This is a genomic window from Aeromonas sp. R4-1, assembly GCF_040908325.1.
Lineage (GTDB): Bacteria > Pseudomonadota > Gammaproteobacteria > Enterobacterales > Aeromonadaceae > Aeromonas > Aeromonas veronii.
The window spans coordinates 1-43,773 of sequence record NZ_JBFODM010000021.1 but is presented as its reverse complement, the minus strand read 5'-3'; the positions used below and the strand labels follow the sequence as shown (position 1 = coordinate 43,773).

General features: G+C 58.5%; 37 protein-coding genes and 1 pseudogene. 17 read left to right on the top strand and 21 right to left on the bottom strand.

Translation table 11 applies throughout. The features are described from left to right. A partial coding sequence (locus AB5Y90_RS02385) for a transposase (RefSeq protein WP_368166504.1) occupies nt 1-160 on the top strand: 160 nt, incomplete at its 5' end. Between the two features lie 229 nt (nt 161-389). On the opposite strand, the gene tkt is transcribed toward AB5Y90_RS02385, so the two are convergent. Further along, a complete protein-coding gene (gene tkt, locus AB5Y90_RS02380; RefSeq protein ID WP_005343828.1) occupies nt 390-2,381 on the bottom strand; it encodes a transketolase in 1,992 nt (663 codons plus the stop codon). A gap of 349 nt (nt 2,382-2,730) precedes the next feature. On the opposite strand from tkt, the gene metK reads away from it, so the two are divergent. The 10 genes from metK (at nt 2,731) to AB5Y90_RS02330 (ending at nt 12,777) form a co-directional block, all read left to right on the top strand. Next, a complete protein-coding gene (gene metK / locus AB5Y90_RS02375; protein WP_005338519.1) occupies nt 2,731-3,882 on the top strand; it encodes a methionine adenosyltransferase in 1,152 nt (383 codons plus the stop codon). A 68-nt stretch (nt 3,883-3,950) separates the two neighbouring features. After that, entirely contained in the window at nt 3,951-4,478 is a 528-nt protein-coding gene (locus AB5Y90_RS02370; protein ID WP_042055152.1) for a SprT family zinc-dependent metalloprotease, read from the top strand. A 73-nt stretch (nt 4,479-4,551) separates the two neighbouring features. After that, nucleotides 4,552-5,256, top strand: coding sequence for an endonuclease (locus tag AB5Y90_RS02365; protein WP_042055150.1), 705 nt, complete (start codon nt 4,552-4,554; stop codon nt 5,254-5,256). 118 nt (nt 5,257-5,374) lie between these two features. Beyond that, nucleotides 5,375-6,106 (top strand): 16S rRNA (uracil(1498)-N(3))-methyltransferase, encoded by a 732-nt coding sequence (gene rsmE, locus AB5Y90_RS02360; RefSeq protein ID WP_064338534.1) that lies wholly within the window; start codon nt 5,375-5,377, stop codon nt 6,104-6,106. Between the two features lie 114 nt (nt 6,107-6,220). Beyond that, nucleotides 6,221-7,171, top strand: coding sequence for a glutathione synthase (gene gshB, locus AB5Y90_RS02355; protein WP_040066605.1), 951 nt, complete (start codon nt 6,221-6,223; stop codon nt 7,169-7,171). Nucleotides 7,172-7,371: 200 nt separating this feature from the next. Further along, on the top strand, nt 7,372-7,926 hold the full coding sequence (locus AB5Y90_RS02350; protein WP_005349793.1) for a YqgE/AlgH family protein: 555 nt from the start codon (nt 7,372-7,374) through the stop codon (nt 7,924-7,926). A gap of 43 nt (nt 7,927-7,969) precedes the next feature. Continuing rightward, nucleotides 7,970-8,392 carry a Holliday junction resolvase RuvX gene (gene ruvX, locus AB5Y90_RS02345; protein WP_005343821.1) on the top strand — a complete coding sequence of 141 codons (423 nt, stop codon included), beginning with the start codon at nt 7,970-7,972 and terminating at the stop codon, nt 8,390-8,392. 467 nt (nt 8,393-8,859) lie between these two features. Further along, entirely contained in the window at nt 8,860-9,780 is a 921-nt protein-coding gene (locus AB5Y90_RS02340; protein ID WP_368166503.1) for an AAA family ATPase, read from the top strand. After that, nucleotides 9,780-10,775, top strand: a complete 996-nt coding sequence (locus AB5Y90_RS02335) for a DUF58 domain-containing protein (protein ID WP_368166502.1) — start codon at nt 9,780-9,782, stop codon at nt 10,773-10,775. Before AB5Y90_RS02340 ends, AB5Y90_RS02335 begins: the two co-directional genes overlap by 1 nt. After that, nucleotides 10,762-12,777, top strand: a complete 2,016-nt coding sequence (locus tag AB5Y90_RS02330) for a DUF3488 and DUF4129 domain-containing transglutaminase family protein (protein WP_368166501.1) — start codon at nt 10,762-10,764, stop codon at nt 12,775-12,777. Before AB5Y90_RS02335 ends, AB5Y90_RS02330 begins: the two co-directional genes overlap by 14 nt. Nucleotides 12,778-12,839: 62 nt before the next feature. On the opposite strand, the gene AB5Y90_RS02325 is transcribed toward AB5Y90_RS02330, so the two are convergent. Beyond that, complete coding sequence (locus AB5Y90_RS02325; RefSeq protein ID WP_013724018.1) at nt 12,840-14,270, bottom strand: sodium:alanine symporter family protein; 1,431 nt, start codon at nt 14,268-14,270, stop codon at nt 12,840-12,842. A gap of 701 nt (nt 14,271-14,971) precedes the next feature. On the opposite strand from AB5Y90_RS02325, the gene tal reads away from it, so the two are divergent. Then, entirely contained in the window at nt 14,972-15,922 is a 951-nt protein-coding gene (gene tal / locus AB5Y90_RS02320) for a transaldolase (protein WP_307895298.1), read from the top strand. 160 nt (nt 15,923-16,082) lie between these two features. Continuing rightward, complete coding sequence (locus AB5Y90_RS02315) at nt 16,083-16,265, top strand: DUF3545 family protein (RefSeq protein ID WP_005338547.1); 183 nt, start codon at nt 16,083-16,085, stop codon at nt 16,263-16,265. Between the two features lie 313 nt (nt 16,266-16,578). Here AB5Y90_RS02315 and accA read toward each other — a convergent pair whose 3' ends face one another. From accA to rpsB, 17 genes are all read right to left on the bottom strand, one after another. Continuing rightward, complete coding sequence (gene accA / locus AB5Y90_RS02310) at nt 16,579-17,529, bottom strand: acetyl-CoA carboxylase carboxyl transferase subunit alpha (RefSeq protein WP_005338549.1); 951 nt, start codon at nt 17,527-17,529, stop codon at nt 16,579-16,581. Nucleotides 17,530-17,544: 15 nt separating this feature from the next. Beyond that, nucleotides 17,545-21,024, bottom strand: coding sequence for a DNA polymerase III subunit alpha (gene dnaE, locus AB5Y90_RS02305; protein WP_042081101.1), 3,480 nt, complete (start codon nt 21,022-21,024; stop codon nt 17,545-17,547). Nucleotides 21,025-21,062: 38 nt separating this feature from the next. Beyond that, complete coding sequence (gene rnhB / locus AB5Y90_RS02300; RefSeq protein ID WP_368166500.1) at nt 21,063-21,653, bottom strand: ribonuclease HII; 591 nt, start codon at nt 21,651-21,653, stop codon at nt 21,063-21,065. A gap of 118 nt (nt 21,654-21,771) precedes the next feature. Beyond that, nucleotides 21,772-22,911, bottom strand: a complete 1,140-nt coding sequence (gene lpxB, locus AB5Y90_RS02295) for a lipid-A-disaccharide synthase (protein WP_335864622.1) — start codon at nt 22,909-22,911, stop codon at nt 21,772-21,774. Beyond that, on the bottom strand, nt 22,904-23,695 hold the full coding sequence (lpxA, locus tag AB5Y90_RS02290; protein WP_005338557.1) for an acyl-ACP--UDP-N-acetylglucosamine O-acyltransferase: 792 nt from the start codon (nt 23,693-23,695) through the stop codon (nt 22,904-22,906). Before lpxA ends, lpxB begins: the two co-directional genes overlap by 8 nt. A 5-nt stretch (nt 23,696-23,700) precedes the next feature. After that, complete coding sequence (fabZ, locus tag AB5Y90_RS02285; RefSeq protein WP_005338559.1) at nt 23,701-24,162, bottom strand: 3-hydroxyacyl-ACP dehydratase FabZ; 462 nt, start codon at nt 24,160-24,162, stop codon at nt 23,701-23,703. A 24-nt stretch (nt 24,163-24,186) separates the two neighbouring features. Further along, nucleotides 24,187-25,206 (bottom strand): UDP-3-O-(3-hydroxymyristoyl)glucosamine N-acyltransferase, encoded by a 1,020-nt coding sequence (gene lpxD, locus AB5Y90_RS02280; RefSeq protein WP_042081138.1) that lies wholly within the window; start codon nt 25,204-25,206, stop codon nt 24,187-24,189. A 3-nt stretch (nt 25,207-25,209) separates the two neighbouring features. Then, nucleotides 25,210-25,722, bottom strand: a complete 513-nt coding sequence (locus AB5Y90_RS02275) for an OmpH family outer membrane protein (RefSeq protein ID WP_368166499.1) — start codon at nt 25,720-25,722, stop codon at nt 25,210-25,212. Between the two features lie 149 nt (nt 25,723-25,871). Continuing rightward, a complete protein-coding gene (bamA, locus tag AB5Y90_RS02270; protein WP_368166498.1) occupies nt 25,872-28,409 on the bottom strand; it encodes an outer membrane protein assembly factor BamA in 2,538 nt (845 codons plus the stop codon). 34 nt (nt 28,410-28,443) lie between these two features. After that, nucleotides 28,444-29,796, bottom strand: a complete 1,353-nt coding sequence (gene rseP / locus AB5Y90_RS02265) for a sigma E protease regulator RseP (protein WP_368166497.1) — start codon at nt 29,794-29,796, stop codon at nt 28,444-28,446. Further along, entirely contained in the window at nt 29,796-30,992 is a 1,197-nt protein-coding gene (gene ispC / locus AB5Y90_RS02260) for a 1-deoxy-D-xylulose-5-phosphate reductoisomerase (RefSeq protein ID WP_368166496.1), read from the bottom strand. Before ispC ends, rseP begins: the two co-directional genes overlap by 1 nt. Continuing rightward, nucleotides 30,992-31,849, bottom strand: coding sequence for a phosphatidate cytidylyltransferase (locus tag AB5Y90_RS02255; RefSeq protein WP_026034918.1), 858 nt, complete (start codon nt 31,847-31,849; stop codon nt 30,992-30,994). Before AB5Y90_RS02255 ends, ispC begins: the two co-directional genes overlap by 1 nt. 27 nt (nt 31,850-31,876) lie before the next feature. After that, nucleotides 31,877-32,653, bottom strand: coding sequence for a polyprenyl diphosphate synthase (gene uppS / locus AB5Y90_RS02250; RefSeq protein ID WP_005338574.1), 777 nt, complete (start codon nt 32,651-32,653; stop codon nt 31,877-31,879). A gap of 72 nt (nt 32,654-32,725) precedes the next feature. After that, the gene (gene frr, locus AB5Y90_RS02245; protein WP_005338576.1) at nt 32,726-33,283 is read right to left on the bottom strand and encodes a ribosome recycling factor; all 558 of its coding nucleotides are present in this window, start codon (nt 33,281-33,283) and stop codon (nt 32,726-32,728) included. 101 nt (nt 33,284-33,384) lie between these two features. Continuing rightward, nucleotides 33,385-34,119 carry a UMP kinase gene (pyrH, locus tag AB5Y90_RS02240; RefSeq protein ID WP_005338577.1) on the bottom strand — a complete coding sequence of 245 codons (735 nt, stop codon included), beginning with the start codon at nt 34,117-34,119 and terminating at the stop codon, nt 33,385-33,387. 72 nt (nt 34,120-34,191) lie between these two features. Then, nucleotides 34,192-35,073, bottom strand: a complete 882-nt coding sequence (gene tsf / locus AB5Y90_RS02235) for a translation elongation factor Ts (protein ID WP_005338578.1) — start codon at nt 35,071-35,073, stop codon at nt 34,192-34,194. A 104-nt stretch (nt 35,074-35,177) separates the two neighbouring features. Further along, the gene (gene rpsB / locus AB5Y90_RS02230; RefSeq protein WP_005303470.1) at nt 35,178-35,906 is read right to left on the bottom strand and encodes a 30S ribosomal protein S2; all 729 of its coding nucleotides are present in this window, start codon (nt 35,904-35,906) and stop codon (nt 35,178-35,180) included. A gap of 371 nt (nt 35,907-36,277) precedes the next feature. Between rpsB and map the strand changes: the two genes are divergently transcribed. From map to AB5Y90_RS02210, 4 genes are all read left to right on the top strand, one after another. Then, a complete protein-coding gene (gene map, locus AB5Y90_RS02225) occupies nt 36,278-37,066 on the top strand; it encodes a type I methionyl aminopeptidase (RefSeq protein WP_021229216.1) in 789 nt (262 codons plus the stop codon). Nucleotides 37,067-37,152: 86 nt separating this feature from the next. After that, nucleotides 37,153-39,801: a bifunctional uridylyltransferase/uridylyl-removing protein GlnD gene (gene glnD, locus AB5Y90_RS02220; RefSeq protein ID WP_368166495.1), complete on the top strand. Its 2,649-nt coding sequence runs from the start codon at nt 37,153-37,155 to the stop codon at nt 39,799-39,801. A 174-nt stretch (nt 39,802-39,975) separates the two neighbouring features. Next, entirely contained in the window at nt 39,976-40,803 is an 828-nt protein-coding gene (gene dapD, locus AB5Y90_RS02215) for a 2,3,4,5-tetrahydropyridine-2,6-dicarboxylate N-succinyltransferase (RefSeq protein WP_005338581.1), read from the top strand. Nucleotides 40,804-40,930: 127 nt separating this feature from the next. After that, nucleotides 40,931-41,314 (top strand): DUF3461 family protein, encoded by a 384-nt coding sequence (locus AB5Y90_RS02210; RefSeq protein ID WP_005338583.1) that lies wholly within the window; start codon nt 40,931-40,933, stop codon nt 41,312-41,314. Between the two features lie 276 nt (nt 41,315-41,590). On the opposite strand, the gene ptsG is transcribed toward AB5Y90_RS02210, so the two are convergent. Continuing rightward, the gene (ptsG, locus tag AB5Y90_RS02205) at nt 41,591-43,021 is read right to left on the bottom strand and encodes a PTS glucose transporter subunit IIBC (protein ID WP_005338586.1); all 1,431 of its coding nucleotides are present in this window, start codon (nt 43,019-43,021) and stop codon (nt 41,591-41,593) included. A 570-nt stretch (nt 43,022-43,591) separates the two neighbouring features. Then, nucleotides 43,592-43,773: pseudogene (locus tag AB5Y90_RS02200) on the bottom strand (IS4 family transposase); the annotation flags it as partial.

The following is a 43,773-nucleotide window of genomic DNA, read 5'->3' as shown; positions in this document are numbered from 1 at the left end:
GGTGGAGCACCCATTTCGCATCATCAAGCGACAGTTCGGCTTCGTGAAAGCCAGATACAAGGGGTTGCTGAAAAACGATAACCAACTGGCGATGTCATTCACGCTGGCCAACCTGTTTCGGGCGGACCAAATGATACGTCAGTGGGAGAGATCTCACTAAAAACTGGGAATAACGCCTTAAATGGCGAAGAAACGGTCTAAATAGGCTGATTCAAGGCATTTACGGGAGAAAAAATCGGCTCAAACATGAAGAAATGAAATGACTGCGTCAGCCGAGAAGAATTTCCCCGCTTATTCGCACCTTCCCTAAATAAAAAACGCCCCCCATCTTGCGATGGAGGGCGTTTTATTTTCCGGCTATTGGGCCAGAGTGGCCCAATAGTCAGCTATTACAGGGACTCTGCGGTCGCAACCACGTTTTCCACGGTAAAGCCGAATTCCTTGAACAGCAGTTCGGCCGGGGCGGACTCACCGAAGGTGGTCATACCGATGATCTTGCCGCCGAAACCGACGTACTTGTACCAGTAGTCAGCGATGCCGGCTTCGATGGCCACACGCTTGGTGACGGAGGACGGCAGGACGGACTCTTTGTACTCGGCAGACTGGGCGTCGAACACGTCGGTAGACGGCAGAGAGACCACGCGCACGGCACGGCCCTTGGCAGTCAGCTGCTCATAGGCGGCAACGGCCAGTTCCACTTCGGAACCGGTGGCGATCAGGATCAGCTCCGGAGTACCGGCGCAATCCTTCAGCACGTAACCACCCTTGGCGGTGTCGGCCAGCTGCTGGGCAGTACGGTCCATCTGGGCCAGGTTCTGACGAGAGAAGATCAGAGAGGTCGGGCCGTCGGTACGCTCGATGGCGTGTTTCCAGGCGATGGCAGATTCAACCTGGTCACACGGACGCCAGGTGCTCATGTTCGGAGTCAGACGCAGGGAGGCGATCTGCTCAACCGGCTGGTGGGTCGGGCCATCTTCACCCAGACCGATAGAGTCGTGGGTGTAAACGAAGATGGCACGCTGCTTCATCAGGGCGGCCATGCGCAGGGCGTTGCGAGCGTACTCCATGAACATCAGGAAGGTAGCGCCGTAGGGGATGAAACCACCGTGCAGGGCAATACCGTTCATGATGGCGGACATGCCGAACTCGCGTACACCGTAGTGGATGTAGTTGCCGGAGGCATCGTCGTTGGTCAGGGACTTGGAACCGGACCACATGGTCAGGTTGGACGGCGCCAGGTCGGCAGAGCCGCCCATGAACTCCGGCAGCAGCTTGCCGAACGCTTCCAGAGAGTTCTGGGACGCTTTACGGGTTGCGATCTTGGCCGGGTTGGCTTGCAGGGTTTCGATGATCTTGGCGGATTCGGCAGCCCAGTTGGCCGGCAGTTCGCCAGCGGTACGGCGCTTGAATTCGGCAGCCAGAGTCGGGTGAGCGGCTTCATAGGCAGCGAACTTGGCAGCCCAGTCGGCTTCCAGTTTGGCGCCCTTCTCCTGAGCGTTCCACTCGGCAGCAATGTCGGCCGGGATAACGAACGGCGCGTGGTCCCACTTCAGGAAGGCGCGAGCAGCGGCGATCTCGTCGTTGCCGAGCGGTGAGCCGTGGCAGTCGTGAGAACCGGATTTGTTCGGGGAGCCGTAACCGATGATGGTGCGGCAGCAGATCAGAGTCGGCTTGCCGGTCTCGGCCTTGGCGGCTTCGATGGCGGCATTGATGGCTTCCGGGCTGTGACCGTCAACAGCCGGGATTACGTGCCAGCCGTAGGCTTCGAAACGCTTGACGGTGTCGTCGGTGAACCAGCCTTCTACGTGACCGTCGATGGAGATACCGTTGTCATCCCAGAACGCGATCAGTTTGCCCAGTTGCAGGGTACCTGCCAGGGAGCACGCTTCGTGGGAGATACCTTCCATCAGGCAGCCGTCGCCCATAAAGGCGTAGGTGTAGTGGTCAACGATGTCGTGGCCCGGCTGGTTGAACTGCTCAGCCATGGCTTTTTCGGCGATCGCCATACCAACGGCGTTGGTGATGCCCTGACCCAGCGGGCCAGTGGTGGTTTCAACGCCCGGTGCATAGCCGTACTCCGGGTGACCCGGGGTGCGAGAGTGCAGTTGGCGGAAGTTTTTCAGATCGTCGATGGAGAGGTCATAACCGGAGAGGTGCAGCAGGGAGTACAGCAGCATGGAGCCGTGGCCGTTGGAGAGAATGAAACGGTCGCGGTCGGCCCACTTGGGGTTGTTCGGGTTATGTCTGAGGTGGCTACGCCACAGCACTTCGGCGATATCCGCCATTCCCATGGGGGCGCCCGGGTGACCGGAGTTGGCTTTTTGAACGGCATCCATACTCAATGCACGAATGGCATTGGCAAGCTCTTTACGAGAAGGCATCTGAATCTCCTGCGATTGCTTCATTTGATGGCCAAGATTAAGGCGCGTTATTGTCCCAGCAGGGCGCGCGGCGTGCAAATATTATCTGGATGAATAAAGTGGCTTTGGGAGGACAATCGCTTTTCTTGCCCTCTATTGACCAAAGCAACCAGAGAAAAACGTTTGATTTCCATCCCTTTCGGGATAGGAGAGCACCGCTTGTGACCCATTGGACACTGCGCGACAAAATAGTGCTGGCAATCACGGGGGGCGCTAATTAAAATAGACGTCCAGATGTAGATACCTCTACACCATCCTATTCATCCGGTTATTGCTGTGGCGATAACCCAGACAAGCTGAGACTCTTATCATGGCAAAGCTGTTTACTTCCGAGTCGGTCTCCGAAGGCCATCCCGACAAGATTGCGGACCAGATCTCCGATGCGGTACTGGACGCCATCCTCAAGCAAGATACCAAGGCCCGTGTCGCCTGCGAGACCCTGGTCAAGACCGGTATGGTCATGGTGGCCGGCGAAGTAACCACCTCTGCCTGGGTTGATATCGAAGAGATCGTGCGTGATACCGTACGTGAAATCGGCTACACCCACTCCGACATGGGCTTCGATGCCGACTCCTGCGCCGTGCTGAACGCCATCGGCAAGCAGTCCCCGGACATCAACCAGGGTGTTGACCGCAGCGATCCGCTGGAGCAGGGCGCTGGCGACCAGGGCCTGATGTTCGGCTACGCCACCAACGAAACCGACGTGCTGATGCCGGCCCCCATCACCTACTCTCACCTGCTGGTGAAGCGTCAGGCTGAAGTGCGCAAGAACGGCACCCTGCCGTGGCTGCGTCCGGATGCCAAGAGCCAGCTGACCTTCGCCTACGACGACGCAGGCAAGATCATCGGTGTGGATGCCGTTGTGCTGTCTACCCAGCACGCCGAATCCATCAGCCACAAAGATCTGGTTGAAGCGGTACGCGAAGAGATCATCAAGCCGGTACTGCCGGCCGAGTGGGTCAACAAGGACACCAAATACTTCATCAACCCGACCGGCCGTTTCGTTATCGGCGGCCCGATGGGTGACTGCGGTCTGACCGGTCGCAAGATCATCGTCGACACCTACGGCGGCATGGCCCGTCACGGTGGTGGCGCCTTCTCCGGCAAGGATCCGTCCAAGGTTGACCGTTCCGCTGCCTACGCCGCACGTTACGTTGCAAAAAACATCGTTGCCGCCGGTCTGGCCGATCGCTGTGAAATCCAGATCTCCTACGCCATCGGCGTGGCCGAGCCGACCTCCATCAGCGTCGAAACCTTCGGTACTGCCAAGGTCGCCGAAGAGCTGCTGGTCAAACTGGTGCGCGAGCACTTCGAACTGCGCCCGTATGGCCTGATCGAAATGCTGGATCTGAAGCGCCCGATCTACCAGGCTACCGCTGCCTACGGTCACTTCGGTCGTGACGAGTTCCCGTGGGAGCAGACCGACAAGGCCGAACTGCTGCGTTCCGCCGCTGGCCTGTAAGGCTCGCTGTTGTGATAAAAGGGGAGCCTGGCTCCCCTTTTGCTTATCCGCTATCTGACGAGATGTTGATGTCTGCCACTCCTGCCCAGCTTGTCGCCCTGCTGCAACAACGCGTAGAAGCCTGCTTTGTGCAGGCCGAGGCGCGCCTTGGCCGCACCTTCCCCCGCCCGCGGATCTACTGCAATATGCGGGGCCGGGCGGCAGGATCGGCGCGGCTGCAAACCTGGGAGTTGCGCTTCAACCCTGCCCTCTATCAGGCCAACCAGCAGGCGTTTCTGGATGAGGTGGTGCCCCACGAGGTGGCCCATCTGCTGGTCTATGCCCTGTGGGGTGACGGGCGCGGCAAAAACCGGGTGCTACCCCACGGCCGCCAGTGGCAATCGGTAATGCGGGAGGTGTTCGGCCTTGAGCCCAGAACCACCCACAGCTTCGATCTGGCGGTACTGGCCCAGCGCACCGTGCCCTATCGCTGTCACTGCCAGCAGCATCAACTGTCGATACGCCGCCACAACAAGGTGGTGCGTGGCGAAGCCCGCTATCACTGTCGTCGCTGCAAGCAGCCGCTGGAGCGGGAACGGCCGGAGCCAGAGCAGTAAGCCAGCTTGTGTCGCGCCCCTGTGGTAGGGTGCCCGCCATCGTTCGTCAATCACCCCGTTTGCAAGGAATCCCATGCGTTTCATCTCCTCCCTCGCCCTGACCCTGCTGGCCGGTTTACCGCTGCTCAGCGCCCCCCTGCACGCCCAGACCTTTCGCGAAGCCAAGCAGGATCTGGTGAAGATCTATCGCAGCCAGCCTGCGGTCACCACCTTCTACTGCGGCTGCGACATCGACTATCAGGGCAAGAAAATGAGCCCGGATCTCGCCAGCTGCGGTTACGAGCCGCGCAAGCAGGCCAAACGCGCCGCCCGCATCGAGTGGGAACACGTGGTCCCCGCCTGGGAGTTCGGCCACCAGCTGCAGTGCTGGCAGGATGGCGGTCGCAAGAACTGCGAAAAAGCGAGTCCCGAGTTCAACAAGATGGAGGGGGACATGCACAACCTCTTCCCCGCCATTGGCGAAGTGAACGGCGATCGGGCCAACTACCGCTTCTCCGACTGGAACGGCAAGCCGGATCAGTACGGCCAGTGCCAGATGCTGGTGGATTTCAAGGATCGTCGGGTGCAGCCGCCCAAGGGGCCGGTACGGGGCCAGATTGCCCGCGCCTACCTCTACATGAGCCAGCAGTATGGGCTGCGTCTGGCAGCGCAACAGCGTAAACTGTTTGAAGCCTGGGATCGCCAGTACCCGGCAGAGGGCTGGGAGTGCGAGCGCAACCGCCACATCGGCAAGCTGCAGGGCAATACCAATCCCTTTATTGAAAAGCAGTGCCAATAACCCCATTTGACCTGGGAGGGGATAGCCCCTCCTATCATGAAGCCCTTCCCCACTGCCGTGTGAGCCTTGCTCGCCGCAGGATATGAAGGGTTTCCAAGCAAGAGACTGACAAGCAGCCATGCGCATTCCACGTATCTATGAACCGGCCACCCTGCAAGTTGGCCAGACCATCGCCCTGTCGGAAGACGGCGCCAACCATATCGGCCGGGTACTGCGCATGCAGCCGGGCCAGCAGCTCGAGCTGTTCAACGGCGATGGCACTCAATATCCCGCCACCATCGCCAGCGTCGGCAAAAAGTCGGTGGAAGTGACCATCGACAGCTGCGACGTCCAATCGGTGGAGTCACCGTTGGCCATCCACCTAGGTCAGGTGATCAGCCGTGGCGACAAGATGGACTTCACCATCCAGAAATCGGTGGAGCTGGGCGTCACCTGCATCACCCCGCTCTTCTCGGAGCGCTGTGGCGTCAAGCTGCCGGCCGATCGACTGGAGAAGAAGCGCGAGCAGTGGCAGAAGGTGGTGATCAGCGCCTGCGAACAGTGCGGCCGCAACGTGGTGCCCGAAGTGCGTATGCCGATGGAGCTGGATGCCTGGCTGGCGGAAGAGACCAAAGAGCTCAAGCTCAACCTGCACCCGCGCGCCGAGTACAGCATCAACACCCTGCCCGTTCCCGAGCACGGCGTGCGCCTGCTGATTGGCCCGGAAGGGGGATTGTCGAGCGACGAGATCGCCCGTACCGTGCAGGAAGATTTCAAAGAGATGCTGCTGGGGCCGCGGGTGCTGCGCACCGAAACCGCCGCCCTGACTGCGATTACTGCGCTGCAGTGCCGCTTTGGCGATCTCGCTTGATACTATCGGCCGCATCAATCAGCCCCATGGCTGCATCGACTCAGCCTCAAGCGGACGATTACGCTGCGCTAATCGACCCTACAATCCTATCGAGCCATTAAAAAGGAACAGCGGATGACCATTAAACTCGGCATCGTGATGGACCCCATCTCGGCCATCAACATCAAGAAAGATTCCAGCTTTGCCATGCTCGAAGAGGCGCAAAAGCGCGGCTATGAGCTCTTCTATCTGGAGATGAAGGATCTCTACATGGAAGCTGGTCGCGCCTTTGGCACCATGCGCCCGCTCACCGTCAAATATGACTATGCCGACTGGTACACCCTGGGCGAGGTGGTGGATCAGCCCCTCTCCAACCTAGATGTGATCCTGATGCGCAAGGATCCGCCGTTCGACACCGAATTTATCTACGCCACCTACATGCTGGAGCGGGCCGAGGATGAGGGTTGCCTTATCGTCAACAAGCCGCAGAGCCTGCGCGACGCCAACGAGAAGCTCTATACTGCCTGGTTTGCCGAGCACACCCCGACCACGCTGGTAACCCGCCGCGCCGACAAGCTGCGCGCCTTTCACGCGAAGCACAAAGACGTCATCCTCAAGCCGCTGGACGGCATGGGCGGCGCCTCCATCTTCCGCATGAAGGAAGATGACGCCAACGTCGGTGTCATCATCGAGACCCTGACCGCCCACGGCAGCCAGTACTGCATGGCGCAGACCTATCTGCCCGCTATCAAGGATGGCGACAAGCGGGTACTGGTGGTGGATGGCGAACCGGTTCCCTACTGTCTGGCCCGTATTCCGGCGCAAGGTGAGACCCGTGGCAATCTGGCTGCCGGCGGCCGTGGTGAAGCGCGTCCCCTGAGCGAAGCCGACTGGGCCATCGCCCGCGCGGTGGGCCCAACGTTGAAAGAGAAAGGCCTTATCTTCGTCGGCCTCGACATCATCGGCGATCGGCTGACCGAGATTAACGTCACCAGCCCGACCTGCATTCGCGAGATTGAAGCAGCCTTCGATGTACACATCACCGGCATGCTGATGGATGCCATCGAGCGTCGGCTGGGCAAATAATCGCCTGGCAAGCTAACCGGCCTGTTCAGGGGTAACCGCCCCCGACAAGCCCTGAAAAAGAGAGGGTGGCCCGGCGCCACCCTCTCTGTTTCAAGGCAATCCGGAAAGGGGCGGGATCTCGCCCAGCCCAAAAAGCGGTTTTTCCCATGGGGATCAACTGCCATAATTGACCTCAAATACCTTTGCACTATTTGGCCTCTATGCAAACACTGCAAAATCACTTCCTGCTTGCCATGCCAAGCCTGACGGATCCCTACTTCGAACGCTCGCTGGTCTATCTGTGCGAGCACAACGAAGAGGGCGCCATGGGACTGGTCGTCAACATTCCGGTCGAGATGTCGCTGGAAACCATGCTGACCCAGCTCCAGCTCAATCCGCCCAACAACCCGGAACTCAAGCAGCCGGTGCTGCAAGGGGGGCCGGTTCACGCCGATCGCGGCTTCGTGCTGCACAGCTTCCGCCCCGGTTTCAACTCCACCCTGCAGGTGGGGGATGAGATGATGGTGACCACCTCCAAGGATATTCTGGAAACCCTGGGTACGAGCGAGGCTCCTGCCCATTGGCTGGTGGCCCTTGGTTATGCAGGCTGGAGCGCCGGGCAGCTGGAGCAGGAGCTGGTGGATGGCGCCTGGCTGGTGATCCCCCCCAATCCGGCTCTGGTGTTCAAGACCCCCATTCACAAACGTTGGCAGCAAGCTGCCGCCAGCATAGGGGTGAACCCGGTTCACCTCTCCAGCGATATCGGCCACAGCTGATCGGCTGGCCCGCTCCGCTCTATATTTCGAGGATTTATCAGTTATGTCATCACGCAGCATCATGGGCTTTGACTATGGCACCAAGAGCATTGGCGTCGCCATCGGTCAGGAGCTGACTGGCACAGCCCAGCCTCTGCGCGCCCTCAAGGCCAACGACGGCATCCCCAACTGGGACGAGATTGAGAAGCTGCTCAAAGAGTGGCAACCGGACCTTCTGGTGGTCGGCCTGCCGCTGAACATGGATGGTACCGATCAGGAGATCACGGTACGGGCCCGCAAATTCGGCAACCGGCTGCATGGCCGCTTCGGCAAACCGGTGGAGTTCAAAGATGAGCGACTCACCACCACAGATGCCCGCGCCCGGCTGTTTGAGCGAGGCGGCTATCGCGCGCTGGAGAAAGGCAGTGTGGACGGGGTATCGGCGCAGCTGATCGTCGAAGCCTGGATGGAAGAGCAGTACAACTAAGCCATCAACAGCAAGGCAAGGGTCGCCGCCCTTGCCTTGTCTCGCACTATCCTCCCCTCATTACGCCTGTGATTGACCCGCGACCAGCCCTTCGGCCTCTGTCGGCGTCGCATTCATCATCCGGTTGAGCCAGGGAAGGTGCGAATAAGTCACCAAACATAAAAATGCGCCCTTGTAAGCATTTGAATTTAATAAACTAAATTTTTCAGTTTCGTTGTGGAGGGTGCTTATTCGCACCCTCCCTAGTGAAGAGATGGCGATCGGTACATTCCAATCAGGAAATATCATATTAAGTTGCGTGCCTGAGCGGCCATATTTAATCGACCAGACACCGCAATAAACCGGGTCACCTCCCGCTCATTGCCATCTCATCGCCTCACTTTTACCGCCCACCAGTTATCCGCCTTCGGCTTTGCGGGCGTATAAGCTGTAGGGGCAACGCAATACAGGGAATGTGTATGACGGGTATGAAAAAAGAAGAACAGATTGCCGGGCTGCTGGCGGCACTGGAGCAAGTCATTCTGGGCAAGCCGCTGCAACTGAAAATCGCGCTGGTAACCCTGCTGGCGCGCGGTCATCTGCTGATCGAGGATCTGCCCGGCATGGGCAAGACCACCCTGGCCCACGCGCTGGCGCAGGTGCTGGGGCTGGCATGCAGGCGGTTGCAGTTCACCGCCGATCTGCTCCCCGCCGACCTGCTGGGGTTGCAGATCTTTGACCCCCAGCAGCAAACATTTCGCTTTCACCCCGGCCCCATCTTCACCCAGGTACTGCTGGCGGACGAGATCAACCGTGCCAGCCCCAAGGTGCAGAGCGCCCTGCTGGAGGCGATGGCCGAGGGCAAGGTGAGCATCGAGGGCCACACGCACCCACTCCCCGATCCATTTTTCGTCATCGCCACCCAGAATCCGGCGGATCAGGCGGGCACCTATCCGCTGCCGGAGTCCCAGCTCGACCGCTTCGCCGTGCGACTCTCGCTGGGTTTTCCGCCGCGAGAAGCGGAGCGCCAGTTGCTACGCGGCCACCAACCGACTGGCCCATTGCCCGCCATGCTGGATGCTGCCGGACTCGCCACCTTGCAAAGCGAAGGGGATGCCATCCATGTTTCGGATGCCACCCTCGACTACCTGCTGGCACTGGTGCACCAGAGCCGCTTTGACGGGGAGCTGCCACAGCCCCTCTCCCCCCGGGCAGCCCAGACCTTGCTGGCGGTGAGCCGGGCTTGGGCGCTGGTGGCGGGGCGGCGCTTTGTCACGGTGGAGGATGTGCAGGCAGTCTTCCCCTATGTGGCCGAGCATCGGCTGCGGGGCAGCTTTGGCGTGCAACACGGCGAAGCCTGTCCCCTTAGCCAGCGATTGCTGGCCCGGGTCGATCCGGACAATCCCTGATGAGCAAATTGCTAAACCGTTGGCAGCAGTGGCGAGCCCGCTGGCAGCGACGCTGGCTCGACCGCCGCATTCCCCCGGCCCGCCAGATAACGCTGGGACCGAGAACCCTCTTTATCCTCCCCACCCGCATGGGGCTGCTCTATCTGCTGGTGCTGCTCGCCATCTATCTGCTCGGCACCAACTATCAGAACAATCTGGTGCTGCTGGTGGCCTACTGCCTCGGCAGCCTGTTTATGGCCGCCATGTGGCTCACCCACCGCAACCTGCTGGGGTTGGAGCTGCTGGGTGGCCCACTGGTGCTGGGGGAAGCGGCTAGCCAGCTGCCTATCCGTATCTTGGTGCAGAGTCCGCGCCCGGTGCTGGCACTCCATTTTAGCCTCAACGAAGGATCCCTCTGGCTGGCACAGGCCGACGCTGTGCCCAGCTCAGTTATCTTGCCAGTATCAGGCTCTCACCGCGGGCCACTGCCCCTTGGTCGATTGCGGGTCGAGAGCCGCTACCCCCTCGGCCTGTTTCGCTGCTGGTCCCTGCTGGACTTGCAGTTGGAGGGCTGGCTTTCCCCCAAACCGGCATTCGGGGCGCTAAGAGGGGAACATGCGACCCAAAGCGAGGGGCATCAGGGCCAACCCGCTCCAGCGAATCTCGGTGACTTTGATACCCTACGGACACATCAGGCCGGTGAACCACTGAGCCGGGTCGCCTGGAAGCAACTTGCCCAGGGGCGCGGCCTGCTGACCAAACAGTTCAATGAACCTCAGCAGGATGACTCTCACCTCACCTTGCAGCGGGTCGCGGGTGGGGATCTGGAGCAGCGGCTGGCGGTGCTGGCCTGGTGGTGCGCCGATTACGGCAAGCGGGGTATCCCCTTCACCCTGACGCTGGCAAACCAGACGCTGGGGCCCGATAGTGGCGCCACCTTTGTGCAGCGCTGCCTGCTGGCACTAGCCCAGTTCGATGCCACACCACCGAAGAGCACGCCCGATGCTGCTCGATAACCGCCGCCTGCTGCCACTCATCGCCCTGCAACAGCTGCTGCTGGACGCGGCGCTCTGGCCCCAGTTGCAACTCTGGGTAGTGACAGTGGGCGCCATCACCCTCGGCGTCCGGGCCATGATGCTGTGGCGCGGCTGGCCGCCCCTGCCTGCCCGCGGGTTGGCGCTGCTGGCCATCACCACTGTGGTGTTGCTGGGACTACAGTGGCGTGGCTTGGGCACCCTGCCCGCCCTGATCAATCTGCTCTGGCTCGGCTATAGCCTCAAGATGATCGAGGTACGGCGCGAGCGGGATATCGAGCTGGTGCTGCTGCTCGCCTTCTTCCTCATCGCGCTGGCGCTGGTGCAGCGACAGAGCATCGGCTGGACGGTCGGAATGACAGTGGCGCTCTGGCTGACAGTAACCACGCTGGTGGCCGCCATCGCCCCCGAACAGAAACGGCCTTGGCGCAGTGCGGGTGGTACCCTGCTGCTGGCGCTTCCCCTGCTTATCACCCTGTTTATACTGCTTCCAAGACTCCACCCCCTCTGGCAGATGCCCACCACCAGCCGCGCCCTGTCGGGCCTCTCGGAAGAGCTGGCCCCCGGCGATATCAGCGAACTGGTCAACTCCTCGGAACTGGCGTTTCGGGTCACTTTTGCCGATGGCCCGCCCCCGGCCCGCGAGCGCTACTTTCCGGTGATGCGCCAAGAAGTTTTCGATGGCCAACGCTGGCTGCTGAGCCCCGAGGTCAAAGCATGGCAGCAGACAGTGCCGGTGCAGACCGGGCTGACCCTTCTGGCATCCTCTTCACAAGCCAGTACTCAACTGGCAGATAACCTGTTGCCAGCCGGGAGCTACGAGGTGATCGCCGAGCCCCAGCGCCACCGCTGGGCCTTTGCCCTGAGTGAACCGCGCCTGCTGGCGGGCCCTGTGCTGCTTACCCCTCTCGACACCCTCTATCGGCAGGGGAGCGGCGAGGTGGCGATCCGCTATCGCATTGGCCGCGGCGAAGCACAGATCGAGGATGATAGCCAAGCCGCCCAGCGCAACCAGCAACTGCCAGCCGGAGGCAACCCGAGAGCGCGCGCCCATGGCCAAGGGCTGGCCACACGCCATCCGGATCGCGCAGAGCTGGTCGCCGCCCTGCTCGCGCAGTTTCGCAGCCAATCCTATTACTACACCCTGACCCCGCCACGGCTTGGCAGTGACGGGGTGGATGAGTTCCTGTTCGATACCAGGCAGGGCTTTTGCGGCCACTACGCCATGGCGACCGCTTTCGTACTGCGCGCTGCCGGTATTCCGGCACGGCTGGTCACCGGTTATCTCGGCGGCGAGTGGAATCCCACGGGCAACTATCTGGCGGTACACCAGTTCGATGCTCACGCCTGGGTGGAGTATCTCGATGAAGGAGGAACATGGCGGCGAATCGACCCCACGGCGGCAGTGGCACCGGAGCGCATTGAAGGCGGCGTGAGGGAGGCGCTAAGCGACGAGTTTACCGCCGCCGACCCCCTTGCTTTGCAGCGTTATCGCAACTGGGCCCTGCTCAATCAACTGCGCTGGTGGGGCAACAATATCGACTACCAGTGGAGTCGCTGGGTGATTGGTTACGATGCGGGTCAGCTCTGGCAACAAATCGGCCTGCGCTGGCCCGCACTGGCGGGACACACTCCCTGGTTAATCCTCGCCAGCCTGATGCTGGTCGCCCTGCTGGTGAGCCTGCCCCTGCTGTTGCCCGCCCGCCTGCCGCCAGAGCGGCGCATCTGGCAACCCCTGCTCAAACGGGGCAAACGCAGTGGCTACCCACCCCAGCCCGCCGAGAGCATGGGGACATGGTGCGAGCGGCTGGCACGGCTGCGTCCCGACCTTGCCCACGCCCTGCTAAAGAGTGCGTGGCTCTATCGCCGCTGGCGTTATGCCCCCCTCAGCGAACGGCAACAAGGGCGCTGCTGGCGCCAGTTGCGACAGCGTATCAGGCAACTCGTTCGGCGCTGGGATCAACAGCCAACGAGTGCGCCATAAAAGAAGGGGGAGCCACTGGCTCCCCCTTCAGGTTTTAATCAAGAGGTCTGACTCACCGCTTGTTACTTTTTGGTCGGATTGTCCCAGATCCCCTCTTCCAGCTGGGAACGGATCTCGGGGTATTTGTTGGCATCGAAGGTGGGCACCTTGCCCAGCCGGAGCTGGTCGTTGTAATCCTTGGCCAGCTTGATGGCGACGCTGGAGAGTAGCAGGATCGCCACCAGGTTGACGATGGCCATCAGTCCCATGGAGACATCCGCCATCGCCCACACGATCGGCAACTCACCCACGGCACCGAACATCACCATCCCCAGCACGAACACCCGGAACAGCATCAGGCCGCCCTTGTGGTTGTGCTCGAGGAACACCAGATTGGTCTCGGCATAGGAGTAGTTCGCCACGATAGAGGTGAAGGCGAAGAAGAAGATGGCCGCCGCAATGAAGATGTTGCCACCGCTGCCAATCTGGGAGGAGAGCGCCCGCTGGGTCAGCTCGACACCGGTCACGCCGGATCCCGGCTCAAACTGACCGGACATCAGGATGATGGCGGCGGTACAGCTGCAGATGACGATAGTGTCCATAAAGACCCCCAGCATCTGCACATAACCCTGGGAGGCCGGGTGCGGCGGATAGGGAGTGGCAGTCGCCGCAGCGTTGGGCGCAGAGCCCATCCCCGCCTCGTTGGAGAAGAGACCGCGCTTGATACCGTTGATCATCGCCTGGGAGATGGCATAACCGAGCGCACCCGAGCCTGCCTGCTCAATCCCGAAGGCGGACTTGATGATCAGCATGAAGACATGGGGCAACTCGGTGATGTTCATCGCCACGATCACCAGCGCCAGCAGGATGTAGGCCAGTGCCATAAAGGGCACTACCAGCTCGGCAAAACGGGCGATGCCACGAATGCCGCCGAAGATAATCAGGCCGGAGAGCGCCACCAGCGCCAGACCGCTGACCCAGTCAGGAATGCCAAACGCCACCTTCATCGCCAGACTGATGGAGTTGGCCTGCACCGCGTTGAACACCAGACCAAATGCCAGGATCAGGCAGAGCGAGAAGACCACCCCCATCCAGCGCATGCCAAGGCCTTTCTCCATGTAGTAGGCCGGGCCACCACGGTAGTTGCCATCCTCATCCTTGACCTTGTAGAGCTGGGCAAGGGTGCTTTCGACGAATGCGGTCGCCATGCCGATAAAGGCAATCAGCCACATCCAGAAGATGGCGCCGGGGCCACCCAGATAGATGGCGACAGCCACACCGGCTAGGTTGCCGGTGCCGACACGGGCGGCAAGGCTGGTACAGAGGGCCTGGAAGGAGGAGATGCCTGCGTTGTCCGATTTACGGCTGTTTTTCAGCACGGAAAACATGTGGCCAAAGTGACGGATCTGGATAAAACCCAGGCGGAAGGTGAAAAAGATACCGACCCCGATGAGCAGGTAGATGAGCACGGCTCCCCACATCAGGTCGTTTAGCATCGCAATCAAGGTGTCCATAATTCTCTCGTTGTTATTCACATCCATGGTCAGTCTGCGCTGACCGTTTTCTGTCTGTCGTTTAATTAGCGTTTCGCTAAAGGGGCGGAATCTAGCACAGCGGGAGAGCCCGGAATAGTGATCCCGGTCACGCGAGACACAAAAAACGAACGGTAAAAGCCCATAAAGCTCCATTTAAATCGCAAACTTTCAACAAACTCAATAATTCAATCAGACATGCCACCATTAAGCCCCATAAGAGAACCATTTTGATATATCCCTGATGAGCTATCCGAAAACGCAAACGCTTGCATGAAATGGCTTTCAAACAGCGATATTTCGCCAAACGTTTTCTCTGTAATTAAATTTCAAGTACGTAGCGAGATAATTTATGTGATCGACGACACAAATATGGATATTGGCTAAAAAAGTTCAGCTGAAAGCAAACCGGAGCGAGGTCGAAGGGAAATGTAAAAAACCTTACTAATCATATAGTTTCACGCCATAAAACGGGATAACTCAACAGCCTGAATGTTTAACAACCAAGCGCCCCTATTGCAGGATGCAGCACATCAGTATTAATTAGGCAGGCAATGACGATGGGCCGCCCCCATCGCGCTTTTCTGAGCCTGAGGCACCAAGATCCTGTAATTTTATTTCAGAACCACCGTCTCAAGCCCGCAACCCAGGGATTACTCCCTCATTAAGAGATGATATTCGCTATGGCCGATAAATTAACCCAGCTGAAAGCCCTGACCACTGTTGTTGCCGACACCGGTGATATCGAAGCCATCAAACGCTATCAGCCCATCGATGCCACCACCAACCCCTCTCTGGTTCTGAAGGCCTCCGAGATCCCCGAGTACGCTCCGCTGATCGAAGACGCCATCAACTGGGCCAAAGCCCAAAGCCAGGACAAGGCACAGCAAATCATCGACGCGGGCGACAAGCTGGCCGTCAACATCGGGCTGGAAGTGCTGAAGATCGTTCCGGGCCGTATCTCCACCGAAGTGGATGCTCGTCTCTCCTTCGATACCGACGCCAGCATCGCCAAGGCCCGCAAACTGATCCGTCTCTACAACGAAGCCGGCATCAGCAACGACCGCATTCTGATCAAGCTGGCCTCCACCTGGGAAGGGATCCGTGCCGCCGAGGTTCTGGAGAAAGAGGGTATCCAGTGCAACCTGACCCTGCTGTTCTCCTTCGCCCAGGCCCGTGCCTGTGCCGAAGCCGGTGCCTTCCTGATCTCCCCGTTCGTGGGTCGCATCCTCGACTGGTACAAGGCCAAGCACAACCGTGACTACATCGCCAGCGAAGATCCGGGCGTGGTCTCCGTCACCTCCATCTACAACTACTACAAGCAGCACGACTACCCGACCGTCGTGATGGGCGCCAGCTTCCGCAACACCGGCGAGATCCTGGAACTGGCCGGTTGCGACCGCCTGACCATCGGCCCGGCCCTGCTGGAAGAGCTGAGCAAGACCGAAGGGGCCGTAGTACGCAAACTGGACTACACCGGTGAGCGCAAGGCCAAACCGACCCCGATGACCGAAGCCGAATTCCGCTGGGAACTGAACCAGGATGCCATGGCTCACGAGAAGCTGGGCGAAGGCATCCGCATGTTCGCCATCGACCAGGGCAAGCTGGAAACCATGCTGGCAAGCCGTCTGTAATCAGTTCTTTTTTCTGATAAAAACCGGGCCCCTACCAAGGGGCCCGGTTTTTTTTCATGGGCTTTTTTAGCGCTGTCATAGAGTCGTCACGAAAACGTTTTAATTTCAGATTCGTTATGTTATACGGGTGGTGAAAACGATAAAAACCAAGGAGGGAGCCATGGAAATGTTCAACTTCGATTATGACGAGGTGGTTGAACTCGGTTCGCGTAGCCGCGGGACAACGGGAAAAAAACGTAAATGGCGTGAAATCGAGGCGTTGAAAGACAAACATCGCCTGCAGAAGGAGCTGCAATCCATCGATATCGCCTATGAAGGTCTTACAGACGAGATTGAACTGTAATACCGCCAGACACCTGTAAAAGCGCTCCGCATAGTCGGGGCGCTTTTTTATGCCGCAATCGGATGAACACATGGCTTGTCATGCCACCGCTAACGATGCTACAGGATGCAGCGGGCAAGCGACAGACAACGCGTTACCGCAGTCCCTGACAGCCCTCACCAACGGCATGGCATACCAACCCTGCCCCTCACCCTAGAATACTGACCTGCGCTGTTTCAGGGCGCATTGGGGCAATCACCGCAAGACAAGTCATCAGCAATAAAAAACCCCCGTCGATGACAGGGGCCTGAATACTCGGGATTGACGGCTGCGCTTAGCAGTAGCCGTAGCCCAGCAGACGCTGGTAACGCTGTTCCAGCAGTTGCTCGGTATCGAGCGGACGAAGGGCGTCCAGATCCTGCTTGATGCGGGCCTTGAGGTTTTTGGCCATCTTCTCCACATCGCGGTGAGCTCCGCCGAGGGGCTCGTCGATCACATGGTCGATCAGCTTGAGCTCTTTCAGACGCTGGGCAGTGATACCCATCGCTTCGGCAGCTACGGAGGCCTTGTCAGCGCTCTTCCACAGGATGGAGGCACACCCTTCCGGCGAGATGACGGAGTAGGTGGAGTACTGCAGCATGTTGACGCGGTCGCCCACGCCGATAGCCAGTGCGCCGCCGGAGCCGCCTTCACCGATCACGGTGCAGACCACGGGTACGGTCAGACCGGCCATCACTTTCAGGTTGCGGGCAATCGCCTCGGACTGACCACGCTCTTCGGCACCGACGCCGGGGTAAGCGCCCGGGGTATCGATAAAGGTGATGATAGGCATCTTGAAGCGCTCGGCCATCTCCATCAGACGCAGGGCCTTGCGGTACCCTTCCGGACGCGGCATACCGAAGTTGCGCTTGATCTTCTCTTTGGTCTCGCGACCCTTCTGGTGACCAATCACCATCACCGGCTCGCCGTCGAGACGGGCGATGCCGCCGACGATAGCCTTGTCATCGGCATAGGCGCGATCGCCAGCCAACTCGTCGAAATCGGTGAAGATATGCTCGATATAGTCAAAGGTGTAGGGGCGCTGGGGATGACGCGCCATCTGGGATACCTGCCAGGCACCCAGATCACCGAAGATCTTCTTGGTCAGCTCTTCGTTTTTCTTCTCCAGCCGGCGGATCTCGTCTTTCAGATCCACGGCGTGATTGCCTTCACTCACATGTTTGAGTTCATCAATCTGCGCCTGCAACTCGGCAATCGGCTGTTCAAAATCCAGAAAAAGACTCATAGGGCCTTAGAACCTCTAATCAAAAACCAATTCAACCCGCTCTCGTCCAAGCAGGACTCGCAAGTCATCTATCAGTTGATCGGTGGGCGTCACCCGCCACTCGGTACCGAGCGTCAATCGCACCCGGGAGCCGGGGCGACGATAGTTTACCTGAACCGGACAGACTCCGGCACGGGCGGGCTCCAAAATCTCGCACAAACGCGGGAAAAAGCGATCATCAATCCGCTGTTCATCGAGGGAGATGCGGATTGCTCTGGCAAAACGCTCCCTCGCATCGTTGATATCCAGTAATTCTCGAGCCGACATTTTAAGGCCACCGGAGAAGTCATCAAAGCTGACCTGTCCAGAAACCACCAAAATGCGGTCTTTTTGCATCAATTCTTCATATTTTTCCAGCGCTTCACTGAACAGGGTCACATCAAGGCGACCGGAACGGTCGTCCAGGGTGAAGATCCCCATCTTGTTGCCACGCTTGGTCACCATGCTGCGGGCCGCAATCACCAGCCCCGCCGCCGTGGTTACGGTATCGCGTGAAGTGGGATGCAGATCGCACAGGCGACCCGAGGTATAACGACGCAATTCGCTGCTGTACTGGTTGATGGGGTGACCGGTGAGATAGAGCCCGAGGGTCTCGCGCTCCCCTTCCAGCCACACCTTGTCAGGCCAGTGCGGCACGTTGGCAAACGCCTTTTTGACGTCGTCAATCTCTTCGGTGAGCACGCCGAACATGTCGACCTGCCCCACCGCCTGCGCCTTGGCGTGCTGCTCGGCGGCCCGCATCGCCTCCTCCAGCGTTGCCATCAGGGCGGCGCGGTGGGGGCCGAGCCGATCCATGGCGCCGGAGAGGATCAGCTTCTCCATCACCCGCTTGTTGAGCTTCTTGATATCGACCCGGTTGCAGAAGTCGAACAGATCGCGGAACGGGCCGTCCTGATCCCGGGCGCTCAAGATCGCATCGATGGGGCCTTCACCGACCCCTTTCACCGCCCCGATCCCGTAAACGATATGGCCATCTTCGTTGACCGAGAAGCGATAGCGACCGGTGTTCACATCCGGCGGGATCACGGTGAGCCCCATCCGCTGACACTCGTCCACCAGGGTCACGATCTTGTCGGTGTTGTCCATATCGGCGGTCATCACCGCCGCCATAAACTCGGCCGGGAAGTGGGTCTTGAGCCAGAGGGTCTGGTAGGAGACCAGCGCATAGGCGGCGGAGTGGGATTTGTTAAAGCCGTAGCCCGCAAACTTCTCCACCAGATCGAAGATCTTCATCGCCAGTTCGCCGTCGACGCCATTCTTGACGGCGCCCTCCTCGAAACCGGCCCGCTGCTTGGCCATCTCCTCGGGCTTTTTCTTACCCATGGCACGGCGAAGCATGTCCGCGCCACCCAGGGTATAACCCGCCAGGGTCTGGGCGATCTGCATCACCTGCTCCTGATAGAGGATGATGCCGTAGGTCGGTTCCAGAATCGGTTTCAGGCTCTCGTGCTGCCACTTCTCGTCCGGATAGGAGATCGCTTCATTACCGTGTTTGCGGTCGATGAAGTTATCCACCATGCCTGACTGGAGCGGGCCCGGACGGAACAGGGCCACCAATGCGATCATGTCTTCGAAGCAGTCGGGGCGCAGCCGCTTGATGAGATCCTTCATGCCGCGGGATTCCAGCTGGAATACCGCCGTGGTCTCGTAGCGCTGCAGCAGGTCGAACGACTTCTTGTCATCGATGGGGATGGCGGCGATATCCACCGGCGGCTTGCCCTCTTTGGCAAGACGCGGGTTTATCATGCCGAGCGCCCAGTCGATGATGGTGAGCGTTCGCAGACCCAGGAAGTCGAACTTCACCAGACCGGCGTATTCCACATCGTTCTTGTCGAACTGGGTGACCGGGTGATGGCCCTCGTCATCGCAGTAGAGCGGCGCAAAGTCGGTGATCTTGGTGGGTGCGATCACCACGCCACCGGCGTGTTTACCGGCGTTGCGCACTACCCCTTCCAAGCGGCGGGCCATGTCGATGAGGTCTTTGACCTCCTCATCCTGCTCGTAGAGCTCGGGCAGCTTGGGCTCGGCCTCGAATGCCTTGGCAAGCGTCATGCCCGGATCCGGCGGGATCAGCTTGGAGATGCGATCCACAAAGCCGTAAGCGTGGCCCAGCACCCGGCCCACATCCCGCACCACCGCCTTGGCTGCCATGCTACCGAAGGTGATGATCTGGGAGACCGCATCCCGGCCATACATGTCGGAGACGTGCTCGATCACCTCGTCGCGTCGGTCCATGCAGAAGTCGACGTCGAAGTCGGGCATGGATACCCGCTCGGGGTTCAGGAAACGTTCGAACAGCAGGTCAAATTCCAGCGGATCGAGGTCGGTGATCTTGAGGGCGTAGGCCACCAGAGAACCCGCCCCCGAGCCCCGGCCCGGACCAACGGGAATGCCGTTGTCCTTGGACCACTGGATAAACTCCATCACGATGAGGAAGTAACCCGGGAAGCCCATCTGGTTGATCACTTTCAGCTCGATGTCGAGACGCTCGTCATACTCGGGACGGCGCTCAGCCCGCACTTGCGGATCCGGGAACAGAAACTCGAGACGCTCCTCCAGACCCTCTTTCGACTTGGCCACCAGAAAATCTTCGGTAGTCATGTCGCCAGTCGGGAAGTTGGGCAGGAAGTACTCGCCGAGACGCACCGTCACGTTGCAGCGTTTGGCGATCTCCACCGTGTTTTCCAGCGCTTCGGGAATGTCGGCAAACAGCTCCGCCATCTCCTCCTGACTGCGCAGGTACTGCTGGGGGCTGTAGCGACGGGGGCGGCGTTTGTCCATCAGGGTATAGCCATCGTGGATGGCGACCCGGATCTCGTGGGCATCGAAGTCATCGGCGTTGAGGAACACCACCTCGTTGGTGGCGACCACCGGCAGCTCGAACTCGGTAGCGATGGCCACCGCCATGTGCAGATAGACCTCTTCGTCGGGTCGACCGGTGCGCAGCAGTTCGAGATAGTAGGCATCCGGGAAGTGGGTCTGATAGAAGGCGACACACTGCTCGGTCATCTGCCGGTTGCCCTTGAGCAGGAACTTGCCCACATCCCCCTCGCGGCCACCGGAGAGGACGATCACCCCCTTGGCATGCTCGGCGAGCCAGCTCTTGTCGATAACCGGACGCCCCTGCACGTGGCCGCGCTGATAGCCGCGAGAGATAAGCAGGGTGATATTCTGGTAGCCGTCGTTATCCATGGCGAGCAGAGTGAGGCGGAACTGCTCGTCGCCGAGCTCATCGCTCTGCACCCAGAAGTCGGCACCGACGATAGGCTTGATCCCCTTGCCGTGGGCCGCGCCATAGAAGCGCACCAGACCGCACATGTTCATCTGATCGGTCAGCGCCAGCGCCGGCATGTTGTTGGCCGCAGCCGCCCCGACGATGGGGTTGATCTTCTGCAGGCCATCGACCATGGAGAAGTCGGAGTGGACTCGCAGGTGGATAAAACGGGGGTCAGCCATCGTCATCTCCTCTCGCTGCTCAAACTAAATGGCATGGTCTACTCGATCCCCAGTGCGCGGCGCACCGGTTTGAAGCTCTTGCGATATGCGGGCAACGGGCCACGCTCGGCCAGAATGGCGAGGTGCTCAGCGGTCGGATAACCCTTGTGGCGGGCAAAACCATACTCGGGATGACGGCTGTCCAGCTCGGTCATCTCCGCATCGCGGGTCACCTTGGCGAGGATCGAGGCGGCGCTGATGGCGGCCACCAGGCTATCGCCTTTGACCACGGCGCGCGCTTCCATCGGCAGCGCCGGACAGCGGTTGCCATCGATAAAGACCAGCTCGGGGGTGACCTTCAACCCCGCCACGGCGCGCTGCATCGCCAGCATGGTGGCATGCAGGATGTTGAGCTCGTCGATCTCCTCCGGAGTGGCGCGACCGATGGCCCAGGCGAGCGCTTTCTCTTTGATCTCGTCAAACAGCGCCAGCCGCTTCTTCTCGGAAAGCTTCTTGGAGTCGTTTAGCCCCGCGATCGGATTGGCGGGATCGAGAATGACCGCAGCGGTGACCACGTCACCCACCAGGGGGCCACGGCCCACTTCGTCCACACCGGCAACCAGCTTGTCGTCAGGAATATCGATCATCATCTTGTAGCCTTGAATCAAAACAGGCCCCGTGGGGCCTGACAGGGGTCGACTGGCACGGCATTACCGCTCGAAAACGAATGTACGGGTAGCGCGGCGCAATCGACGGTCCGAAATAGCGTTATCTGCCGAGCAGATCCGCCACCGCATCGGCGGCCTGCGAGTCGGCATTGCAGCGGATCAGCTGGTGCAGCTCGGTGAAGGTGTTGACCAGCGCACTGTTGTCGTGCTCGAAGTACTTGCTCACCTCTTCCACCAGATTCTCCGGGGTGCACTCGTGCTGGATGAGTTCCGGCACCAGCATGCGACCGGCGAGCAGGTTGGGCAGAGAGACAAATTCGGTCTTCACCAATCGCTGGGCCAGCCAATAGCTGAAGGGCTTGAGCTTGTAGCCCACCACCATCGGCTTTTTCACCAGCATGGCTTCGAGCGCCGCGGTGCCGGAGGCCAGCATCACCACGTCGGCGGCGATCATCGCCTCGCGCCCCTGCCCTTCCAGCAGCACCATCTCGAGATCCGGTGCCACTTCAGCCTTGATGGCCATGAATTGCTCACGCCGTTTCTGGTTGACCAGCGGCACGATGAAGCCGAGATCCGGATAGCGCACCGTCAGGTGTTTGCACGCTTCGAGAAACAGGGGGGACATAAAGCCCACTTCTGCGGTGCGGCTGCCCGGCAGCACTGCCAGCCAGCGGCGATTGGCATCGATACCGAGATTGCGACGCACAGCAGCCTGATCCGGCACCAATGGAATATCATCCGCCATGGTGTGACCGACAAAACGGCAAGGGGCGTCGAAGCGGTCGTAGAAGGCTTTCTCGAACGGCAGGAAGGCGAGCACCATGTCGGTGGCGGCCTTGATCTTGTGAATGCGGTTTTGGCGCCAGGCCCACACCGAGGGGCTGACATAGTGAACCGTCTTGATACCGGCGCGGCGCAGTTTCAGCTCCACTCCGATATTGAAATCCGGTGCATCCACGCCGATGAAGATATCGGGCGGATTGGCAATAAAGTGGCGCAACAGTTCGCGACGGACCTTGAGGATGCGCGGCAGACGGCCCAGCACCTCGGTGATCCCCATGACGGAGAGCTCTTCCATCTCGAACAGGGCCTTGACGCCGAGGGCCTGCATCCGCGGCCCGGCGATCCCTTCGAACTGCGCATCCGGGTAACGGGCCTGCAGCTCGCGCACCAGACCGGCAGCCAGAATGTCGCCGGAGACTTCTCCGGCGACGATACCGATACGAACCGGATCAGGCACGGATGATCCCGCGCTCGTTATCTTTGAGGAAGTCCACATAGAGCTGGACGGCCGGTTCGGCTTGCGCCATCTCGATCAGCACCGGCAGCACCTCTTCGATGGTCTTGCCGGAGCGGAAGATCTCTTTGTAGGCACGCTTGACGGCAGAGATGGCCTCCGCACTAAAACCGCGGCGACGCAGACCTTCGGAGTTGACCCCGAACGGCTTGGCGTAGTTGCCAGCAGCCATCACGTAAGGCGGCACGTCCTTGTTCAGGGCGGCGCAGCCACCGACGAAGGCGTGGGAGCCGACGCGGCCGAACTGGTGAATGGCGGAGAGACCACCAAAGATCACGAAGTCACCGATCACCACGTGGCCCGCCAGGGTCGCGTTGTTGGCGAAGATGCAGTTGTCACCGATGATGCAATCGTGGGCAACGTGAACGTTGACCATGAACAGGTTACCGCTGCCCACCTTGGTCAGGGATTGATCCTGAATGGTGCCACGGTGGAAAGTGCAGTTCTCGCGAATGACGTTGTTGTCGCCAATTTCGAGGAAGGTGCGCTCACCGGCGTACTTCTTGTCCTGGCAATCCTCACCGATGGAGGTGTGCTGGAAGATCTTGTTGCCGCGACCAATCTTGGTCGGGCCCTTGATCACCACATGGGAACCTACCCAGGTGTTGTCACCGATTTCCACCTCGGCGCCGATGACAGAAAAGGGGCCGATTTCAACCCCTTTACCAATCACGGCAGACTCATGGACGATGGCAGTATCGTGAATGATGGCAGTCTGGTCGATCACGTGTGTTAAACCTCGCGTTTGGCGCACATCAGCTCGGCGGTACAGACCACTTCACCGTCGACGGTGGCGACACCGGTGAACTTGGCAATACCGCGACGCTCTTTCAGGAACTCCACGTCGAGCACCAGTTGGTCACCGGGGCCGACCGGACGCTTGAAGCGAGCGTTGTCGATTGAGGCAAAATAGTAGAGTTCGTTGGGAGACGGCTTGCCCACCATGGTAAAGGCCAGGATACCGGTGGCCTGTGCCATCGCTTCCAGGATCAGTACGCCCGGGAACACCGGCTTGGCCGGGAAGTGCCCCTGGAAGATCGGCTCGTTGAACGAGACGTTCTTGATGGCACGCAGGGTTTTGCGCTCATCACTGATCTCGTAGTCGTCTACACGATCCACCATCAGAAACGGATAACGGTGAGGCAGCAGATCCATGATTTCCTGGATACCCAGGCTCTTCTTTTCAGTAGTCAAAACAGTACCCTATACCAATCGTGATTATTCTTGATCCAGCTTCTTCTCAAGCTTGCTTAACCGCTTGTGCATCTCTTCGATACGCATCACCCGGGCGGCGGTCTTGCGCCACTCTTTATTGGTTTGCAGAGGGATGCCGGAAGAGTAGACACCGGGCTCGGTAATGGGTCGCATCACCATGGCCATACCGGTAACGGTGGCCTGGTCGCAGATCTCCATATGCCCGTTAAAGACGGAAGCGCCGCCAATGATACAGTATTTGCCGACCTTGAGACTACCAGCCATCACGGTAGAGCCCGCCACGGCGGTGCCGTAACCGATCTCCACGTTGTGGGCGATCTGGCACTGGTTGTCGATGATGACGTTGTCAGCGATGCGGGTATCTTCCAGCGCACCGCGGTCAATGGTGGTACAGGCACCGATCTCGACCCGGTTGCCAATGGTCACACCGCCGAGCTGGGGGATCTTGATCCACTCGCCACGCTCGTTGGCATAACCGAAACCATCGGCGCCGATCACTGTGCCGGATTGAACCAGACAGTCGGTGCCCATGGTCACATTGTGATAGAGGGTGACGTTGGCCCACAGCCGGGAGCGCGCTCCCAGCCGGGTATTTTTGCCAACAAAACAGCCCGGGCCAATGCGTACATCGTCCCCCAGCACGACGCCGGATTCGATCACTGCATTGGCGCCGATGGCCACTCTCTCGCCCAGTTGCACGTCAGCCGCGATAACGGCGCTCGGATGGATATCCATGGCCGGCTGCGGGGTGGTGTCCAGCAGTTGGGCTACCCGGGCAAAGCCCACATAGGGGTCTTTGAGCACCAGGGCATTGGTGGGACAAAATGGCAGATCCGCTTCGGTAATGAGCACGGCGGTCGCCTTGCTCTGCTCCAGATAGTGCCGGTACTTCTTGTTGGACAGGAAGGTGATATCCCCCTCCCCGGCCTTTTCTAGTGTCGCTACCTTGCGGATTTCCAGGGTTCCGTCGCCATGGACCTGGGCCCCCAGTTGCTGGGCCAGCTGTGCGAGAGTGAATGCCATCAATTAGTTGCTCTTGCTTACCTGAGAAATAACCTGGCCGGAGATGTCCAGCTTGCTGGCGGCATAAGGGGCGGCATTGCGCTCCAGCACCAGATCGTAACCATTGCTCTTGGCGATGGAATCGATGGCAGCCTGCACCTTGGTCAGGATCTTGTTGCGCTCTTCGGACTGACGGCGGCCGTTGTCCTGCTCAAAGGCTTGACGCTTCTGGTTGAACTCCATCTGCAGCTTGGCCAGCTTCTCTTGATTCTGCTTCTTCTGCTCGGCGCTCATGAAGGCTTCATCCTTGCGGAACTTCTCGACCAGCTTCTGGCCTTCCTGTTCCAGCTTCTGCAGCTCACGCATGCGCGGCTCGAATTCACCTCTCAGCTTGGCTGCAACGGCTTCACGCTGGGGCAGCTTTTGGAAGACTTCGCCCATATCGACCACGGCGATCTTGGTCTCAGCGAAGGCAGAACCCATGCCGGCAGCCATCAGTGCAAAGCTCAAACCAGCTACTTTCAACGCTTTATTCACACTTACTCCTTGTTCCCTCATGGCGAGGGCTACCTGATTTACCCGATTATGCAAGCGGCGTTAGGACCGTCTTGTTACTTGGTGAGGCACGCATACCGCGCGTCCCATCATTGAAGACCCCCACCTCATGGGTGGGGGCGAAACTCTGCTTAGAAAGTACGACCGATGTTGAAGGAGAAGAACTCGGTGCGATCCCCTTCGTATTTTTTGATCGGCTTGGCCAGGGCAAACACCAGCGGGCCCATCGGCGAGAGCCACTGCAGGGAGACACCGGCAGAGACCCGGATATTGCCCGGACTGGAGTAGTCTTGACTCACATAGCTACAGTTGGCATTACCGCTGGGATCGCAGGTATAAGCACTGTTAGCAAAATCAGTGCTCCAGACGGTACCTGCATCAATAAATGCGGTGGTACGGATCTGCGGACGGTAGGTCTCGGAAACGAACGGGGTCGGGAAGACCAGCTCGAAGGAGGCAACCGCCAAGGCATTACCACCGACTGAAGTATCCGAGCCTTCGTAATTGCCAGTAGGTTCTGGTGCTTGACAAGAGGTTCCAACACAGACCGGCGGCTTATAGGTCGCGTAAATAGCCTTGGGACCAATGGTATTGCTCTTGAAGCCACGTACCGTATCGAAACCACCGGCATAGTAGTTTTCGAAGAACGGCAGCATGCTGCTATCGCCATAGCCGTTACCGTAGGAGACGCGCCCCTTGCCGATCATCACCCAGCTATGATCCGCATCGAGCGGGAAGTAGTGGGCATCTTCGGCAGAGAGTTTGTAATACTGCAGATCCATGCCAGGAATAGTGATTTTGCCGTTGACACGCTGACGGTCACCAGCGGTCGGGAACATCCCCTTGTTCAGAGTGGAACGGGTCCAACCAGCGGTGAGATCAACAGTCACGAAATCAACACTATCCTCACCCTTGGCATAGAGATCCCAGAACTGATCCATCTGTACTGACTGACGATTATCATTCCACTGGTCGTAGCAATAAGTATTACTGGACGTTGGTGGATTGTCCCTGATGCACTCTTGGAATTTGTCGTTACTAAAGGTCGGCCGACTCAACTTGGAGCTTTCAATACCGGTACTGAAGTCGAGACGATTGAACTCGTTGACCGGGAAGCCGCTGGAGAGACGGAAACCGATGGTTTCGTTCTCGTAATCAACGATATCGGCATCATCGGCGCGGAACTGGTTGTAGTAGACCCGACCACCCAGGCTGACACCATCCACGGTGAAGTAGGGGTCGTTGTAGCTCAGGTCAACGTTCTTGGAGTAGTCGTTGGTGCTGGCGTTGATGGAGACCTTTTTACCGGTACCCATAAAGTTGTCCTGGGAGATCCCCGCCTGCAGGCTCAGACCCGATTCGGTACCGTAACCGATACCGGCGTTGATGGAGCCTGCTGGCTGCTCCTTGACCTTGAAGTCGAGGTCAACCAGGTCATCGTTGCCCGGCACCCGCTTGGTGTCCACTTCGACGCTCTCAAAGTAGCCAAGGCGGTTGAGACGGCTCTTGGACTGCTCGATGTTGTCGGAGGAGAGCCAGGTGCCCTCCATCTGGCGCATTTCGCGACGCAGTACCTGATCTTCGGTGGTGGCGTTACCGCTGAAGTTGATATTGCGCACATAGACACGGGGGCCCGGTTCAACGTTGACGATCAGCTCCACTTCCTTGGTCTTGTCATTGATCTGCGGGAAGGTGACTACTTTCGGATAGGCATAACCGTAACGACCGAGGAACTTGGAGAGCACCTCTTCGGTATGAGTCACCTGACTGGCGGAGTAGGTGCTGCCGGCAGCGATCGGGATCAATCCCTTCATCTCGCCACCGCGATCGATCAGGTCCCCCTTGAGCTGGACACCTGAGACCTTGTACTGATCCCCTTCCTTGATGTTGAGGGTGACGTAGACGCCCTTCTTATCGGGGGTCATGGAGACCTGGGTAGACTCCTGCTGAAAGCGGATATAGCCGCGATCCATGTAGTAGGAGCGCAGGGTCTCGATATCACCCGCCAGCTTCTGCTTCTGATAGCGCTGGTCTGCGGTGAAGTTCCACCAGGGCACTTCGTCGCGCAGGGAGAGCTGGGCAATCAGCTTCTCTTCAGGGAAGACGCTGTTGCCGACGATGTTGATCTGCTGGATCTTGGCCGCTTCCCCTTCCACGAAGGTGAACTTGAGGTCGACCCGGTTGCGCGGCAACGGGGTGACGATCGCCTTGACCTTGGCTGAGTATTTACCCACGCCATAGTAGAAATCTTCCAGTCCCTTCTCGAGGGAGGTGAGCACGGTACGATCCAGCGGATCGCCCACACGGATACCGGAGGACTCCAGACTCTGGGTCAGTTGCTCCTCTTTGATATCCTTGTTGCCGGCAAACTCGATGCTGGAGATGGTCGGACGCTCCTTGACCATCACTTGCAGCACCTGGCCGTCACGGTAAACCTTCACATCCTCGAAGTTACCCGAGGCATAGAGCTTTTTGATGGCGCTGGCCAGAGCCACGGAATCGACGGTATCACCGACCCGGATCGGCAGGTTCAACAGTGCGGCACCCAGGGTCACCCGTTGCAGACCTTCGACCTGGATATCTTGCACCACAAAAGAGGCAGGGGCCGCCTGGGCCAGGAAACTGGCACCCAGCAGGCAACTCAACACCAATGCTTTTTTAACAGCCATTTTGTTCTTATGTGTCCTTGTTGATGCTCTGGCCTCAGAGGCGAGCGAAATCGTTAAACAGCGCAATGCCCATCAATAACATCAGAATGGCGGCGCCGATCCTGAAACCCACTTCCTGTATTTTCTCTGATACCGGCTTGCCGGTGACCGCTTCGATCAGGAAATAGACCAGATGGCCACCATCGAGCACCGGCAGGGGGAACAGATTGATAATTCCCAGGTTGACGCTGATCAGCGCCAGAAAACTCAAGAAATAGACCAGACCATAGTCGGCACTGCTGCCGGCGCCCTTGGCAATGGAGATGGGGCCGCTCAGGTTGTCCAGCGACACGATGCCACCGATCAACTTGCCAATCATGTCAAAGGTGAGCGTGATCAGGCTCCAGGTCTTGTCCGCGCCATGCCACAGCGCCTGCAAAGGCCCATACTGTAACAGAATTCGATATTCATCCGGTAATGGAACCAGTTGCGGCGAGAGACCGACGAATCCTACCAGCTTGCCCTGCACCTTGCGGCTGTCCGGGGTCAGGGTCACGTTGAGATCACTGTTGTTGCGCTCAACCACCACTTGCAGGTGTTCGCCCGGTGCCTGCTGTACCAGCTCGACAAACTGGGCCCACGCGGTAATAGGCTGATCGCCGACCTGTTTGATACGGTCACCGACCTGCAGCCCCGCCTTTTCACTGGCACTCTTGGCCACCACGGCAGCCACGACTGGCAGCACTTTGCCACTCAGGGGGACGATCCCCAAGCTGCCGATGGGCGACTCTTTATCCGGATCGAAGGTCCAGCCGGTCAGCGACAAGGTTTTGTCGGTGGCATAGCTGGTATTGGGTGCCTGCACCTTGAGAGTCACAGCATCATCACCCAGATGGCTGATAAGGGCGTAGGTGACGCTCTCCCAGTCACCGGTCTGCTCATCGCCGACCCCGACAATCTCCATCCCCGGCAGCACACCCGCCTCGGCCACGATGGATGCCGGACGCACCTCACCGATCACCGGCTTGACGCTCGGCACCCCGATGATAAACATCAGCCAGAGGGCAAACAGGGCAAAGACGAAGTTGGCCATGGGACCCGCGGCGACAATCGCCATCCGCGCCCAGACACTCTTGTGGTTGAAGGCATACTGCTCGTCACCGGGCTTGAGTTCATCGACCCGGCCATCGAGCATCTTGACGTAGCCACCGAGGGGGATCAGCGCCAGCACATATTCGGTGCCATCTTTACCCATCCGGCGCCAGATCGCCTTGCCAAAACCGATGGAGAAGCGCTCAACCTTGACGCCACAACGACGGGCCACCCAGAAGTGACCAAACTCGTGCACTGCGACCAGCAGGCCCAGCGCAACAACAAAGGCACCGATATTCCACAACACACCGCCCATCAGCCAAGCTCCTCAATCAAAGTGTGAGCACGGGCTCTTGCCGCACCGTCCAGGGCAAACAGATCATCGAGCGAGCCGACGGCGCTGCTCTCCAGCGCCAGCATCACGGCCTCGTTGATCCGGGCAATATCCATAAAGCCGATGCGCCCGGCCAGGAAGGCGGCAACCGCCTCCTCGTTGGCTGCATTAAGCGCAGTGGTCGCCGCTTGTCCCTTCTGGCAGGCATTGATGGCCAGCGCCAGACAGGGGTAGCGATCATAATCAGGCCGGATAAAGCTGAACTCTCCGACACTGAAGAAATCCAAAGGTTCCACACTGGAGGGGATGCGATTGGGGTAAGCCAGCGCATGGGCGATGGGGGTACACATATCCGGATTGCCCAGCTGAGCCAGCACGGAGCCATCCTTGTACTGCACCATGGAGTGGATCACCGACTGCGGGTGGATCACCACCTGGATCTGCTCGGGCGCCGCATTGAACAGCCAGCGCGCCTCGATGTACTCCAGCCCCTTGTTGATCATGGTGGCGGAGTCGACCGAAATCTTGGCCCCCATCGACCAGTTGGGATGCGCGATGGCCTGCGCCGGTGTCACCTTGGCCAGCTCGCCGATCTCGGTGTAACGGAACGGGCCGCCAGAACCGGTCAGCAAAATCTTGCTGATCCCCGCCGCCGCCAGATCGCAAAAACCGGGCTGGCGCTGCACGGCAGTCGGCAGACACTGGAAGATGGCATTGTGTTCGCTGTCGATGGGCAGCAGCTCGGCGCCATGCTCGCGCACGGCTTCCATGAAGAAAGCACCGGACATCACCAGCGCCTCCTTGTTGGCCAGCAAAATACGCTTGCCGGCACGTACCGCGGCCATGGTCGGGGCCAGTCCGGCCGCACCGACGATGGCGGCCATCACGCTATGGGCGTCGGGGTGAGCGGCAACCTCGCAGAGGGCTGCTGCACCAGACATGACCCGGGTTGTACTACCGTGCGCTTTCAGACGGGCAGCCAGTTCACGGGCGGCCTCCTCATCAACCATCACGGCAAAACGGGGGGAGAATTCGAGGCAGTCCCGCAACATGGCATCCACGTTGCGGGCGGCGGTCAACGCCAACACTTGCCAACTGCCCGGGTTATGGCGCAGCACTTTCAAGGTACTCTGACCGATGGAGCCGGAGGCTCCCAGAATAACCAGTGACTTGTGCATCAAAACTCCTGACTGAGTAGCAGATAACTGAGCAGAAACACCGGCAGGGCGGCGGTCAGGCTGTCAATCCGGTCGAGAATGCCGCCATGACCCGGCAACAGGGTGCCGGAGTCCTTGATGCCCGCTTCGCGCTTGAACATGCTCTCGGTCAGATCACCGAGTACGGAAGCAAGCACCGCCAGCAGAGAGCAAAACAGCACGGTGATCATCTTGGCAGGAACAAATCCCATCGACCAGGTAACGCCGATGGCCAGCAGGCTGGCGGTAAAGAGGCCGCCACACATTCCTTCGATGGTTTTGCCCGGACTCACAGCCGGTGCCAGCTTGTGCTTACCGAACGCCTTGCCGAAAAAATACGCGCCAGAATCTGCCGCCCAGACCAGTCCCATCACGAACAACAGGATCCAGGCCCCCATCATGGGGTCATGGTAAAAGTTGTAACCACGGATGGCGACCAGCGACCAGAAGAAGGGAACCAGAGTCACCAGACCAAACAGCGACTTGAGCCAGATAGACTCTTTCCACAGCTTGGCGCTTTGGGGATAGCGCAGCACCAGCAGCAGACCCAGCAGCCACCAGCTTACCGCTGTCCAGAGCACGCCCATCACGAGGGGGTGCAGGTGGGGCGTCCAGAGTTGCTCCACCGGCAGCCAAAAGAGGCTGGCACCGAGCAACAGACAAAATACGATGGGCAACCATTGCTGCGGAGCAGCAGAGACAAACCCACTCCATTCGCGACTGGCCAACAAAAACACCAGCGCAGCCAACAGGGCAAAAAATTTCAATGGCAGAAAGAAGAGCGCCCCCAACACCAGGGGGATCAACATCAAAGCAGTAATAATTCGTTGTTTTAGCAAAAGAAACCTCTCTCTTGGGAGCGGGGTTTAGCCGGTCTGCTGCTCGGCGATCAATTCCCGTATCTGTTCACCCGTGCAACCGAAGCGACGCTCGCGGGCAACGAAAGAGGCGACAGCCTCACTGAACTCGGCCTCGTTGAAATCGGGCCACAATACCGGGGTAAAATAGAGCTCGGCATAGGCGAGCTGCCATAACACAAAGTTGCTGATGCGATGATCGCCACCGGTGCGGATCAACAGGTCCACGGGTGGCAGATCGGCCATGCAAACCTCGCGGGTCAACATGGATTCATCAATGTCGTCAGCGGCCAGTTCACCGGCCGCCACTGCTTTAGCCAGCTTGCGGGCCGCCTGGGCGATATCCCACTGGCCGCCATAGTTGGCCGCAATGTTCAGGGTCAACCCCTTGTTATTGGCGGTCAAGGCTTCCGCCTTGGCGATTTTGGCCTGCAACCGCTCACTAAAGCGAGCTGTATCGCCAATCACCTTGAGCCGGATCCCGTTGTTGTGCAGTTTCTGCACCTCACGACCCAGCACTGTGATGAACAGTTCCATCAAGGCACTGACCTCCCCTTCCGGGCGGCGCCAGTTCTCGCTGGAGAATGCAAACAGGGTCAATGCCTCGATCTTGGCACGCGCAGCAAAGGTAACGGCCTCGCGCACTGACTTGACGCCCGCCTTGTGGCCATAAACCCGCATCTTGCCTCGGTTCTGGGCCCAGCGACCGTTACCATCCATGATGATGGCGACGTGACGGGGTAAAGACGAGTTGGCACAATCACCCAACGCAGCCAAAAGCGACATGTAATTCTCCCACAAAGACAAAAGCGCCGTGCAGGGGCACTACACGGCGCTCGTAATATACCTTTCAGACGGTTAGATTTCCATTAGCTCCTTCTCCTTTACGGCAAGGGCCTCATCGACCAGCTTGATGTAGGAGTCGGTCAGTTTCTGGATCTCTTCCTGGGCGCGACGGTCGTCGTCTTCGGAGATCTCTTTGTCCTTCAGCAGCGCTTTCAGGTCGGCGTTGGCGTCACGACGGATGTTGCGCACGGCAACACGGGCGTTTTCCGCTTCGGCACGGACGATCTTGGTCAGGTCACGACGGCGCTCTTCGGTCAGCGGCGGCAGCGGCACGCGCAGGGTCTGGCCATTGCTGGACGGGTTCAGGCCCAGATCGGAGGTCAGGATCGCCTTCTCTACCGCCTGGATCATGGAGCGGTCAAAAATGGAGATGGAGAGGGTGCGAGCATCTTCTGCCACGACGTTGGCCAACTGTTTCAGCGGAGTGGCAGCACCGTAATACTCAACCTGGATGCCGTCGAGCAGGCTCGGGTGAGCGCGGCCGGTACGGATCTTGGACATTTGAGTCTTGAGCGCTTCTACGCTCTTGCCCATACGGTCCTTGGCGTCGTTTTTAATCTCGTTGATCACAGTGGTTTTCCTTTTGGCGAACGAGCCGCTACACGGCCCGTGTCTATCTTATTTACTGACGTGATGGATAGGATAAGAGCGCCAGGTGGCTCACTTTTATCTTATTTACCAACGTGGTGGATCAGAGTGCCTTCCGGTTCACCCATGACAACCCGGCGCAGGGCACCCGGTTTGTTCATGTTGAACACGCGGATCGGCAGATCATGGTCACGTGCCAGGGTAAAGGCAGCAAGATCCATCACCTTGAGCTCTTTTTCAAGAACTTCATCATAACTCAGTTCATGATACAGCACGGCATCCGGATTCTTGACCGGATCTTCGTTGTATACACCATCAACCTTGGTGGCTTTGAGCACCACGTCAGCTTCGATCTCGATCCCGCGCAGGCAAGCCGCAGAATCGGTAGTGAAGAAGGGGTTGCCGGTACCGGCAGAGAAGATAACGACTTTGCCAGCACGCAGCTGGCTGATTGCCTCGGCCCAACTGTAGGAGTCGCAGACGCCTTGCAGGGAGATGGCAGACATCAGACGGGCATTCACATAAGCACGATGCAGGGCATCACGCATGGCCAGACCGTTCATCACGGTTGCCAGCATACCCATGTGGTCGCCCACCACGCGGTTCATGCCCGCTTTGGCAAGACCGGCACCACGGAACAGGTTGCCGCCACCGATGACCAGACCGACCTGAACACCCAACTCAACCAGTTCTTTGATCTCTTGGGCCATCCGCTCCAGCACCGCCGGATCAATGCCGAAACCCTCGGATCCTTGCAGGGCTTCACCACTCAACTTCAGAAGAACACGTCTGTATGCAGGTTTGGGATTGGTACTCATGTCACTGATTCCTGGTCATATAAAGACCGCGACATAAGTCGCGGTCTGGGGAAACGGAAAAAACCGGTTCGATTAGGCCTTTTGAGCGGCCGCGATTTGGGCTGCAACTTCAGCAGCGAAATCGGTCTCTTGCTTCTCGATGCCTTCGCCCACTTCGAAACGGGTGAAGGAGACAACGTCAGCGCCTTCTTTCTTCAGCAGCTCGGCAACGGTCATGGAAGGATCTTTCACGAACGGTTGACCAGTCAGGGAAACCTCACCGGTGAACTTCTTCATGCGGCCTTCAACCATCTTCTCGGCGATCTCTTTCGGCTTGCCGGAGTTGATGGCGATGTCGATCTGGATTTCGCGCTCTTTGGCAACGACTTCAGCAGACACGTCTTCAGGCTTGACGAATTGCGGGCTGTTGGCAGCAACGTGCATGGCCAGATCTTTGGCCAGCTCGGCAGAACCACCGGTCAGCTTGGTGATAACACCAATGCGGGAACCGTGAACGTAGGTACCCAGGTTGTCACCTTCAACCAGCATCACGCGACGCAGGTTCATGTTCTCACCGATCTTGGCGATCAGGTTGGTGATGGTCAGCTCGACGGATTCGCCGTTACCGAAGTCAGCGGCTTTCAGCGCGTCAACGTCAGCAATTTTCTGGGTCGCAGCGATGTCAGCGATCTTCTGGCCCATTGCCATGAAGCTGGCATCTTTGGCGACGAAGTCGGTTTCGCTGTTCAGCTCGATCATGACGGCAACGTTGCCTTCGGTGCGAGCAAAGATAACGCCTTCAGCGGCGATACGGCCAGCTTTCTTGGCGGCTTTGGCCTGACCGGATTTGCGCATGTTCTCAATTGCCAGCTCGATATCACCAGCAGCTTCTTCCAGTGCTTTTTTGCAATCCATCATGCCAGCGGCAGTGCGCTCGCGCAGTTCTTTTACCAGGGCGGCAGTAACGTTAGCCATGTCCAGTATCCTCGGTCTTGAATTGACAAGAAACAGGGGCCACAAGGGCCCCTGCTAACCAATTACATCAGCTTGGTTAATAAGGGCTTTACAGTCCTTATCAATTACTCAGCTTCAACGAAGCCATCTTGTTCGGCTTGAACAACGATGTCCTGAGCGCGAGCTTCCAGTACGGTGTCAGCAGCAGCATTCAGGTACAGCTGTACGGCACGGATAGCGTCGTCGTTACCCGGGATGACATAGTCAACGCCGTCCGGGTTGGAGTTGGTATCAACGATGGAAACTACCGGGATACCCAGGTTATTGGCTTCTTTGATAGCGATATGCTCGTGGTCGGCATCGACAACGAACAGAACGTCAGGCAGGCCGCCCATGTTCTTGATACCACCCAGGCTCTTCTCCAGCTTTTCCATTTCGCGAGTACGCATCAGCGCCTCTTTCTTGGTCAGCTTGTCGAAGGTACCGTCCTGGCTCTGGGTTTCCAGATCTTTCAGGCGCTTGATAGACTGACGAACGGTTTTCCAGTTGGTCAGCATACCGCCCAGCCAGCGGTGGTTTACATAGAACTGGTCGCAACGCTCAGCGGCTTCTTTTACGGCTTCAGACGCGGCACGCTTGGTACCAACGAACAGTACCTTGCCTTTCTTGGCAGCTACGGAGCTGATGAAGTTCATGGCATCGTCAAACATCGGAACGGTTTTTTCCAGGTTGATGATGTGAACTTTGCTGCGGGCACCGAAGATGTAGGATTTCATTTTCGGGTTCCAGTAACGAGTCTGGTGACCGAAGTGAACGCCGGCTTGCAGCATGTCGCGCATAGAAACTTTAGCCATTTTATACCTCTGTATTGGGGTTAGGCCTCCACACATCCCATATAACCGACCCGTTAAGGCACCCCGGCATATGTGTCGATGTGTGTGTGTTGTTTAAGTAAGGGTGATGAAATCGGGACGCAAGTTCCCCATTCCGGCGCGCTTTATACCATAACTTTGTTCAGGACACCACCGGCCAACACCCTAAACAGGTGTAAATATGGATCCCGCCAGAGGATGCTGCGACGCCGATTTGACGTTGTGATGACAATCACACTGGAAGTACGCGGGGGTTGCGGATAAAATTTTGCCCTGATTGCAAACGCATCTATTTTTCATTACCTGTCCTGTCTGCCCTCGCAGGCCCAGCGGCAGGCCGCAAGAGAGATCCCATGTCCATTAAAATCAAGACACCGGAAGAGATTGAAAAGATGCGCGTTGCCGGCCAATTGGCCGCCGATGTGCTGGTCATGATTGCGCCCCATGTCAAAGCTGGCGTCACCACTGACGAACTGAACACCCTCTGCCACGACTATATTGTCGACGTACAACAGGCTGTTCCAGCTCCGCTCAACTACCACGGCTTCCCCAAATCCATCTGCACCTCGGTGAACGATGTGATCTGCCACGGTATCCCGAATCACAAGAAGCTGCGCGATGGCGACATCATCAACCTGGATATCACCGTTATCAAGGATGGTTACCACGGTGACACCTCGGCCATGTTCATCGTGGGCGAGACCACCCCGCTGCGCCGCCAGCTCTGCAAGGTTGCGCAAGAGAGCCTCTACGCCGCCATCAAGAAGGTGCGTCCGGGTGCCTGCATCACCGAGATTGGCGCTGTTATTCAGCCCATCGTCGAGAAGGCCGGTTTCTCCGTGGTGCGTGACTACTGCGGTCACGGCATCGGTGCCGAGTTCCACGAAGAGCCGCAGATCCTCCACTACCGCAACAGCGGCAAGCTGGAGCTGAAAGCGGGCATGTGCTTCACCATCGAGCCCATGGTCAACAGCAAGAAGTATCACTGCAAGGTCAATCCGAAGGATGGCTGGACCGTGACCACCAAGGATGGCGGCGACTCCGCCCAGTGGGAACACACCCTGCTGGTGACCGATGATGGCTGCGAGGTGCTCACCCTGCGCCCCGATGACACTATCGACCGCTTCATCAAACACAGCTAACATCGAACCCCGGCCCTGAACTTCCAAAGCGCCGGGGTTTTTACTTCTGTTTCAGCCGTTTGCCTGCCACTTGCGTGTGAGATGCCATGGACGCCAGCCTGCTTTCCCCCCATTTGTTACCCGATGACCAGCTCACTCGCGACAACTGCAAAGAGTACCTGAGCCGCTTTCTCGGCTGGCTGCACGCCCGTTTTGATGCCGGCGACAACATCATCGAGCTGGTGGCCACCCGCTCCGAGTACATGGATCAGCTGCTCTACCGGTTGTGGCAGAAATTCGGCTTTGACAAGAGCGATTTGACCCTCATTGCGGTTGGGGGCTATGGCCGCGGTGAGCTGCACCCCCACTCCGATATCGACCTGCTGATCCTCTATGATGGCGACGAGCTGGACGAGGTGTTGGGGCTGCGGATCGGCGAGTTCATCACCTTGCTGTGGGATCTCAAGCTGGAGGTGGGTCAGGCGGTGCGCAACGTGGCTGAGTGTCTCGAGCAGGGGCGCGCCGATATTACGGTCGCCACCAACCTGATCGAAGCGCGCTACATCACAGGTCGCCAGGAGGGATTCCAGCAGCTCAAAGAGGCCACCGGCCCACAGCACTTCTGGCCAAGCGAAGCCTTCTTTCGCGCCAAGCGCCAGGAGCAGGCTGAACGTCATCAGCAGTTTCTCGGCACCGCCTACAAGCTGGAGCCGGATCTCAAAAGCAATCCGGGCGGCCTGCGGGATATTCAAACCCTCGCCTGGGTCGCCCGCCGCCACTTCGGCGCCACTACCTTGTTCGAGATGACCAGCCACGGCTTTCTCAACCGCGCCGAGTACCGCGAGCTGCTCGACTGCCAGAATTTTCTCTGGAAAGTGCGCTTTGCCCTGCATATGGCCATCAATAAGGGGGATAACCGCCTGCTGTTCGATCGCCAGCGCACCGTGGCCCAGATGTTGGGGTTCGAGGGGGAAGGCAACACTCCGGTCGAGCAGATGATGAAGCGCTTCTATCAGACGGTGCGGCGGGTCTCGGAGCTCAACGAGATGCTGCTGCAGCTGTTTGACGAGGCGATCCTCGGCAACACCGCCATGGATGTGCGCCGCCTCTCCGACGAGTTCCAGCTTCGTGGCCGCCTCATCGATGCGGTGGATGCGGAGCTGTTTAGCCGTGAACCAGCCGCCATCCTGCGCCTCTTCTATCAGATGGCCCAGCATCCCGAGATTGCGGGCATCCACTCGGCCACCTTGCGCCAACTGCGCGAGGCGCGCCGCAAACTCAACTGCTGGTTGCAGGACTTGCCTGACTGCCGTCGCCTCTTTATGGCCCTGCTGCGCCACCCCAACGGCATCGGCCTGCCGCTCACCCTGATGCACAAATACGGCATCCTCGCCGCCTATCTGCCGCAGTGGAACCTGATCGTCGGCCAGATGCAGTTCGATATGTTCCACGCCTACACGGTGGATGAGCACACCCACCGGCTGCTCAAGAACATTCACCAGTTCCCCAATCCGGCCAGTCGCCAGAGCCACCCGCTCTGCCACGAGGTCTTCACCCGGCTGCGCAAACCGGAGCTGCTCAGCATCGCGGCCCTGTTCCACGACATCGCCAAGGGGCGGCGCGGCGATCACTCGGAGCTCGGCGCCGTCGATGCGCTGGAGTTCTGCCAGCTGCACGGTCTGGATCGCTACGAGAGCCGACTGGTCGCCTGGCTGGTGCGCCACCATCTGTTGATGTCGGTCACCGCCCAGCGCCGTGACATCTATGACCCCGACGTGGTCACCGACTTTGCCCAGAAGGTGCGCGACGAGCAGCATCTCGACCTGCTCTACTGCCTCACCGTGGCCGATATCTGCGCCACCAACGATACCTTGTGGAACGACTGGAAGGGCACCCTGCTGCGGGAGCTCTACTTCGCGACCCAGAAGGCGCTGCGCCAGGGGTTGGAGAACCCGCCCGACATGCGGCTGCGCATTCGCGAAAACCAGCGTCAGGCCAAGCAACTGCTTGCGCAACGGGATGTATCGGAAGAAGCGATCAACCAGCTCTGGGCCGATTTCAAGGCCGACTACTTCCTGCGTCACAGCCCGGAGCAGATCGCCTGGCACTGCCGCCACATCATCGAGCATGGCGACAATCCGGCACCGCTGGTGATCATCGGCAAACATCCGACCCGCGGCGGCAGCGAGGTATTTATCTACTGCCGCGATACCCCGAATCTGTTTGCCACCGTGGCCTCGGCGCTGGATCAGAAGAACCTCAACATCCACGACGCCCAGATCATGAACTCGCGCAGCAACTATGTGCTCGATACCTTCGTGGTTCTGGAGCCAAGCGGCGAACCCATCAGCCCCAACCGCACCGCCACCATCAAGAAAGCGCTGGAGAAGGCGCTGCAGGAGCCGGGCAAGCTGGTGCTGCGCAACAAGCCGCTGTCGCGGCGCCACCGTCAGTTCAGCGTGCCGACCCGGGTGGTCTTTCTGCCCCGCTCTTCGCCCACTAAAGGGGAGAGCCGTCACACCCTGATGGAGCTGACTGCCCTCGATACCCCCGGCCTGCTGGCGCGGATCGGTGCCGTTTTCCAGCAGTGCGGACTGTCGCTGCACGCCGCCAAAATTGCCACCTTCGGCGAGCGGGTCGAGGACTTTTTCAGCCTGACCAGCCTCGATGGCGAGCCACTGACGGCGGAGCAGCAAAAACAGCTGGAAGAGCGACTGGTACACCAACTCAACCCCCAGCAGTCGGTGCTGGATTAAGCGAAGAGTGATTCGAAAGAGGCTGGTTGTCGGGCGTTTTTTGCCATGCCAAACAACTGGTTGGCACACACCGGATGAAGAAATGGCCGCTGGCTGGAAGAATTCCGGTCAACCCCTTAAAAACAGTCGGAAAAGTGTGATACAACAAACAGAATTTTTTAAAGGAAACCTGTCATGACCGAGTTGCAACAGATCATTGAAGCGGCCTTCGAGCGCCGCGACACCATTACTCCGGGCTCCGTGGATAGCGCCACCAAGTCCGCCATCCTGCAAGCCATCGACCTGCTGGACTCCGGCAAGGCGCGGGTTGCCGAGAAGATCGCCGGTGAGTGGGTTGTCCATCAGTGGTTGAAGAAAGCGGTACTGCTCTACTTCCGCATCAACGACAACGGCATCATCAAGGGCGACGATGCCCAGTACTACGACAAGGTTCCCCTCAAATTCTCCAACTACACTGCCGAGCAGTTCAAGGAAGCGGGTGTGCGCGTGGTGCCGCCGGCAACAGCCCGCAAAGGCTCCTTTATCGCCCCCAATACCGTGCTGATGCCCTCCTACGTCAACATCGGCGCCTTCGTTGACGAAGGTACCATGGTCGATACCTGGGCCACTGTCGGCTCTTGCGCCCAGATCGGTAAGAACGTCCACCTCTCCGGCGGCGTCGGCATCGGCGGCGTACTGGAACCGCTGCAGGCCAACCCGACCATCATCGAAGACAACTGCTTTATCGGTGCCCGCTCCGAAGTGGTTGAAGGGGTGATCGTCGAGGAAGGTTCCGTCATCTCCATGGGCGTCTTCATCGGCCAGTCCACCCGCATCTATGACCGCGAAACCGGCGAGATCCACTACGGCCGCGTACCGGCTGGCTCCGTGGTCGTCTCCGGCTCCCTGCCCTCCAAATGCGGCAAGTACAGCCTCTACGCAGCGGTGATCGTCAAGAAGGTCGATGCCAAAACCCGCGCCAAAGTCGGCATCAACGCCCTGCTGCGCTCCATCGACGAGTAATCAGCATTGCTGTGATCAAAAGGGCGCCTGATGGCGCCCTTTTGATTTTGGCGTCCCTGTCACAGGCAAGCCATGAGGCATCGGTTAAGATGGATGGGACAGGATCGTTTCAAACCGAGGAAGCCTGATGTACGAGAATCTGAAGAGCCTGGGGATCCAGGATCCCGCCTCCGTCGACAGCTACACCCTGCGCCAGGAGGCCAACCACGACATCCTCAAGATCTACTTCAAGAAGCAGAAGGGCGAGTTCTTCGCCAAGAGTGTCAAATTCAAATACCCGCGCCAGCGCAAAACCATGCTGGTTGACTCCGGCACCCATGAGTACAAGGATGTCACCGAGATCAACGCCAACCTCAAGTATGTGGTGGATGAGCTGGACAACCTGACCCAGGGCGTCCATCAGCAGGCCGACCCGGACATCAAGCAGAAGATCCTGCGCGACCTGCGCCATCTGGAAAAAGTGGTACAAAACAAGATCAGCGAAATCGAGCGGGATCTGGAGAAACTCTAATCCCCTCGACTCGACGAAAGAGCGCCCAGATGGCGCTCTTTTTATTGGCTGATTACTGGATGGCTTTATCTGGCTATAAGGTTGATCTGGTGATGGTGTGCGATAAGGCGAGCGAGGCACAACGCCGACAGAAGGTATCCCGTTACACATCGCATCTTGGGCAAAGAGACTCCTGCCGAGCTCGACCTGCTGTGACTCGCATGATCCATAACCAGAAATAGCAAGAGGGAGGCTTTCGCCTCCCTCTTCAAGAACTCTGGTATTCAGGCAACATAATTAGTTGCTCTTCATCCAGATGTCCATGTCGGTTTTCAGGTTGTCGGACTTGGTACCGAAGATGGCTTGAACGCCGGAACCAGCCACTACCACACCGGCAGCACCCAGTTTCTTCAGACCAGCCTGGTCAACCTTGGCAACATCTTTCACACCAACACGCAGACGGGTGATGCAGGCATCCAGAGAAGCGATGTTCTCTTTACCACCGAAGGCGGCAACCAGAGCAGCAGACATCTCGTCTTTGCCTTGGCCAACGGCCTCTTCAGCAGTCTCGTCTTCACGACCCGGGGTTTTCAGGTTCATGGCACGGATAACGAAGCTGAATACGACGTAGTAGATGGCCGCGTAAACCAGACCCAGACCTACCAGCAGCAGCATGTTGTCGGCACGCGGAGATTGCACCACAAAGTCGATGAAGCCGTTGGAGAAGGTGTGACCGTGTACGATACCCAGAGAGTTGGTCAGCACATAAGCCAGACCAGCCAGTACAGCGTGGATTGCGTACAGAACCGGAGCGATGAACAGGAAGGAGAATTCAATCGGCTCGGTGATACCGGTCAGGAAAGAGGTCAGGGCAGCAGAGGCCATGATACCAACGATCTTGGCGCGGTTTTCCGGCTTGGCAGCGTGAGCGATGGCGAACGCAGCAGCAGGCAGACCGAACATTTTGAACAGGTAGCCACCAGCCAGCTGACCAAAGCCGTTACCGGCAGCGCGGGACGCGTCATCAGCAGTCAGGAAGCAGGTCATGATACCGTGAACAGTTTCACCGGCACCGTTGACACAGGTACCAGCCTGATAGAAGAACGGTACGTTCCAGATGTGGTGCAGACCGAACGGGATCAGGGAGCGCTCAACCACGCCGTAGATACCGAAGGCCAGTACCGGGTTCTGGTTGGCAGCCCAGTCAGAGAAGGCACCGATGGCGCCACCCACTGGTGGCCAAATCACGGACAGGATGACACCCAGACCGATGGAGAGGAAACCGGTGATGATGGGTACGGCACGTTTGCCCGCGAAGAAGCCCAGGTACTCTGGCAGCTGGATCTTGTAGAAACGGTTGAACGCCCAGGCAGCGATACCACCGGCCAGGATACCACCCAGCACGCCGGTTTCGATGGTTTCAACACCCATCACAGGTGCCATGACCTTCAGGGTTGCGACCATGATGCCGTAGCCAACGATAGCTGACAGACCGGATACACCGTCGTTATTGGTAAAGCCCAGAGCAACACCCACTGCGAACAGCAGGGCCATCTGGCCAAATACGGAACCACCGGCTTGCTCCATCAATTGGGAGACAATTTCCGGCATCCAGCTGAAGTGGGCAGCACCCACCCCCAGCAGAATACCTGCGACTGGCAAGACTGATACTGGCAGCATCAGCGCCTTACCAACCTTTTGCAGATTAGAGAAAGCATTTTTGAACATTGTGTGCGCTCCTGAATGGATTGTCGTCCCTGAACGATCTATCTGGATGAAATAAGCACTGATTCATTCAGATATCTTCGAGTCGGGCTTGTTTATTTTGACCATCAGAATATAACCCAGCGGGTCATAAATTGCTGCTTTCGAAGGTGGGGGAATATTGAATTTGGAGGGAAGATCACAACTTTACAATTCATAAAAAACAAGATGATAATCCGCAATGTAACACTACCACAGATAAAATAAAATAATCGTATCATAGTGTGCCAACAACAATTCACATGGTATCACATAAATTCAAAATGTAACTAAATGTAACGTGTTGAATTGTTTTCCATGGTACTACGGGCACCCAGTATGACCACAAATGACTTACCTGACAAACACAACCCAAGCATGAACGACTGACAGCTGAGTTGTTACTCATAACTATAATAGGGGGCTCTACGGCCCCCTAGAAAAATTTTATATGATGTCCTCGTATGTGCAAGTTATGAGACATTACTATTTGTTAGTAATACCACGCACCTGCTAAACACATACTCCCTCAGAGATCCCCTCATTTTTAGAGACTCAAATAATTCCAAGTGTGCGGGTATATAAGCGGTGTTGCTTCAGGTAGTAGATAAATTTATCCATCAACAAGACCGCATTGGCTTCTTTCATTTTAGGTAGCAACTGGTAATAGATGACCCCTTGCCGAAAGAACGAATAGGTTCGGCTCTTGCTGGTATTGACCTTGATCGTTCTCTCTA

Bases quoted from the DNA above. Each gene is read 5' to 3' on its own strand.
- tkt (WP_005343828.1), bottom strand. From the start codon at position 2,381: ATGCCTTCTCGTAAAGAGCTTGCCAATGCCATTCGTGCATTGAGTATG.
- metK (WP_005338519.1), top strand. From the start codon at position 2,731: ATGGCAAAGCTGTTTACTTCCGAGTCGGTCTCCGAAGGCCATCCCGAC.
- AB5Y90_RS02370 (WP_042055152.1), top strand. From the start codon at position 3,951: ATGTCTGCCACTCCTGCCCAGCTTGTCGCCCTGCTGCAACAACGCGTA.
- AB5Y90_RS02365 (WP_042055150.1), top strand. From the start codon at position 4,552: ATGCGTTTCATCTCCTCCCTCGCCCTGACCCTGCTGGCCGGTTTACCG.
- rsmE (WP_064338534.1), top strand. From the start codon at position 5,375: ATGCGCATTCCACGTATCTATGAACCGGCCACCCTGCAAGTTGGCCAG.
- gshB (WP_040066605.1), top strand. From the start codon at position 6,221: ATGACCATTAAACTCGGCATCGTGATGGACCCCATCTCGGCCATCAAC.
- AB5Y90_RS02350 (WP_005349793.1), top strand. From the start codon at position 7,372: ATGCAAACACTGCAAAATCACTTCCTGCTTGCCATGCCAAGCCTGACG.
- ruvX (WP_005343821.1), top strand. From the start codon at position 7,970: ATGTCATCACGCAGCATCATGGGCTTTGACTATGGCACCAAGAGCATT.
- AB5Y90_RS02340 (WP_368166503.1), top strand. From the start codon at position 8,860: ATGAAAAAAGAAGAACAGATTGCCGGGCTGCTGGCGGCACTGGAGCAA.
- AB5Y90_RS02335 (WP_368166502.1), top strand. From the start codon at position 9,780: ATGAGCAAATTGCTAAACCGTTGGCAGCAGTGGCGAGCCCGCTGGCAG.
- AB5Y90_RS02330 (WP_368166501.1), top strand. From the start codon at position 10,762: ATGCTGCTCGATAACCGCCGCCTGCTGCCACTCATCGCCCTGCAACAG.
- AB5Y90_RS02325 (WP_013724018.1), bottom strand. From the start codon at position 14,270: ATGGACACCTTGATTGCGATGCTAAACGACCTGATGTGGGGAGCCGTG.
- tal (WP_307895298.1), top strand. From the start codon at position 14,972: ATGGCCGATAAATTAACCCAGCTGAAAGCCCTGACCACTGTTGTTGCC.
- AB5Y90_RS02315 (WP_005338547.1), top strand. From the start codon at position 16,083: ATGGAAATGTTCAACTTCGATTATGACGAGGTGGTTGAACTCGGTTCG.
- accA (WP_005338549.1), bottom strand. From the start codon at position 17,529: ATGAGTCTTTTTCTGGATTTTGAACAGCCGATTGCCGAGTTGCAGGCG.
- dnaE (WP_042081101.1), bottom strand. From the start codon at position 21,024: ATGGCTGACCCCCGTTTTATCCACCTGCGAGTCCACTCCGACTTCTCC.
- rnhB (WP_368166500.1), bottom strand. From the start codon at position 21,653: ATGATGATCGATATTCCTGACGACAAGCTGGTTGCCGGTGTGGACGAA.
- lpxD (WP_042081138.1), bottom strand. From the start codon at position 25,206: ATGGCATTCACTCTCGCACAGCTGGCCCAGCAACTGGGGGCCCAGGTC.
- bamA (WP_368166498.1), bottom strand. From the start codon at position 28,409: ATGGCTGTTAAAAAAGCATTGGTGTTGAGTTGCCTGCTGGGTGCCAGT.
- rseP (WP_368166497.1), bottom strand. From the start codon at position 29,796: ATGGGCGGTGTGTTGTGGAATATCGGTGCCTTTGTTGTTGCGCTGGGC.
- ispC (WP_368166496.1), bottom strand. From the start codon at position 30,992: ATGCACAAGTCACTGGTTATTCTGGGAGCCTCCGGCTCCATCGGTCAG.
- uppS (WP_005338574.1), bottom strand. From the start codon at position 32,653: ATGTCGCTTTTGGCTGCGTTGGGTGATTGTGCCAACTCGTCTTTACCC.
- pyrH (WP_005338577.1), bottom strand. From the start codon at position 34,119: ATGAGTACCAATCCCAAACCTGCATACAGACGTGTTCTTCTGAAGTTG.
- tsf (WP_005338578.1), bottom strand. From the start codon at position 35,073: ATGGCTAACGTTACTGCCGCCCTGGTAAAAGAACTGCGCGAGCGCACT.
- rpsB (WP_005303470.1), bottom strand. From the start codon at position 35,906: ATGGCTAAAGTTTCTATGCGCGACATGCTGCAAGCCGGCGTTCACTTC.
- map (WP_021229216.1), top strand. From the start codon at position 36,278: ATGTCCATTAAAATCAAGACACCGGAAGAGATTGAAAAGATGCGCGTT.
- glnD (WP_368166495.1), top strand. From the start codon at position 37,153: ATGGACGCCAGCCTGCTTTCCCCCCATTTGTTACCCGATGACCAGCTC.
- dapD (WP_005338581.1), top strand. From the start codon at position 39,976: ATGACCGAGTTGCAACAGATCATTGAAGCGGCCTTCGAGCGCCGCGAC.
- AB5Y90_RS02210 (WP_005338583.1), top strand. From the start codon at position 40,931: ATGTACGAGAATCTGAAGAGCCTGGGGATCCAGGATCCCGCCTCCGTC.
- ptsG (WP_005338586.1), bottom strand. From the start codon at position 43,021: ATGTTCAAAAATGCTTTCTCTAATCTGCAAAAGGTTGGTAAGGCGCTG.